This window comes from Methylophaga sp. UBA2513, from assembly GCF_002341285.1.
Classification (GTDB): Bacteria; Pseudomonadota; Gammaproteobacteria; order Nitrosococcales; family Methylophagaceae; genus Methylophaga; species Methylophaga marina.
In genome coordinates this window covers 1-57,671 of sequence record NZ_DDNT01000020.1, presented here as the reverse complement: position 1 = coordinate 57,671, position 57,671 = coordinate 1, and the positions used below count along the sequence as shown (strand labels likewise).

At 43.6% G+C, this 57,671-nt stretch carries 59 protein-coding genes (1 of these 59 running past the window's edge); 28 read left to right on the top strand and 31 right to left on the bottom strand.

Annotated elements, in window-relative coordinates; all coding sequences use genetic code 11:
• Together B3V56_RS12000 and B3V56_RS11995 are read left to right on the top strand one after the other, a co-directional pair.
• Positions 1–62 carry the end of a BolA family protein gene (locus B3V56_RS12000; RefSeq protein ID WP_289283754.1) on the top strand. The gene continues 205 nt to the left of window position 1, outside the view, so only the last 62 of its 267 coding nucleotides appear in the window; its start codon lies off the left edge, out of view; it ends in the stop codon at positions 60–62.
• Between the two features lie 11 nt (positions 63–73).
• A complete protein-coding gene (locus B3V56_RS11995; protein ID WP_289284331.1) occupies positions 74–2,281 on the top strand; it encodes a PilZ domain-containing protein in 2,208 nt (735 codons plus the stop codon).
• Positions 2,282–2,284: 3 nt separating this feature from the next.
• Here the strand turns inward: B3V56_RS11995 and pmbA are convergent, their stop codons facing one another.
• The 6 genes from pmbA to B3V56_RS11965 form a co-directional block, all read right to left on the bottom strand.
• On the bottom strand, positions 2,285–3,619 hold the full coding sequence (gene pmbA, locus B3V56_RS11990) for a metalloprotease PmbA (RefSeq protein WP_289283751.1): 1,335 nt from the start codon (positions 3,617–3,619) through the stop codon (positions 2,285–2,287).
• Between the two features lie 61 nt (positions 3,620–3,680).
• Entirely contained in the window at positions 3,681–4,439 is a 759-nt protein-coding gene (locus tag B3V56_RS11985) for a HesA/MoeB/ThiF family protein (protein ID WP_289283750.1), read from the bottom strand.
• Between the two features lie 30 nt (positions 4,440–4,469).
• The gene (prmC, locus tag B3V56_RS11980) at positions 4,470–5,306 is read right to left on the bottom strand and encodes a peptide chain release factor N(5)-glutamine methyltransferase (protein ID WP_289284330.1); all 837 of its coding nucleotides are present in this window, start codon (positions 5,304–5,306) and stop codon (positions 4,470–4,472) included.
• On the bottom strand, positions 5,306–6,316 hold the full coding sequence (locus B3V56_RS11975; RefSeq protein WP_289284329.1) for a response regulator: 1,011 nt from the start codon (positions 6,314–6,316) through the stop codon (positions 5,306–5,308). Before B3V56_RS11975 ends, prmC begins: the two co-directional genes overlap by 1 nt.
• 18 nt (positions 6,317–6,334) lie before the next feature.
• Entirely contained in the window at positions 6,335–6,646 is a 312-nt protein-coding gene (locus tag B3V56_RS11970) for a DUF3301 domain-containing protein (protein WP_289283726.1), read from the bottom strand.
• Positions 6,643–7,365 carry a 16S rRNA (uracil(1498)-N(3))-methyltransferase gene (locus B3V56_RS11965; protein ID WP_289283727.1) on the bottom strand — a complete coding sequence of 241 codons (723 nt, stop codon included), beginning with the start codon at positions 7,363–7,365 and terminating at the stop codon, positions 6,643–6,645. The genes B3V56_RS11970 and B3V56_RS11965 overlap by 4 nt, the downstream gene beginning before the upstream one ends.
• 103 nt (positions 7,366–7,468) lie before the next feature.
• On the opposite strand from B3V56_RS11965, the gene B3V56_RS11960 reads away from it, so the two are divergent.
• The 8 genes from B3V56_RS11960 to B3V56_RS11925 all read left to right on the top strand — a co-directional run bounded on the left by B3V56_RS11960 (position 7,469) and on the right by B3V56_RS11925 (position 16,094).
• Positions 7,469–8,266 (top strand): inositol monophosphatase family protein, encoded by a 798-nt coding sequence (locus tag B3V56_RS11960; RefSeq protein ID WP_289283728.1) that lies wholly within the window; start codon positions 7,469–7,471, stop codon positions 8,264–8,266.
• The gene (gene pgeF, locus B3V56_RS11955) at positions 8,259–9,008 is read left to right on the top strand and encodes a peptidoglycan editing factor PgeF (protein WP_289284328.1); all 750 of its coding nucleotides are present in this window, start codon (positions 8,259–8,261) and stop codon (positions 9,006–9,008) included. Before B3V56_RS11960 ends, pgeF begins: the two co-directional genes overlap by 8 nt.
• A 39-nt stretch (positions 9,009–9,047) precedes the next feature.
• Positions 9,048–9,860: a ZIP family metal transporter gene (locus B3V56_RS11950; RefSeq protein WP_289283730.1), complete on the top strand. Its 813-nt coding sequence runs from the start codon at positions 9,048–9,050 to the stop codon at positions 9,858–9,860.
• A 2-nt stretch (positions 9,861–9,862) separates the two neighbouring features.
• Positions 9,863–10,894: a lipopolysaccharide heptosyltransferase II gene (gene waaF, locus B3V56_RS11945; protein ID WP_289283731.1), complete on the top strand. Its 1,032-nt coding sequence runs from the start codon at positions 9,863–9,865 to the stop codon at positions 10,892–10,894.
• Positions 10,891–12,390 (top strand): hypothetical protein, encoded by a 1,500-nt coding sequence (locus B3V56_RS11940; protein ID WP_289283732.1) that lies wholly within the window; start codon positions 10,891–10,893, stop codon positions 12,388–12,390. The genes waaF and B3V56_RS11940 overlap by 4 nt, the downstream gene beginning before the upstream one ends.
• Positions 12,391–12,526: 136 nt before the next feature.
• Positions 12,527–13,498 (top strand): glycosyltransferase, encoded by a 972-nt coding sequence (locus B3V56_RS11935; RefSeq protein WP_289283733.1) that lies wholly within the window; start codon positions 12,527–12,529, stop codon positions 13,496–13,498.
• A gap of 87 nt (positions 13,499–13,585) precedes the next feature.
• On the top strand, positions 13,586–14,308 hold the full coding sequence (locus tag B3V56_RS11930) for a lipopolysaccharide kinase InaA family protein (protein WP_289283734.1): 723 nt from the start codon (positions 13,586–13,588) through the stop codon (positions 14,306–14,308).
• Positions 14,309–14,372: 64 nt separating this feature from the next.
• Positions 14,373–16,094 carry a carbamoyltransferase family protein gene (locus tag B3V56_RS11925; protein WP_289283735.1) on the top strand — a complete coding sequence of 574 codons (1,722 nt, stop codon included), beginning with the start codon at positions 14,373–14,375 and terminating at the stop codon, positions 16,092–16,094.
• 6 nt (positions 16,095–16,100) lie between these two features.
• Here the strand turns inward: B3V56_RS11925 and B3V56_RS11920 are convergent, their stop codons facing one another.
• The 6 genes from B3V56_RS11920 to rfaP are packed head-to-tail and all read right to left on the bottom strand — an operon-like array spanning position 16,101 to position 22,109.
• On the bottom strand, positions 16,101–17,129 hold the full coding sequence (locus tag B3V56_RS11920; protein WP_289244569.1) for a CgeB family protein: 1,029 nt from the start codon (positions 17,127–17,129) through the stop codon (positions 16,101–16,103).
• Between the two features lie 12 nt (positions 17,130–17,141).
• The gene (locus tag B3V56_RS11915) at positions 17,142–17,741 is read right to left on the bottom strand and encodes a YrbL family protein (protein WP_289283736.1); all 600 of its coding nucleotides are present in this window, start codon (positions 17,739–17,741) and stop codon (positions 17,142–17,144) included.
• Positions 17,734–18,768, bottom strand: a complete 1,035-nt coding sequence (galE, locus tag B3V56_RS11910) for a UDP-glucose 4-epimerase GalE (RefSeq protein WP_289283737.1) — start codon at positions 18,766–18,768, stop codon at positions 17,734–17,736. Before galE ends, B3V56_RS11915 begins: the two co-directional genes overlap by 8 nt.
• Positions 18,768–19,904 (bottom strand): glycosyltransferase family 4 protein, encoded by a 1,137-nt coding sequence (locus B3V56_RS11905; protein WP_289283738.1) that lies wholly within the window; start codon positions 19,902–19,904, stop codon positions 18,768–18,770. The genes galE and B3V56_RS11905 overlap by 1 nt, the downstream gene beginning before the upstream one ends.
• Positions 19,901–21,319 carry a lipopolysaccharide kinase InaA family protein gene (locus B3V56_RS11900; RefSeq protein ID WP_289284327.1) on the bottom strand — a complete coding sequence of 473 codons (1,419 nt, stop codon included), beginning with the start codon at positions 21,317–21,319 and terminating at the stop codon, positions 19,901–19,903. Before B3V56_RS11900 ends, B3V56_RS11905 begins: the two co-directional genes overlap by 4 nt.
• Positions 21,309–22,109, bottom strand: a complete 801-nt coding sequence (gene rfaP, locus B3V56_RS11895) for a lipopolysaccharide core heptose(I) kinase RfaP (RefSeq protein WP_286305675.1) — start codon at positions 22,107–22,109, stop codon at positions 21,309–21,311. Before rfaP ends, B3V56_RS11900 begins: the two co-directional genes overlap by 11 nt.
• Before the next feature lie 128 nt (positions 22,110–22,237).
• Between rfaP and B3V56_RS11890 the strand changes: the two genes are divergently transcribed.
• Genes B3V56_RS11890 through B3V56_RS11880 form a run of 3 tightly spaced genes read left to right on the top strand, consistent with a single transcriptional unit; the run spans position 22,238 to position 24,797 of the window.
• Positions 22,238–22,792 carry a D-sedoheptulose-7-phosphate isomerase gene (locus tag B3V56_RS11890; RefSeq protein WP_286305676.1) on the top strand — a complete coding sequence of 185 codons (555 nt, stop codon included), beginning with the start codon at positions 22,238–22,240 and terminating at the stop codon, positions 22,790–22,792.
• Positions 22,793–22,800: 8 nt separating this feature from the next.
• Entirely contained in the window at positions 22,801–23,991 is a 1,191-nt protein-coding gene (locus B3V56_RS11885; protein WP_289284326.1) for an FAD-dependent oxidoreductase, read from the top strand.
• Positions 23,991–24,797, top strand: a complete 807-nt coding sequence (locus tag B3V56_RS11880) for an aldo/keto reductase (RefSeq protein ID WP_289284325.1) — start codon at positions 23,991–23,993, stop codon at positions 24,795–24,797. Before B3V56_RS11885 ends, B3V56_RS11880 begins: the two co-directional genes overlap by 1 nt.
• 14 nt (positions 24,798–24,811) lie before the next feature.
• Here the strand turns inward: B3V56_RS11880 and hldE are convergent, their stop codons facing one another.
• From hldE to B3V56_RS11860, 4 genes are read right to left on the bottom strand one after another with little or no spacing between them, the layout of a single operon-like run.
• Positions 24,812–26,257 carry a bifunctional D-glycero-beta-D-manno-heptose-7-phosphate kinase/D-glycero-beta-D-manno-heptose 1-phosphate adenylyltransferase HldE gene (gene hldE, locus B3V56_RS11875; RefSeq protein ID WP_286305678.1) on the bottom strand — a complete coding sequence of 482 codons (1,446 nt, stop codon included), beginning with the start codon at positions 26,255–26,257 and terminating at the stop codon, positions 24,812–24,814.
• A gap of 38 nt (positions 26,258–26,295) precedes the next feature.
• The gene (gene waaC, locus B3V56_RS11870) at positions 26,296–27,333 is read right to left on the bottom strand and encodes a lipopolysaccharide heptosyltransferase I (RefSeq protein ID WP_286305679.1); all 1,038 of its coding nucleotides are present in this window, start codon (positions 27,331–27,333) and stop codon (positions 26,296–26,298) included.
• Between the two features lie 7 nt (positions 27,334–27,340).
• Positions 27,341–28,288 carry a homoserine kinase gene (locus B3V56_RS11865; protein WP_289282823.1) on the bottom strand — a complete coding sequence of 316 codons (948 nt, stop codon included), beginning with the start codon at positions 28,286–28,288 and terminating at the stop codon, positions 27,341–27,343.
• A 26-nt stretch (positions 28,289–28,314) separates the two neighbouring features.
• Positions 28,315–28,647, bottom strand: coding sequence for a DUF2782 domain-containing protein (locus B3V56_RS11860; RefSeq protein ID WP_007144524.1), 333 nt, complete (start codon positions 28,645–28,647; stop codon positions 28,315–28,317).
• 95 nt (positions 28,648–28,742) lie between these two features.
• Here B3V56_RS11860 and polA point away from each other — a divergent pair, with 95 nt between their 5' ends.
• Positions 28,743–31,493 (top strand): DNA polymerase I, encoded by a 2,751-nt coding sequence (polA, locus tag B3V56_RS11855; protein WP_289284324.1) that lies wholly within the window; start codon positions 28,743–28,745, stop codon positions 31,491–31,493.
• Positions 31,494–32,070: 577 nt separating this feature from the next.
• On the opposite strand, the gene xerC is transcribed toward polA, so the two are convergent.
• From xerC to lptM, 5 genes are read right to left on the bottom strand one after another with little or no spacing between them, the layout of a single operon-like run.
• Positions 32,071–32,982, bottom strand: a complete 912-nt coding sequence (gene xerC / locus B3V56_RS11850) for a tyrosine recombinase XerC (RefSeq protein WP_289281756.1) — start codon at positions 32,980–32,982, stop codon at positions 32,071–32,073.
• Positions 32,972–33,682 carry a DUF484 family protein gene (locus B3V56_RS11845; protein ID WP_289281743.1) on the bottom strand — a complete coding sequence of 237 codons (711 nt, stop codon included), beginning with the start codon at positions 33,680–33,682 and terminating at the stop codon, positions 32,972–32,974. Before B3V56_RS11845 ends, xerC begins: the two co-directional genes overlap by 11 nt.
• Positions 33,658–34,506 (bottom strand): diaminopimelate epimerase, encoded by an 849-nt coding sequence (gene dapF / locus B3V56_RS11840; protein ID WP_339608362.1) that lies wholly within the window; start codon positions 34,504–34,506, stop codon positions 33,658–33,660. Before dapF ends, B3V56_RS11845 begins: the two co-directional genes overlap by 25 nt.
• A 3-nt stretch (positions 34,507–34,509) precedes the next feature.
• Positions 34,510–35,760, bottom strand: a complete 1,251-nt coding sequence (gene lysA / locus B3V56_RS11835; RefSeq protein WP_289281744.1) for a diaminopimelate decarboxylase — start codon at positions 35,758–35,760, stop codon at positions 34,510–34,512.
• 7 nt (positions 35,761–35,767) lie between these two features.
• Positions 35,768–35,896, bottom strand: coding sequence for an LPS translocon maturation chaperone LptM (lptM, locus tag B3V56_RS11830; RefSeq protein WP_286305684.1), 129 nt, complete (start codon positions 35,894–35,896; stop codon positions 35,768–35,770).
• Positions 35,897–36,037: 141 nt separating this feature from the next.
• On the opposite strand from lptM, the gene pilB reads away from it, so the two are divergent.
• From pilB to yacG, 6 genes are all read left to right on the top strand, one after another.
• Entirely contained in the window at positions 36,038–37,756 is a 1,719-nt protein-coding gene (pilB, locus tag B3V56_RS11825) for a type IV-A pilus assembly ATPase PilB (protein ID WP_289281745.1), read from the top strand.
• Positions 37,757–37,759: 3 nt separating this feature from the next.
• The gene (locus B3V56_RS11820) at positions 37,760–39,001 is read left to right on the top strand and encodes a type II secretion system F family protein (protein ID WP_289281746.1); all 1,242 of its coding nucleotides are present in this window, start codon (positions 37,760–37,762) and stop codon (positions 38,999–39,001) included.
• A gap of 2 nt (positions 39,002–39,003) precedes the next feature.
• Positions 39,004–39,873, top strand: a complete 870-nt coding sequence (locus tag B3V56_RS11815) for a prepilin peptidase (RefSeq protein ID WP_289281747.1) — start codon at positions 39,004–39,006, stop codon at positions 39,871–39,873.
• On the top strand, positions 39,873–40,481 hold the full coding sequence (gene coaE, locus B3V56_RS11810) for a dephospho-CoA kinase (RefSeq protein WP_289281748.1): 609 nt from the start codon (positions 39,873–39,875) through the stop codon (positions 40,479–40,481). Before B3V56_RS11815 ends, coaE begins: the two co-directional genes overlap by 1 nt.
• Positions 40,482–40,545: 64 nt before the next feature.
• Positions 40,546–41,316, top strand: a complete 771-nt coding sequence (gene zapD / locus B3V56_RS11805) for a cell division protein ZapD (RefSeq protein WP_286305689.1) — start codon at positions 40,546–40,548, stop codon at positions 41,314–41,316.
• Between the two features lie 2 nt (positions 41,317–41,318).
• Positions 41,319–41,507: a DNA gyrase inhibitor YacG gene (gene yacG, locus B3V56_RS11800; protein WP_286305691.1), complete on the top strand. Its 189-nt coding sequence runs from the start codon at positions 41,319–41,321 to the stop codon at positions 41,505–41,507.
• 2 nt (positions 41,508–41,509) lie between these two features.
• Here yacG and nadA read toward each other — a convergent pair whose 3' ends face one another.
• From nadA to B3V56_RS11770, 6 genes are all read right to left on the bottom strand, one after another.
• Positions 41,510–42,586 (bottom strand): quinolinate synthase NadA, encoded by a 1,077-nt coding sequence (nadA, locus tag B3V56_RS11795; RefSeq protein WP_289281749.1) that lies wholly within the window; start codon positions 42,584–42,586, stop codon positions 41,510–41,512.
• Between the two features lie 4 nt (positions 42,587–42,590).
• Complete coding sequence (mutT, locus tag B3V56_RS11790; protein ID WP_286305693.1) at positions 42,591–42,998, bottom strand: 8-oxo-dGTP diphosphatase MutT; 408 nt, start codon at positions 42,996–42,998, stop codon at positions 42,591–42,593.
• The gene (locus B3V56_RS11785; RefSeq protein WP_286305694.1) at positions 42,995–43,195 is read right to left on the bottom strand and encodes a zinc-finger domain-containing protein; all 201 of its coding nucleotides are present in this window, start codon (positions 43,193–43,195) and stop codon (positions 42,995–42,997) included. The genes mutT and B3V56_RS11785 overlap by 4 nt, the downstream gene beginning before the upstream one ends.
• Positions 43,196–43,211: 16 nt before the next feature.
• Complete coding sequence (gene aspS / locus B3V56_RS11780) at positions 43,212–44,993, bottom strand: aspartate--tRNA ligase (RefSeq protein WP_289281750.1); 1,782 nt, start codon at positions 44,991–44,993, stop codon at positions 43,212–43,214.
• Between the two features lie 76 nt (positions 44,994–45,069).
• Positions 45,070–45,708, bottom strand: coding sequence for a DUF502 domain-containing protein (locus tag B3V56_RS11775; protein ID WP_286305696.1), 639 nt, complete (start codon positions 45,706–45,708; stop codon positions 45,070–45,072).
• Positions 45,709–45,733: 25 nt separating this feature from the next.
• Positions 45,734–46,006: an FmdB family zinc ribbon protein gene (locus B3V56_RS11770; protein ID WP_286305697.1), complete on the bottom strand. Its 273-nt coding sequence runs from the start codon at positions 46,004–46,006 to the stop codon at positions 45,734–45,736.
• Positions 46,007–46,164: 158 nt separating this feature from the next.
• On the opposite strand from B3V56_RS11770, the gene B3V56_RS11765 reads away from it, so the two are divergent.
• From B3V56_RS11765 to B3V56_RS11735, 7 genes are all read left to right on the top strand, one after another.
• Entirely contained in the window at positions 46,165–47,934 is a 1,770-nt protein-coding gene (locus B3V56_RS11765; RefSeq protein ID WP_289281751.1) for an ABCB family ABC transporter ATP-binding protein/permease, read from the top strand.
• Positions 47,935–48,135: 201 nt separating this feature from the next.
• Positions 48,136–48,579, top strand: a complete 444-nt coding sequence (locus B3V56_RS11760) for a plastocyanin/azurin family copper-binding protein (RefSeq protein ID WP_286305698.1) — start codon at positions 48,136–48,138, stop codon at positions 48,577–48,579.
• Between the two features lie 184 nt (positions 48,580–48,763).
• Positions 48,764–49,360, top strand: a complete 597-nt coding sequence (gene petA / locus B3V56_RS11755; RefSeq protein ID WP_286305699.1) for a ubiquinol-cytochrome c reductase iron-sulfur subunit — start codon at positions 48,764–48,766, stop codon at positions 49,358–49,360.
• Entirely contained in the window at positions 49,360–50,589 is a 1,230-nt protein-coding gene (locus tag B3V56_RS11750; protein WP_289284323.1) for a cytochrome b, read from the top strand. The genes petA and B3V56_RS11750 overlap by 1 nt, the downstream gene beginning before the upstream one ends.
• On the top strand, positions 50,586–51,287 hold the full coding sequence (locus B3V56_RS11745) for a cytochrome c1 (protein WP_289283268.1): 702 nt from the start codon (positions 50,586–50,588) through the stop codon (positions 51,285–51,287). Before B3V56_RS11750 ends, B3V56_RS11745 begins: the two co-directional genes overlap by 4 nt.
• 43 nt (positions 51,288–51,330) lie before the next feature.
• Positions 51,331–51,948: a glutathione S-transferase N-terminal domain-containing protein gene (locus B3V56_RS11740; RefSeq protein ID WP_289283267.1), complete on the top strand. Its 618-nt coding sequence runs from the start codon at positions 51,331–51,333 to the stop codon at positions 51,946–51,948.
• A 5-nt stretch (positions 51,949–51,953) separates the two neighbouring features.
• Positions 51,954–52,361, top strand: a complete 408-nt coding sequence (locus B3V56_RS11735) for a ClpXP protease specificity-enhancing factor (RefSeq protein WP_286305703.1) — start codon at positions 51,954–51,956, stop codon at positions 52,359–52,361.
• Between the two features lies 1 nt (position 52,362).
• Here B3V56_RS11735 and B3V56_RS11730 read toward each other — a convergent pair whose 3' ends face one another.
• From B3V56_RS11730 to B3V56_RS11720, 3 genes are read right to left on the bottom strand one after another with little or no spacing between them, the layout of a single operon-like run.
• Positions 52,363–53,736: a sigma-54-dependent transcriptional regulator gene (locus tag B3V56_RS11730; protein WP_289283266.1), complete on the bottom strand. Its 1,374-nt coding sequence runs from the start codon at positions 53,734–53,736 to the stop codon at positions 52,363–52,365.
• The gene (locus B3V56_RS11725) at positions 53,736–55,232 is read right to left on the bottom strand and encodes an ATP-binding protein (protein ID WP_289283265.1); all 1,497 of its coding nucleotides are present in this window, start codon (positions 55,230–55,232) and stop codon (positions 53,736–53,738) included. The genes B3V56_RS11730 and B3V56_RS11725 overlap by 1 nt, the downstream gene beginning before the upstream one ends.
• Before the next feature lie 27 nt (positions 55,233–55,259).
• Positions 55,260–55,940 (bottom strand): hypothetical protein, encoded by a 681-nt coding sequence (locus tag B3V56_RS11720; RefSeq protein ID WP_289283264.1) that lies wholly within the window; start codon positions 55,938–55,940, stop codon positions 55,260–55,262.
• A gap of 78 nt (positions 55,941–56,018) precedes the next feature.
• Here B3V56_RS11720 and B3V56_RS11715 point away from each other — a divergent pair, with 78 nt between their 5' ends.
• Positions 56,019–56,495 carry a DUF302 domain-containing protein gene (locus B3V56_RS11715; protein ID WP_289283263.1) on the top strand — a complete coding sequence of 159 codons (477 nt, stop codon included), beginning with the start codon at positions 56,019–56,021 and terminating at the stop codon, positions 56,493–56,495.
• Positions 56,496–56,521: 26 nt separating this feature from the next.
• On the opposite strand, the gene B3V56_RS11710 is transcribed toward B3V56_RS11715, so the two are convergent.
• Entirely contained in the window at positions 56,522–57,403 is an 882-nt protein-coding gene (locus B3V56_RS11710) for a quinoprotein dehydrogenase-associated putative ABC transporter substrate-binding protein (RefSeq protein WP_289283262.1), read from the bottom strand.
• Positions 57,404–57,671 lie beyond the last annotated feature (268 nt).

Below are 57,671 nucleotides of genomic sequence, written 5' to 3'. Positions count from 1 at the left end.
TGAAATCGAAAATTCACGCCTTGAGTATTCAGGCAAAAACGCCTGCCGAATATCACGTGTAGCTCATACCACCATGGCTGAAAATGCTGATCTTAAGCAAAAAAACCAAGACTTTTTGCAAGGATTAGAAAAACAACGTCTTAACAAAGATTGCCTGCGAATTATTGATTTACGAGGCAAGGTGAGCGGGGAATGTCAGGCCTATGAGTTTGGTGGCCGTCGACATTATTTGGATGATAGAGCTTATCTCCTAGTTAAACAACTCATGCAGCGTACTCAGGGCCGCTACACCGTGGCAGTCTACGAAGCCGTGCTGAAAACGATCAGACAACTAGAACAGGCCATTATCACGGAGGAGCCAGAGGAAGATGACCAAACAAAAATTCAACGACTGAAGCTGGATGAGAATTTTGCCCGAGCAGAGCAACGACTGAATTTTAGTACGCCCATCAAACTTCGGATTGCAGATGTGCTATACAGCGGCCATACCGTCAATATATCTTCAACGGCTATCCGGGTGACGATAAAGCGTAGTTATACACTGCACATTGGCGACTCTGTGACGGTTGAATTTAGCGAGCTTGCAGAAAAACACCGTCACACTTTTCTCTCGCTTCAGCGTTATCAGATATTAAAACTGGAACACGATGAAGCCTACTCCACCCTCATTCTTACCCAAGAAAACGCGGATATGGAATTTGTAGAGTGGATGTCTGGCTTTATTGAACATCTGGCTAAACAGCGTCATATTGATACCGAGTATGAGTTACTCAATTTACAAAAAACTTTTTATCGACGCCTGTGGGTTAACCATCTTGCTTCCCCGGTATTGTGGCAAGTGCAATATGCAGACTATCCGGATTATCAGGCTATTTTTTGTGCTGCTGAAGCACAGTGGCAGACGCAACATTGGCAAACTAATCTGAGTGCACTGATTGAGAGTCTGCCAGCGCCTGAACAGAAACAACAAGAGAAACGATTGATTTTGATCGGTGACAAACGCTTATGTTTTTCTTCATTAAAATCAGACAAGCAAGTCAGCGCATTACTTAGTCACGCTAATATGGAGCAACAGCATCTTTTTCTGATGCTGCAAAGCCCAATCGAAATTGATGATTCTGTGTCTGCATCATCTCTGAGCATGCTCAAGGAACATGCCCCAGCCTACGCAGAACAGCTAGCAAATAATCTGCACTATCCACAATATGCTATTCGTTTGATTGACTTACAAACCGCGCTATCAGACACCGAAATCAAATCTACACATACGCAAGAGAGTACGCCAGAATGTTATGACATCCCGATGTGGGAGTTAAATGATTTGCCTACGCCATATGCCTTGAGTCATGTTATTAAACGCCAGGTTCAGCGATATCATATCCGTACTCCGGTCACCTTACATTTCAATGAACAAGAGTGGAACAGCACCAGTGTGGATGTCTCAAGTCATGGTTTATCAGTGACGCTACCATTAAACGTTGAACTGACTCTGGATAAAGTCGTTTATGTTGATTTTCCTCGCTGGCAAAGTCAGACAAAAAAGGTCAGTCTGCAACGTATTCCCTATCAACTCAAAAATAAAAAACGCTGGGAGAACAAGTATCAACTGGGGTTTGAACGCATTCATGAGCATTGCTCCGCCAGCCAGAATCAGTTTTTTGACAACATCATTGCCAGCAACCATTCACAACTCAAACAAAATCATGATGACCTGATACAGCATCATGAAAGTCGTTTATTCCTACCCTGCTTACTTACTACCTCAGAATCGATTCCGCTATTTCTGGGCGTTGATGAATCAGGTCAGAGACACATCTCGGTCATTGGCTGCACGGAACGAAATGGTGCTGACCAGCATACGGATAATTTCTGGCGTTCTATCGAGATTCATCTAGCTGAACTGCATGAGCAAGTAAAAGGCTTGCAGGCTAAAGAAGGTGAATCACTGAACACCGCGTTATACGGATTTGAAACCCACCATGACCAATGGCAGTGGATGTTTGATCATCAGTTTATGACGCAAAGGGATAAGGATCGTTTTCTTCAGCGTGGGCTATCAGCCAAACAATTTCATGCATTTCAATGCTTTGTCAGCCCAATCAATGACAGAGAAGCTGATGAGCAGACTGATCTTATACCGCAGCTGAACCAACAGCGGAGTCAACAAGCTCATCGCATAAAAATAATGCGTCAACAGTTATCTCAATTATTTGCACTGCTAGAACTGACCGATATAACGCAGTTAATATCGCTGAAATACGCAACAACTAACCCAGCATAGGCCTTATGCAGCCGCTATCATCATTTTATCAATCAGCACTGAGCCACAACGCGTATTACCTCGAATATCCACGTCACTTCCCACATCCACAATTCCCATAAACATGTCTTGCAAGTTGCTGGCGATGGTAAATTCATCGACTGGGTATTGAATTTCCCCATTTTCCACCCAAAAGCCAGCGGCACCTTGTGAGTAGTCACCATTCACAATATTAACCCCCATGCCCATGGTTTCTGTGACGATAATGCCTTTATCCATTTTTTTGATCAGTGCAGCCAAATCAGCATCAGTACTGCTATCAATCGTTAAGTTGTGCACACCACCGGCATTACCTGTTGTTTGCAGACCCAAGCGTCGGGCGGCATAACTGTCGAGCACATAGCCTTGCAACACGCCACCTAAAATAATGTCACGATTTTGTGTGGCCACACCTTCACCATCAAAGCTGGCACTACCCAAGGCTTTGAGAATATGTGGTTGTTCATGCACATGAATAAACTCAGGGAAAATTTGCTCACCTTTTTTATCCAGCAAAAATGAGGCTTTGCGATACAGCGCACCGCCGCGGATAGCTGAAATTAATTGTCCGAACAGTGAAGGGGCCATCTGAGCAGTGAATATCACCGGGTAGCTACCTGTTTTTACTTCACCGGCACCTAATCTTGATAATGTCCGTTCTGCAGCTTTTAAACCGATGGACTCAGCACTCAGAAGATCATTAGCATCACGTTTGATGTCATACCAGTAGTCGCGCTGCATACCGCGTGCATCTTGAGCAATAAGCGTTGCAGACAAACTATGTCGACTGCTTTGAGTTGCTCCCATAAAGCCATGACTGTTGGCATAAACACGCTGACCTGTATGACTGGAAACGGTCGCTCCTTCAGAATTTGATATTCGTGGATCGTTATCGAGACCTGCCTGCTCACATAGCGTGGCAAGATCAATCGCCTTTTCAACATCGATCGACCATGGGTGATAGAGCGACAACTCTGGAAATACAGTGGCCATTAAATCAGCATCCGCCAGCCCGGCCGCTTCATCAGCCTGAGTATGTTTGGCAATATTACAGGCCGCCCCTACAGCTTCAGTGATGGCCGCTTCACTTAAATCAGAGGTACTTGACGATGCTTTGCTATGTCCAAAATAGACCGTTATGCCTAAGCCTGTGTCGTTGTTGTGTTCCAACGTTTCGACTTCACGTTGACGAACCGTGACCGATAATCCTTCACTGTGGCTAAGCCCAACCTCGGCAGCACTTGCACCGCGCTTCTTGGCTTCAGTCAGTGCCATTTCCGCAGCACGTTCCAATTCAACAGTATTTGTCATTCGACTCATAGTAGTGTTCAAATCCTCGACTTATTTGTCTTTTCTCAACAGCATGACATGCTTGTTCAGTTTATTCACGGTGATGACTGTCCGCACATACTGGACAGCTTGGATCAGGTTTCAGTTTTATCTCACGCCAACTCATGGAAAGCCCATCAAGCAGTAATAAACGCCCCGTTAATGGGGTGCCGATTCCAGCTAATAGTTTTAATGTCTCCGCAGCCTGAGTCCCGCCGATCATGGCCAGCATCGGGGCGAAGACACCACTCTCTGAACAGGTTTCCTGCAGTTCGCCTTTATCTTCATACAGACAACGATAACAAGGTGAGTCTGCTTGACGCGGATCATAAACAGTGACTTGCCCATCAAAGCGGATAGCGGCACCAGACACCAGTGGTATCTTATTTTCCCTGCTGATCTCATTTAAGAAAAAACGGGTTTCAAAATTGTCGGTGCAATCCACGATCACGTCCACGTGAAGCGATGCCGCCAACATAGCAGGCTTATCCAAGCGCTCATCAATCATGTCGATAGCGATATCAGGATTCAGAGCATGGAGCTGTTCATATGCGGAGTCGACTTTTTTTCGACCGATATTCTTATGTGTATGAACAATTTGCCGTTGTAAATTGGCTAATTCAACCACGTCATCATCGACCAGCGTTAAATGGCCTACTCCTGAGGCAGCAAGATACATCGAAACAGGCGCACCCAGCCCGCCCAACCCGATAATCATGACATGACTATCAAGCAGACGCTGTTGGCCCTCAATATCCATCTGGGATAGTAATATATGTCGACTGTAGCGGAGTAGCTGTTCGTCATTCATCGTCTGTTAACTCTACTGAATAGCCCGGCATTATAACGTGAGTTGTGCTATGACAACCCGATCGTTACCACCAAAGTCCTGGTGAGCCGAAATCTGTACAAACCCTGCCTCTGAGAATAATTGCTGCACTGCCCGGGATTGATCATGTCCATGCTCAATGAGTAACCAGCCACCAGGTTTCAGACAGATCGCAGCCTGCTTGATAATCTGGCGTATATCATCAAGCCCGTCTGGTCCTGATATCAACGCAGAAAGCGGTTCAAAACGAACATCACCCTGCTGTAAATGTGGGTCATCTGCTTCGATATAAGGCGGATTCGAAATCACCATATCAAACTGAGCTGGCTGACATGCACTCAACCAGGAAGCTTGAAAGAAATGAACGTGGTCAAGCCTATAGGATTGGGCATTTTGTTGCGCTAACTTGACCGCCTGTAGATGAAAGTCACTGGCAATGATAGTGACATCAGGCCGCTCATGTGCGATGGAGAGAGCGATGGCCCCCGTTCCTGTCCCTAAATCGATTATGCGCATACCCGGCTGCAGCTTTGGCAATGCCAGCGCGACCAGTAATTCGGTATCGGCTCGGGGAATAAGTGTCGAATTATTAACCGCCAGGTCGAGTGACCAAAACCCCCTGCTGCCCGTAATATGCGCTATTGGCTCACCGGTTTGGCGTCTCGTGATGAGGTGTTTGAAGTCTTGCCATTGCTGCTCTGTCAGATCTGTCTCGGCATCGAGTAACAGGCGTGTTGGCGAACACGTCAACACGTGACATAACAGATACTGCACATCGACATCGGGACTGTTTGAATGAGCTAGGCAAGTGCGACCATAGACCTGAGCTTCACGAATTGATGGCAACATTAAATCAGAACAAAGACTAAGGCGAGTAAGGCGATCACACCCACACCAATACTGATATTACGCTGCATCATCAGTTGCGCCTGAATTTGTGCCCATTGCTCCTGATGAGTAGTATCAAATTCATTTTTCATCGCAGTAACCTGGTTACGAATAAGTGGCAATATTTTTTCATTCACCAACCTTTCCAGGCTTTTGGCGACCAGCGGGTTTAGATCATGTTTTAACTGGCGAAGTACCGACTCACGCACCACATTTTGCTGTTTATCCAACCATTTGGCGGCATTTTGCTCCAAAGCGCGATCAATGTTTGAACTTAAGTCCATCTCTTTTAGCGTTTGCTCTAAAACCGGTTCTGCGGTTATCGACACCAATTCATTCAGCTGAATTGATAAGGATTGTTTTAAAGCGGAAAACTGTTGTTCAGTGAGCTCTCTTACCAGCTGCACAACCTCATCACGGCCAAACGGGTCTGAAGCTTCAGACTGAGTCGTTGAGCTTGATTGCAACCGTTGTTCAACATCTCGAAGTAACTCATCTTTAAATGAGGCCAGGATGACATTTATCTCTGGCTGCGCTGACTCAGAATCAGCATGAGCATGAGCATGAGCATGAGCAGCATCAGGCAGAGGGATAGCGCTGAACTCAATTTCATCTAATATACTTTCCAGCTTATCCGCTTCGGGCGGTTTGCTCAGAACAGCTGAGGCACCTGCCTCAAACGCTTTTTTCTGATCAGCTTCGGTTTCATTACCTGTACAAATGACAACCGGAATATGTCCCCATTGTGGGTGTTGTTTCAGCTGGGAGGTAGCTGTCAGGCCATCCATCGTCGCCATCATCACATCCATAAAGATGATATCCGGTAAGGTATCCGTGGTCTGTAACCATTGCATTGCTTCTTCAGCGCTACCCCATTCCACACTGCTGTAACTATGGTCACGTAGCAATTTGCTTAGGGTCATTCTGGCAACGCGAGAATCATCCACCACTAATGCCATCAATTTAGTCATGATTATCCTCTGTTGATGTTAACCGGCGCGAAAGGCATCCATTTTAATCGACTCGACTTTTTTACCCATCATGATGACCTCCCCCTGATAACGCTGCTGCATATCACTGGCGAATTCAAAAAAGTAATACCGCTGCAACTGTATACGACCTTGGCGATTACGTTTAAATCGTATCTTACGCCAGAACACCGTATCGTTTAAAAAAGCCACGCCGGTATTGGCGCAATACGATTTTGCGGCCAGCGTCGCGCGTTCAGCCACACCGCGACTGTCCCACCAAAACCAGGCTATAGCAGCTAGAATGATGACTATAATTTCGCTGTCATTCACCCTAGATCACCCCATAATGCTTGAGAGACAGCCAGAGCTGCCACTGCGGCTGTTTCCGTTCGTAAAATACGTGGTCCAAATTGTACAGCCTGATAACCGGTATCTTTTGCCATCGCCACTTCGCTATCCGCTAAACCACCCTCGGGACCAATCAACATGGTTAGCGATTGAGGTTTTGACAACTCAGTAAAGCGTGTTTCTGCTAGAGGATCCAGTACCAAGTTCAGCTGATCCTGATAATCAGATAATACATCGGCTAATGTTTGAACTGGGCTTAATTCAGGCAAAAAACTCCGACCTGATTGCTCACAGGCACTAATCATGACACCTCTCCAATGATGAAATCGTTTATCAGCGCGGTCACCATTTAGCTGTACATTGCAACGTTCGGTTATCACAGGCACAATTTTTTTGACGCCCAACTCCACCGCTTTTTGTATAGCAAAGTCCATTCTCTCACCACGTGAAACGCCTTGTAATAAGGTGATATCTAATGGTGATTCTTTCTGTGTTTCTATCGCATTGCCCAGGCGCACGCGTGAATGCCGCTTTTCAACTAGGGTCAACTCTGCTTCATACTCCATACCGCCACCATTGAACAAACGAATATTGGCCCCTGGTTTGAGCCGCAGCACTTGAATGGCATGACGGTGCACGTCATCCGGTAAGACAAATTCTGATTCAGAAGATGACAGTGTTTCAGTATAAAATCGAGGCATGCGCATGTTGTTGGTGTCAAAAAGCAAGTAAAGTGATAAGCAGTTTACAGATTGTCATCGATAGATTGAATCAAATTCCTTTTTTCACTGTTATACTCAAGTCATGAATATAGACCGGCAACAAATTCAACACATTGTCAGGGACGTGGCCTTCACGACCCTTCTTCCATTGACCAATAACGTTAGCCGGGATTACAAAAAAGATGGCAGCATCGTCACCTCAGCAGATGATGCAGTACAAAGCGCTCTAAGTAAAAGGCTCGCCGAACTGTATCCTGATATTGCGCTACTGGGTGAAGAAATGTCTGCCGAACAGCAACAGCAGCTTTTCGATTCTGGTAAGCCAATATGGTGTCTTGATCCGGTCGATGGCACCAGCAATTTTGCTTCTGGCTTGCCTCTTTACTCCATTTCATTGGCACTAATCGAGCAAGGTAAAGTGACTTTTGCCATGGTGCTTGATCCATCGAGAGATGAGAGTTTCACTGCTCTTCGTGGTCAGGGAGCCTGGTTAAATGATTTACCTCTGCGTTTAACCTCTCCTAATCTCAGTTTGGATAACACTATTGCCTTTGTCGATTTCAAACGGCTACCTCAAGATTTAGCGTTGAAACTTGTCAGAGATCGTCCTTTTGCTTCACAGCGGAATTTAGGTTCTATCGCGCTCGAGTTATGCTGGCTAGCAGCCGGACGGGGCCATATTTATCTTCATGGTAAACAACAAATCTGGGACTATGCAGCTGGTGACTTGATCTTGGAAGAAGCCGGTGGTTTTGCTTCGACACTGTATGGAAACCCTTCATTTCGTTACACATTAGAGCCACGCTCTTCCTGTGCTGCCATTGATGAGGCGTTATTTCAAGTTTGGCAAAATTATTTGCTGGATGCCGTGAATGGTTAGAAAATCACTGGAATTTGTCACGCCAGACTGGACAATGCCCGACCATATTCAGGCATACACAACCACCAGAAAGGGCGGTGTCAGCCCGCCCCCATACGACAGCCTTAATCTTGCCGAACACGTTAACGATACACATGAGAATGTAGAAAAAAATCGTCAACTACTTGCCTCAGCCTTGACGCTGCCGGCTTCCCCGCTTTGGTTACAACAGACGCATAGTACTAAGGTCATCAACAGTCAGGACTGGTATGAAGGCATCGAAGCAGATGCCATCTACTGTAATCAAAACGATCACGTCTGCGCCATCATGACAGCGGATTGTTTGCCTCTATTAATCAGTAATCAGACTGGTACTGAAATTGCCGCCATTCATGCTGGCTGGCGTGGTTTAGCGGATGGCATCATAGAAACGACTATAGAACGTTTTCAAGACTCAACAGATAAACTCCATGTTTGGCTGGCGCCCGCAATTGGTCCCGAAAAATTTGAAGTCGGTCAAGATGTGTTTGAGGCATTTATCAATCACTCAGATACCGCACAAGTCGCCTTTCAGCAAACGGATAATAGCCACTATTTGGCTGATATCTACCAACTTGCCCGTTTGAGATTAAGGCAGCTAGGCATCACACAAATGTCTGGAGGCGATGCCTGTACGGTGACCGAGACCTCACGCTTTTTTTCATACCGGCGCGATGGCGAGACCGGTCGCATCGTTTCGCTTATCTGGATCGGCAATAAATAAGGTATCATTACCGGCTTAATTCAGCCTTGTTGGATCATTATGGAATTACTCATCTGGATCATCGTTTTTAGTCTGGTAGGCGGACTTTTAAGCGTCGTTGTCGCTTCATCCTTTTTATTACTGCCCGAAAAACACCGTAGTTTGACGGTGCCACATTTGGTCAGCTTTGCGATTGGTGCCATGTTAGGCGCGTCATTTCTTGGCTTAATCCCTCACGCCATCGAACATGAATACGCCATTGATGCACATGCTATCGGCTTTACCTTACTGCTTGGTCTACTCAGTTTCTTCGCGCTGGAAAAAATGGTGTTATGGCGACATTGTCATAGCCATCATGGTCACGAACATATCCCTGAACTCGACAGACCCGATCACCACGGTGGTCACCATCACGATCACAAACATAAGTCTGCAGGCCCGCTAATTCTCATTGGCGATACAATTCATAACTTTGTCGACGGCATTTTAATTGCTGCCGCATTTTTAACAGACGTGCATTTGGGTATTGTGACGGCATTAGCTATTGCCGCCCATGAAATTCCACAAGAGTTAGGTGATTTTGTCATTTTGCTGCACAGCGGCTTTAGCCGCAAAAAAGCGCTTTATTACAATATTCTCTCGAGTTTAGGCACGTTGGCTGGTGCTTTACTGGGTTATTTTGCCCTTTCTGATATGCAACAAATTCTGCCTTATGTTCTGCTTGTTGCGGCATCCAGCTTTATTTACGTGGCTGTAGCAGATTTAATTCCTGGCTTACACGACAAGATCAAGCCATCAGAGTCTTTGCAACAAATCAGCTTGATCGCCTTGGGCGTTATCTTCATCTATATCGCGCACAGCACGCTTCATTAAATATGACGGGAAGGAACCCTGATAAAAAGATTTTGATAGTCGGTCCATCATGGGTTGGCGATATGGTGATGGCACAATCGCTATTTATAGCGTTGAAAAAGAACAATCCAGACGTCACCATCGATGTGCTCGCTATGGACTGGACTCGACCGCTGCTTCAACGTATGCCAGAGGTCAATGAGGCCATCAGTATGCCCATATCGCATGGTATTTTTGGCTGGAATATGCGTAAAAAACTCGGTCAGTCATTACGAGAGAAACGCTACGACCAAGCTATTGTGCTGCCTAATTCCTGGAAGTCAGCATTAATTCCTTGGTTTGCAAAAATACCGCTAAGAACGGGATGGCTTGGAGAATATCGTTACGGCTTACTAAATGATGCCCGAAAACTCGATAAGCAGGCTTTGCCGATGATGGTCGAGCGTTTTGTCGCTCTGGCGCATCCAGCGTCATTATCACGAACTCCGCCCGCTTATGAAGCACCATTGATGCTTGCCGAGCCAGCTAATGAAGCGATTAATCCCAAACGAAAGTCGGACGGTCAAAAAAGACTTATTCTCTGTCCGGGCGCAGAATTTGGCCCAGCCAAACAATGGCCAACCTCTCATTACGCCGCTTTAGCTGATTTTTTTCTTACATCCGGCTGGCAAGTGTTGATACTCGGTTCCAAAGCCGATGTCTGCACCGCTGAGGAAATCATCCATCTTTCCAGTCAGCAATCAAACAACCTTATCAGCCTGGCTGGTCAGACAAAGTTAGAAGAAGCCATCGACCTGTTAGGAACAGCTGATCAGGTAGTTTCTAATGATTCAGGGTTAATGCACATCGCCGCTGCCTTACAAGTGCCATTAGTGGTTGTATATGGTCCGACCTCTCCGGCATTCACTCCACCTTTGGCCAGCAACGCGCACATCACACAGATAGATATCGAATGTAGCCCATGCTTTAAGCGTACTTGCCCATTAGGCCACCATAACTGTATGAAACAACTGTCTGTTGACAGTGTAATTAAACTAATAAAACCAACATTATGAAACCGTTAAACTCGCTTTTTTCAGACTTATCCCTTCACAATATTCGTCTATTTACGGCCTTTTTTAGCCTGCTATTTTCCGTCTTGGCATTTTCCACCGACCAGCTCATTAATAGTGATGGTGTTTTATACCTGAACATGGCGAGAGCTTATATAGAAGGTGGGTTAGCTGCAACAGCATCCATGTACAATTGGCCATTTTTCTCCATCTTAATTGCCGTTATTCATCAATTTACAGGTCTCCAACTAGAATTGAGTGGGCAGATCATCAATAGCCTGCTTTTTGTGGTTTTTACTGATGCGCTAGTACTGATTGCTAATAAATTATTATCTAACCTAAGATACGTCTTTATTGCTTCCTTACTCATTCTCTGTTTTTCTACACTTAATGACTACCGTAGTTATATTATTAGAGATATTGGCTACTGGGCTTTTATCTCGATATCGATCTATCGAATCATTATTTTTTTAGAAAAACCGACTTGGCAAAATGGTATCTATTGGCAATTAAGCATTTTATTTGCGCTTTTATTCCGTATCGAAGCTGTTGCCATTATGATGGCAACGCCCTTTTTCATATTGTTCCAGTTCGGAATCAAAGAGGGCATCAAACCTGCTCTAAGACTTTGCTCATTGTTTCTTTTTGGTGGAGCAATGGCAGCCTCGATATTTACTCAGCAACAAGGCATGATAAACGCATTCGGTAAACTACTTAGCGTGACGCAATTTCTAGATTACTCACGTATTGCTGATGAATTTCATAGTAAAACGACCATTATCGGTAATGAACTATTAAATGAATATTCTGAGCGATACAGCGGAATGATTTTGGCTTCAGGCCTAGTTTATATGTTATTAACAAAAATCATTACTGGCTTATCGCCCCTTAATCTTATTTTATTTACATTTGCTAAATTCCAGCATAAGAAAGGATCATCTAACGATAATACTCGTCGTTTCCTGATTTTCTTCATTGGCATCAACCTCATTATTCTGCTTGCATTCCTATTTAAACATTACTTCATCAGCACTCGCTATGCTGTCATGTTAATTACGGCACTGATGATACTCATGTTACCCGCAATGTGTCGCTTGATAGATGATTACTGGCAAGCTAAAAATAAATCTGCCCTTATACTTATCCCCTTCTTACTTCTTGCGAGTCTCATTGATACCTTCACTACAAGTGTAACCAAAGGCTATATAAAAGAAACGGCGATCTGGGCGAGCCAAAATTTGCCGGAAAACAGCCGGGTTCTTACCAATGATATTTTTATTGATTTTTATTTCCATGAAAATGAGCCTAAGGCGCGGTTAAAACTCGATAGAACGCTTCAAACTAATAAGCAGTTTGATTATTTTATTGTCATCGAGAAGCGCTCTCATACAGAGACAAAGAAGCAATATGCAAACTGGGATTTGATACCAATTCATTACAGCGAGAACGCTCGAGGTGATAAGGCCGTCATCTATAAGGCGCTAAATATTGACAACTAGACCACGTCACGTTCTGCAGTTATGCCATAGCTACGATCCGCCTTTTGATGATTGCGCGCGACAATATGCATCATTATTTAAAGGCACTAATTTCCGTGTTACTACGGTCTTCCTAACGGGAGCCCCCAGAGCTGACTTGTTAGAAAATACACTGTCTGACGAGGTCATTTTTCTTGAAAGCCCAAAGCATAAACTCAAAGGACTTAAGTTATCACTACTGAAACGAGTGAAGAGAATATCTCAACAAAAACACTACGAACTTTGTATTGCACATAGGACAAAACCAACATATTTAGCCCTCATTGCCACACAACTTCCTGTAATGAGTATTCATCACGCTTTTGGTGACTTTGACCGTTTAGGAAGAAGGCTTTTTACAGAATTCTTCTCATCTCGCTTATTACTCATAGGGGTATCCAAGGCTGTATCAGCCGATATAAAACAGCACTTACCCCGTTTTCCCGTAGATGGGATCAAAACTTTATATAACAGAGTGGATATAGAACACTCAAAAAATGAGCTCTTGAGTAAAGCTAAAGCCAGAGAAATGCTAGATATTCCTGATGAATCTTATGTTATCGGTAATGTAGGCAGATTACATCCTGATAAAGACCAAGAGACACTGATTCGGGCATTTGCCAAAGCAAAGCATGCGCTCCCTGAGAATACTTTGTTAATTATTATTGGCAAGGGCAAACTTCAACAAAAACTTCATGATCTTGCTCAGTCACTGAATGTAGAAGACAACATCAAATTTATTGGCTACATCAAAGATGCGAAGCGTTACTTTACAGCCTTCGATATTTTTGTCTTGACCTCTGATAGTGAGCCTTTTGGTATGGTCGTATTGGAAGCTATGATTGCGAACCTGCCTATTATTTGTAGTGATTGTGGAGGAGCAAAGGAAATTGTAGAAAACACAGGGCTATTATTTCCTTTTGCATCTTCTGAAAAGTTAGCAGAGTTACTGGTTCACTCAGCCAACAACAGAGAGTCAGCATATAGTCATGATGCTTCGCTTATGAAACTACATACTTACTTTTCTGATGAAGCTGGGAGGAGAGCATTTTGGAAATTAGAGCAAATAAAGAAAATTCTCTCACCTTAACTGATCTGTTTTTGCCAATTAATCAGTATTTAAGAATAATGCATTACTTTACATAGCAAATATATTCAATAATCAGGTCGTATAAAAATGGCAGACATAAAACACAAAAACAAATATGACTTTGACACGATATGGCAACTGGATACAGATTGGTTCGAGCCCCCAAACCACAGACGCGGTGGCTGGAGTGGTGTGGTTAAATATGTACTTGAAACAACACATGGTGCTATTGATGTGTTTATCAAACGTCAGGAAAATCATCGCACAAAAACATGGTGTCATCCTTTAAAAGGCATTCATACCTTTCAAAAAGAATATAACAATATTCTTAAACTTACGGCTAAGCATATTCCTACACTTGAACCTGTCTATTTTTCATGTGACCAGTCAAGGGCGATACTGGTTACAAAAGAGCTTCGAGATTATCAATCACTCGAAAACATTTCTCCCTCAACCTTATCAAATGTGTCACGTAAACAATTACTGAAAGCTGTAGCTCATGTATTGGTGAATATGCACCAAGCACATTTTCAACATAATTCACTTTATCCCAAACACATTTTTGCTAAGCCAGTATCTAACGGCTGGAAGATAAAAATCATCGATCTGGAGAAAATGAAACGTACATTGTTGGTCAGACAATCGATGCTGAGAGATCTGGGCACACTAGACCGTCATGCTAATGAAGATTGGTCAATGAAAGACCGCGTTTTCTTTTTACAACAGTATTTCAATGAACAACCATTGTCTAAAAAGACTAAACAACTTTTACATAAAATTGCTAAGCCCAAAAAAGCAAAACGTCATTAGTCGTGTTGACCGACTGCATGCGATATACTTACGCACTGTTTAACTCAAAGACATATATCACATCATGATCGTTTTAGGTTTGTCTGGCGCGGTAAATCACGACGCCTCTGCTGCTTTATATATTGATGGAAAGCTTGTAGCTGCTGCTGAAGAGGAGCGTTTTCTGCGTGACAAGCACGCCAAAGGGAAAATGCCTTATGAGGCCACTAAATTCTGTTTAGAACAGGCTGGTATTCGTCCCGATCAGATTGATATTGTGGCTTTCCCTTACGCTGAGATTGGCCTGAAATCACCCGCACGCTGGCACTATGCAAAGCGCCATTGGTATGCCCCTGACCGCGCACTTACCGCTTTATTCAGCGGTAACCGTCGATATTGGCGGAATCACCGAAATGTAATGAAGTTATTAGATGATCTAGGTATCGGAGCGAAACGCGTTAAATTTGTCCCAGTTGAACATCATCTAGCGCATGCCAGTAGTGCCTTCCATTTGAGTGGTTTTAAAGAAAAAACAGCCATTATCGGTATTGATGGTAAAGGCGAATATGCCACTACTTTTTTTGGTTATGGCGAAAATGGCAAGATTCATAAGATCAAAGAATTCTATGATCCGGATTCACTTGGTGGTGTCTATGGTGCATTAACAGAATATCTTGGCTTTGAAATGCTGGATGGCGAATTCAAAGTAATGGGTATGGCCCCTTATGGTGATCCGAAGCGTTTCGACTTCTCACGTTTAATTGACTACAAAAACGGTGACTTCAAGGTCAATACCAAACTGGTCAATGTCGTAGGCACTCGCCGTTACAAGAAGAATGGCAAAGGCTACTTTTTCAGTCCTGAGTTAATCGAATGGCTCGGCCCTATGCGAGAAGGCGATGAAAAAGATGAGCCTTACATCGATTACGCCGCAAGCATCCAAGACCTGTTAGAGAAAACAGCTTTAAAACTGATTGATTTTTATCTGGGTGACATTATTAAAGACACTGGCAAAATCGCTTATGCTGGTGGTGTGGCTCTCAATGTGAAACTCAACCAGCGTATTATTGCCATGTCCGGTGTCAAAGAACTGTTTGTACAACCAGCGGCAAGCGATGCGGGTACTGCCATTGGTGCGGCCAGTTATGCTTCACAATTATCCGGTGTACCCGTAGAAAAAATGGAGCATGTCTACTTAGGCCCAGCCTATACCACTGAACAATGTATTGAGGCCTGTGAGCAATACGAACAGCCAGTTAAATGGGAGCGAATGAACAATGTCACCGCCGAAACAGCTAAAATTCTAGCTGATGGTAATCCAGTTTCCTGGTTCCAGGGGCATATGGAGTTTGGACCTCGCGCTTTAGGTAATCGAAGTATTCTGGGTTCACCGAGTCATTCAGGCGTAGCTGACAGAATTAATGCCCAGATTAAATATCGTGAACGTTGGCGCCCCTTCTGTCCTAGTATGCTGGATACAGTTGCACCAGAAATATTACAGACAGATCATCCTAGCCCGTATATGACATTTACATTTGATGTGGCTGAAAGTTGGAAGTCGCGTATTCCTGAAGTCGTGCATGAAGATGGTACGGCTCGGGCTCAAATTGTCACTCAAGCAACCAATCCTCGTTACTACTCACTGCTGCAGGAAATGGAGAAACTCACGGGCAATGGTGTGGTTTTAAATACCTCGCTGAATCGCCGCGGAGAGCCAATGGTATGTAGCCCAACTGATGCATTAAATATGTTTTTCGGTTCTGATCTACAGTATTTAGTGATGGAAGATATACTCATCACAAAGTAGATTGATTTAATCCATATAGCTCAGCATATACTCAACACGTTTTTTCCAGGTGTAGTGTTGGCTTATTTTCTGCTGTCCCCGTTTAGCTATAGCTAAACGGGCATCATCATTACTCAAATAATAAAGCACTTTTTCTACCAGCTCTTTTGAGCCCTTAAACGTCTCAATTTCCAAACCAATCTCGAATAAATCTGCCACTTCATCACAATAATCTGTTAAGACAAAACACCCTGCCGCCATTGCCTCAAAGATTCTTAAATTAACACCAGTTTCAGCTGCATAGAATGGCCCTCGAGTGATATTCAATACAATCTTAGAACTGACAAGATGCTGATAAAGTTCTTGTCCCCATAACGGTTTGTCATCAACTTTCTGTTGTAAAGCAGGTGACATTATTGATTGATTTCTTTTCCATCGATTTCCCTTGATAGAAACATAATCAGCAATATGTTCCAGCATAAAACAACGTCTCAGATCAGCGCTACCTACAAATAAAACGTCATGCTGATACTTAGCTGGCTCAGCTTCAACCAGATTAGCCCCAAAAGGTGAAAATATCGTATTAATATTTTTTCGATTGAAAAACTCTGTCACTACTTTTGAAAATGAAAATACGCGATCATAAACACGGACTTCATTCTCAATAAAATAGATAAACTCTCTACGCTTTGAATATAGATTGCAACTATCAGTATCGTATAAATAGAGTTTTATACCTTTAGTTTTAGCTAAATCTGCGAGGTGGTTGGGTTTAATAAAGCGATATAAAAAACCTATAACAAAAATACTGTCAGGTTTAATTTCCTCAATTAATGATAACAACGACTCAAAACGTTTCTTGGGTAAGTAATAAAAACTATTTTTCTCAGATAGTTTTCGTTGTACTTTTGTGAAAGCTGAGCGAGGCTTATATAAGCTGATATTCTCCAACTTAGCTAAATCATAATATTCTGAGTTGTCTATACAAGCATGAATATCTCGACCGAGAGTGGCACCACCAATTCCATCCAGAATTAAAATTTTCTTGTCCGTCACCAACCAATGTCCTTATATTGCTTTTATAATTTTCTGTATGCTGGGTTGGTTAATAAATTGCTTTGATAACAGGCGTTGAAACTTTTCCCATTTCCGTTCAATCTTTCTTTTGCCGAAAAACCGAACATAACTGCTAATCGGAATGATATCGGAGTTGCCGATATTATCGATAATCAAACATCTCATGCCATCATTTCGCTGCTGCAAAACCATATTCTTCGGTTTGAGTGTCATGGTAATAATGTTCTGTTCTAACAAATCCTGTTTCAATCTGCTCAGAGCCTGACTGATGGGTTCGACTAATGCAGAAGTCGATGCCAGATTATCCAGATAAAACTCTAATGTTTTTGAAACCTGACCATCCTCGTCACGAATCAAATCAAACACCGCACCAGATCCCATATTGGTGTCTTCATTACCATAGAACTTTGGCAAACTTAGCCAGTCGATATTTCGCTGTTGTAAAAATCGATAATAGGCCTGTTCACGACGTGTTTCTTTCTCACCACGTAAAACGACCACTTTGACGCATTTTGATGAATCATCAGGATGCACATGTACTTCTCTGTGCAAGCCTTTACCGACTAGAGTCGTGTTGGATAACTCAAGCATTACCATACCCGTTAGGATTTTGACTCTGCCAACGCCACGCATCGGTGACCATATCTTCAAGTGATTTCTCAGCAGTCCAGCCAAGTAATGATTTTGCTAACGCAGGATCAGCATAATTGATGGCCACATCACCCGCTCGGCGTTCAACAATTTGATATTTCACCTCTTTATTGGAGGCTTGCTCAAAAGCGGCGATGACTTCAAGTACGCTGTAACCTTGTCCTGTGCCAAGATTGACGGCTTTACAACATGGCGCGGTTGCTTCTGATTCCAGCCAGTTAAGTGCTTCAAGATGTCCTCTAGCTAAATCCATCACATGAATGTAATCACGCACCCCTGTACCATCTACTGTGTCATAGTCACCGCCAAACACAGACAGACACTCTCGTTTACCAATGGCTGTTTGCGTGACATAAGGCATCAAATTATTCGGTATAGCGCTAGGATCTTCACCAATAAGACCAGACTCGTGTGCACCAGCCGGATTAAAGTAACGTAATAACACCGCACTAAGTTGATCTGGCGTCGCCTTGACCATATCCGCCAGAATTTCTTCTATCATCAGCTTGGTTCGCCCATAAGGATTGGTCGCTGATGTTGGAAATGTTTCATTAACAGGCATGGAAGCCGGGTCACCATACACAGTAGCTGATGAGCTGAATACAAAATTTTTAACAGAAAACTGCTGCATTACTTCAAGCAAGACGAAGGTAGCATCAAGATTATTCTGGTAATACATCAAAGGAAATGCGCATGACTCACCCACCGCTTTCAGGCCAGCCAAATGAATAACAGCGTCAATAGGATGCGTATTAAAAATACCTTGCAATGCAGTTTTATCTCGACAATCAGCTTTATAAAAGGCCAGTTTTTTACCGGTAATCTGACTGACACGATCTAGGGCAATGGCTGAACTATTACTGAGGTTATCCACCACCACGACCTCAAAACCGGCTTCTAATAACACCACACAAATATGTGAACCAATATACCCCGCGCCACCAGTAACCAATACCGTTTTCGTCATTATGTTTCCCTTTTTTGTTTTGCCAGTGATTTAATCACTGTGGCAGCCTGCTGCGGCATACTATACAAATCTTCTGTTGCAGCATAATGAAGCGCTTGCTTCGACCAATACTGTAACTCGTCTTTATCCAACATTTCCGCTAGATCTAAAGCCGTTTTTTCTGCATTCTCGGCATCGCTAATAACCCGTCCCGCATCTGCCTTAGTCACATGTTTGGTGTAACCACAGACATCAGATACCAAGCTTGGTAACCCTGCCACCATAGCTTCTAGAATCACCGTACCTGTATTTTCTTTTCTTGCTGGGTGAATTAACAGATCGGCCGCCAGCAAAAACCGGGGAATATCGGAACGTCCCCCAAGAAATGTCACTTGCTGAGCAATAGAGGCTTGCTGTGCTTGGCGTTGTAGATAACGGTTATCACCGTCACCTATCACCATTAACTTCGTTTTATCTTTGAGCTGTTTGGGTAATCTGGCTAATGCAGCAATGGCGCGATCAACGCCTTTGGTTTTAAAGCCAGTCCCCACCATCAGTACTAACCATTCATCTTGGGCAATATTAAATTCAGCACGGACTTGCTGACGAATGTGTTCAGCATTGGCAGGACGCTGCCTGTCACGGTCAATACCTGGCGGTAAGCTGATTAAACGATTTTGAGGTGTCTGATAATGTTGTTCGAACAGGGCTTGCTGCACATCAGAAATCATCATCGACACAGTATTTGACTGCTTGCCAAAAACGGCTTCTTCACAAGCTTTATAAAATTTTACACGTCCGGAAAACTGTAAAAGCGCATACAGAGGATGTGACTGAATACGATCGATATAACAAGGGTCTGCCGCGTAATAAACATCCAGCCCCGGCATTTTATTAAAGCCAATGACCAGATCGTAATTCTGCTGATGTAATTGTGGCAAAAGCTGATCAATATAGGATTGTAACTTGGCGTGGTTGCTCCAGCCCTTGGTTTCAATAATGTGCACATTAAACTGCTCAGGGACGTCCCCTTGCCATTCCATCACATATACGTCGACCGTATCATCAGCTTGCAGGCAGCATTGCATGATATTCATAAAATCACGAGCAAGTCCGCCAAAAGGGAAAAACTTATATAAACAGACCGCGTATTTCATAAACGTGTATTTTGTCCCTGCAGCATGACTCTGAAAAAGGCCTCCAACTCAGGATTCTTCCAGTTTTTCAGAAAGCGTTTTTTATCTTGCAAGTGAGCCATGATCGCTTGTTTTTTATTGCCATATTCTCGCATAGCATCTAAATCAATAAGCCTGATTTTACCTTGCTTATCTAATAACAAGTTCTGCGCTTTCATATCACCATGGCCAACTTGCATTGTGTTCAGATCTGAAAAGATAGTTTGAATCTGACTCACTTCTGATTCCGTTGGCATGCGTTGCTGGTAAACATCTAACAACTCCTCGGCCTCATGGTATTCGCTAATAAAATAAGCTGTTTGTCTCAATGGACCCATGCGCTTTTCAATAAAGGCGAGAGGCTCGGTTGTCGGAATACCAGAAAAAACCAGTAAATTAGCATTGCACCATGATGCCGCGGCCCGGCTTGGTCGCCAGCAGCGGCTTATGGCATGACCCAGATTCTTAATATTATAACGTTTGATAACGACCTCACGGCCAGCCAGCTTTGTGCGTACAACTGTCGCCGTATTACCGGCTTTTAATACCTGAGCGCCAGCAAATAATGCCTCAATATCACGGACGGACTGAAGTTGACTCTGTTGCCAGAAATCTCGTTTTGCTGCGACCTGCCAATGAATATTCTTTTGATAATACGTCATCGTACATGGACGAAAACATTTCTTAAGAAATTGTGTTTTGCGTTGCTGCCATGCTTTGTCTAACAGCTGACTAAACTGTTGCTGCTCATCGGCCGAATAATGCCAACCACGTCCTTCATAATAAACTTTAAGCAAAGGCATCAAATGACTACGCTGTTGCAATGAAAACTGGGCAAATAGTCTGGCCAAGTTTGTCAGGCTAGTATCTTTATCAAGTGCTTTGCCGTCACCTGACTGTTTCACAGAGCCCAGATCGATAAGCACAATCTCATCACCGCTGAGTAATAAATTATCGAGATGGATATCATCTTGATAAATGCCGCCCAAGTGTAGAGTAAGCATTAACTCTGATAGCAATGCCAAGCGCTGAGGAACCGCCGATTCAAGATGGAACGACTGGCTGTTTTCAATAAAGTCATACACCAATGCTGAACCATGTGGCTCTGAGACCGAGAGCAATAATTTGGGTGTTTTTACTGTCACAGGCTTGACCGCATCAACACCTTTTAACTCACGCTCAAAGTCTTTTTGAGCTTTTCCCTGATTGGCAAATAATTTAATCACGACATTTTTGCCGTGGCCATCTATGGCTTTCATGGCCAAGCGGCGCTCTGGCAAGTCACGCAGAATTTGCACACACTGATAGCTGTTTTGTTCTAATTGCAGCTCAAACGGCAATTGCGGTCGGCTATCAGTGCTGATAATGGCATTAATATCTGACATATTATTCAGCATATAATTTATCTGCCCGTTGTTTAACCTGCTGCCACAGATCAGCATATTGGGACAGTGCCTGGCGCAAAGGTAGTTGGGTATAGGTCTTGATAAAGCGGAACAAATCTCGCTGGGTCAGCGGCACAGCATAGGCAGAAAAATATAAACTACCCAAGTCCTTTATTTGCCAGCGTAATGGCACTTTTTTCCGAATTTGAGCACGGTGAAGGTCAATTAAATATATCGGCATTGAGGGCTGATAAACATTGGTCTCAGCAAACGACTTATCCAGCAAAAAATGACAAAGATAAAAATCTCGATGATTCATACCATTTTTATGCATGGTCCCAGCGATATGGGCTAGTTTCTGGATTAAATCGTATTTGCTTTTGAATGACGGTGGTGTCTGTCGCCACTGCTGCCCCAGATATTCCAGACTCATGGTATCGGTCAAATCATCAGTAATCACAAAAGAATGGCGTTTGGCTGGATTCCATCCTTTTTCGCCATAGCCGGCTAAGGTCATGGTATCCAGATGATGAGACTGTAAAAACTGCACCGCCTGCCATTCATTTCTGGCACTGATAATCGGTAAGCGTAGAGACAACAGATTTTTGAAAATTTCTTCCCAACCTACACCTTGATGATATTTTAGAAAGTAGCTGTGTTGTTCGACCTCGAAACGTAATGTCCGCCGCCCTTCTTTGTCACGAAAGATTTCACCCGGCATGGTCTGCAACCAAGGAAAGATAGCTTTATTCCGCCAAGCCTGGGCTAAGTCTTCACGTAAATACAGTGTATGTGTTTTCATTCAGTTTTATGATGTGATTCAGTCAAACTCAGTCTTGCCTCAAAACCGCCAGTCAGTCTGAATTTTGTTAAACTGTCGATGTCGAAAAGTGAGATGTTATCATCACTACACCAGTTTAAGGGGAAGCCGTGTCATTTAAAGCCACTATCGTACGTCATCAGGCGATGATCGAAAGTCTGTTTGCACTTGAACCACAAGTCACAGCACTTGCTGCCCGAATTTCAGATTGTGTAAAACAAGGCAATAAAATTCTGTTCTTTGGCAACGGTGGCAGCGCCTCTGATGCGCAACATTTAGCAGCAGAATTTGTGGTGCGTTATCACAAAGACCGTCGACCCTATGGTGCCATCGCTTTAACTACAGACACCTCAATTCTGACGGCTCACAGCAATGATTATCAGTTTGATACGGTCTTTGATCGCCAGATTCTCGCTTTGGGACGCCCAGGCGATATCGCCATTGGATTATCCACATCAGGTAATAGTGGCAATGTTATTAACGGAATCAAGACGGCTAAGGAGATGGGTATCTGGACCTGCGCTTTCACCGGTGAAGGTGGTGGTCAGCTAGCTGACATTGCTGATGAGTGTGTGGCCGTTCCCGTCAAAGAAACCGCTCGGGTACAAGAAGGACATATTCTGATTGGTCACTGGTTGTGTGAAACCCTCGACGAGACAGACTAAATTTATTCATGACTCAAACTACTCTTCACACCGATATCGTCATTATCGGCGCAGGCATTGCTGGCTTATGGCTACATCATCGCCTTAACGATATGGGTATCCATGCTTTGCTCATAGAGAATGGGCAAATCGGCCAGGGACAAACGCTTAGCTCTCAAGGCATTATTCATGGTGGCAGTAAATATGCCCTGAACGGTGTGTTATCCAAAGCAGCGCAAGTCATCAGTACCATGCCTGCTCGCTGGAAAAACGCCCTAAATGGTGAAGGTGATATCGATCTTCGTGATGTCAAAAAATTGGCTGATCACCAACTACTCTGGTCTAAAGACAAACTGTCTTCAAAGATGGTGTCGTTTTTTGCCAGCAAAGCCTTAAGCAGCCGCATGCAGCGTGTTGATAAACGGGATGCGCCAGCATTATTTCAGGATGCAGGCTTTAAAGGCACACTCTATCAACTTGATGAGCCTGTATTAGATATTCCAAGCCTGCTGAAAAAAATCACGGCAAAATGGCGTTCGCGTATGTTATCAGTGCCTAGCAATAGCCAATACCAATGGCAACGTTCAGGACAACAGCTGGAGTCAGTTCAGGTTGGCGATATCACTATCCATGCCCAACAATTTGTGCTGACAGCAGGAGAAGGCAATGAAGTCTTATTGCAATCGCTGTCGATTAAACAACCCAGCATGCAGCGTAGACCGCTACAAATGGTCTTATGCAAGAGCCAAAACCCCAATCAACCTCTGCCGACCATCTATGCCCATAGCCTGGGTAGTGGTTCCAAACCTATTGCGACAATTTCCAGCCATAAAACACAGCAAGGTGACACGGTCTGGTATATCGGCGGCAATATCGCTGAAGAAGGCGTTGCTAAATCGCAAGAAAACTTGATCACCGAAGCCAAGCAATTGCTCAACAATATTTTGCCATGGTTTGAATTGCCAGCTCTTGATTGGGCCACGCATGCGGTGAACCGCGCAGAGCCCAAGCAATCCAATCTTACCCGACCTGATCATGCTTTTATTGATTCACAACAGAATCTTCATATTTGCTGGCCCACCAAATTAGCTCTGGCACCGGATTTAGCCGATCAGGTTCTGAAAGCCATTAATGTCGATGCTATAGAAAAACGCAGTTACGACAATCCTGATTTTCCTCACCCAGAGATCGCTAAACCGTTATGGGACAGAGTTTTTTGATGGCCTATTTAGAACAAAAAAATCCAATTGCGGAGACAGGTATACAAGTTTCACCACTCGGTCTTGGCACCGTAAAAATCGGTCGCGACAAAGCGGTGAAATACCCTGATGGCTTTCAAATTCCAGATGATGAACAAGTGATTGCCTTGCTTGAGCAAGCCTGGGAATCGGGTATTAATCTGATTGATACCGCACCAGCTTATGGTCGCAGTGAGCAACGCCTTGGAGAATTATTAAAAAAAGTCCGGCGCGAATGGATTATTGCCACCAAAGCGGGTGAGTATTTTGATGCCGTAAGCGGTGAATCACACTATGACTTTACACCTGAATCACTGATTAAAAGTATCGAAAACAGCTTAAAAACTTTACAACAAGATGCGTTAGATATTGTGTTGATTCACTCTGATGGAAATGATGAACATATCATCCGTCATCATGGTGCTCTGGAAGTCTTAGCTGACTTAAAACAGCGAGGTTGGATTCGTGCCAGTGGTATGTCCACCAAAACCGTTACAGGCGGGATGTTGACGTTGGAACAGTCTGATATCGCCATGGTGATGCATAATCTGCAATACGAGGAAGAACAGGCCGTCATTGAGCAGGCAGCCAAACTCAATAAAGGCATTTTCATTAAAAAAGCGCTTGGTAGTGGCCACCTGGCGAAACAAGCCGGTACAGACACGGTTCAGGACAATTTCGACTTTATCTTTAATGAACCAGCCGTAAGTAGTGTGATTATCGGCACGATTAACCCAGCTCACCTATATGACAATATCAGTAAGGCGGTTAAAGCTTTAGCTGAATAAATTCGTATTAAAAGCTAGTCGCGCTGATTAATTTTATTCACAATTGCTGTCGTAGAGCAGTTTTCCACCAGCCCCATCACTTTCACTTCACCGCCATAAGCTTCAACGATTTCCCAGCCGACCACGCCTTTTTTATCATAGTCACCGCCTTTGACCAGGATATCGGGCTGGATCAGTCGTAATAACTCCTCTGGCGTATCACCAGGGAAACAGGTCACCCAGTCCACATCAGCTAATCCAGCCAAAACAGTCAGACGTCTGTCTGCGGTATTAATTGGACGACCTTCACCTTTTAATTTGGTGACTGATTCATCAGTATTGATAGCAACAATCAGACGATCACCCAAGGCTCTGGCTTGTTGAAGGTAAGTCACATGCCCGGCATGCAAAATATCAAAACAGCCGTTGGTAAACACGACTTTCTCACCACGGTTTTTGGCTTGGTCTACCGCCATTTTTAACTGCTCAACGGTAACAGCACCGCCAATGCAATGATCGGTGTTGTTGATGCCCTGATGACGTTCATATTCCTGACGCAGTTCAGGTTCACTGACCGTTGAGGTGCCTAGTTTAGTCACCACAATACTGGCAGCTACATTGGCTAAAGTGACCGCTTGTTCCAGGCTGACGCCGGCAGCTAATGCTGTCGCTAATGTTGAAATAACGGTATCACCAGCGCCTGTCACATCAGCCACCTCTTTAGCGATAGCAGGCAAATGAAATTCAGGTTTATCCGCCTGCACTAGCGTCATACCATGTTCACTACGAGTAATAAGAATCGCTTTAATATTCAGAGATTTAATCAGCGTTTGCGCTTTGCTGATAAGATCCTGTTCTGATTCCACGGCGCCAACGACCGCCTCAAACTCACTCATATTCGGGGTAATCAGATCGGCACCACGATATTTAGTGAAATCGTCTCCTTTCGGATCCACCAAAATCAGGCTTTGTTTATCTCTGGCTTTTTCAATCCAATACTGCGGATGGGCTAAGGTACCCTTGTTATAGTCTGACAGCACAATCACTTTCGCATTATCGGTAACGTGCTCAGCTAAATGCTCCATATCCTGAGCCACTTGCTCTGTGAAACGCTGTTCAAAATCCAGACGGATTAACTGTTGATGACTGCTGATGACACGTGACTTGATAATGGTGCAGTTATGGGCGGCTTGATGAAATAAACAATTCACCCCCACCGCATGCAGTTTTTGTTTGAGGACATTGGCGGCTTCATCAGCCCCTGTGATGCCGGTGATATTACATTGTGCACCCAACGAAGCAATATTCATCGCCACGTTGGCAGCACCACCAGGTACATCTTCCAGGCGTTCCACATTCACCACTGGCACAGGGGCTTCAGGTGAAATTCGGCTGGCTTTGCCATAGTAAAAACGATCAAGCATCAAGTCACCAATAACAGCAATACGGGCTTGATGGAATTCAGGAAAATCAAATTTCATAATGCGGTTTTATCACGCCAGAAAAGAAGTCAGAGGCGTTATTGTGCTTGTAAAACGGCGGCGAGTCTATTCCAGACTTGGTCTGGCTGCATCTCAGCCATACATACGGGCATACCGGATTTTGCTTCTGGCAGAGGACAACGTCGTTTATAACAAGGTGAACACGACATTCCTGTAATCAAATGCTGCTGATTCTGGCCCGCTGTGCCAATCAGATGCGTATCCGTTGAGCCATATAGAGTAATGGCGGGTTTATCCATCATTGCGGCCATATGCGCAAGGCCCGTATCACTACACAAAGCGGCTTTGGCACCTTGCATAATGGCCACGACATTATCGAGTGGCAACCTCGGCAATGTATAGGCATGGTCGCTAACAGCGGCGATCTGCAAGGCTCGCTGATACTCTTCATCATTCCCTGAGGGGATTACCACAGAATATCCTGCTTCAATCGCTTTTAAGGTCAACGCTTGCCAATGTTGTACTGGCCATAATTTCGTTAGCCAACTTGCGTTGTGAACCAGCATTACATAATTTTTTGGTAGTTCAAATGCCAATTGTGGCAACTGACAGTGTGCCAAATCCACGCCATACTCTGCTTCGGAGTCAGGCAAAGGATAATCAAGCGCTTTTGCCATAATCTGACGCATACGCTCAACCGCATGCTGGTTTGGATTCACATTAAGTTTATGGCGATAAGCAAGATAAGCCGGCTTTTCACGACAACTGTATTTGTCCAGGCCGGAAACGGGTCCTTTTCTTAACAGACTGACCAGGGCACTTTTCAGATTATTTTGCATATCAATGACAACGTCATAGTCATCGAGATTTAAAGCTTTATAAAAATGACCTATCTCACCATTAAATAAATGACCAAACCAGTTCTGCCGCCAGCGTCGGTGTGATGTAGTAATCACACGCTTCACACGTGGATGCCATTGAGGTACCGCCGCAAAGGCACTATCCACCACCCAGTCAAATTCAATATCAGGAAAGACCTTAGCAGCATCAGTGAGCGCTGGCAGAGCATGCATCAGGTCGCCCATCGAAGTCAGTTTAATTATCAGAACGCGCATCAGCTGTTTAGTTAAAATCCAGCGTTAATGGATGCTCACGGTGATACTTGAGAATAGTTAAAAATGCATCCGGGTTTTTAATTTGAGTCAGCTCACCTTCACGCGGAAAGAGTTGATCCTGTAATCGAGACAGCCAGAAACGCAGTGCCGCCGCCCGACAAACCATGTTCCAATTGGCTTGCTCGGATTCTGTTAATGCTCTTTTTTGTAGATAGTGCGTCATAAGAGAATGGTAACGATCAGTTTCGGGTAAACCATCTTCTCCGACACACCAATCATTCACGGCGACAGCCAAGTCATAAAGTAAGTATTCATCACTCGCAAAGTAGAAGTCGATAATGCCGCTGAGTTTGTTACCTTCGAACAACGCATTATCACGGAATAAGTCTGAGTGAGTGACCCCTTCAGGTAATCCCAACGTCGCATAACCTTGCTGATAAGCAAGTTCATTTTTTAATATGCTCGCTCTGTCATCATCCAGCTTAGACAATAGTTGCTGTGCTGTTTGCTGGCGCCAGTCAGGACCACGCTCAGAAGGTCGTCTTGATTGAAATGACTGCCCCACAAGGTGCATCTCAGCCAGTACATCTCCAATTTGTGCGCATTGCTCAACTGTAGCAGTCGTATTGACGCCCCTGCCTGGTAATCGCACAACCAGCGCCGCAGGTTTGCCACAGAGCTTCTTTAGATATTGCCCCTGGCTATCCGCTTCAGGATGCGCAGATGGAATATCATTCATATAAAAAAACGTCATCACATCAAGAAAATAAGCTAACTCACCAAAAGTGTGCTGCTCAAATAAAGTGAGTACATACTCACCTTTGCTTGTAGTGACAAAATAATTGGTATTCTCGATGCCGTCACTGATGCCCTGATATGACACCAATTCCCCGACAGAATAATCATTCAAAAACGCGACTAAATCGTCGCGCTCGACTTCAGTATAAACTGACATTAAAAGAACTCAGATAGATAAAGGACTTACCACTCCAACAGAATCCAGTTTGGAACGGCACCAGAGTCCAGCTCAAAGCTTTTTGTCTCAAGTGAACCATCCCCATCAGAGTCCATCAAGTAATAAGGTTTGCCAATAGACGGCGTGACTTTAATCATATAAAGCTGACCATTCATTCGATACTCTTCAACAGTACGGTCATCTTCCTGGATAATATTGATATCGGGCTCCATGCTTTCACCGCTTTGTAATGGCTCAGGAATCACTGGTGGTTTTTCCATCACTGATTTTTCATCTGCCCAAACTTGGGTTGTCATTACCAGGGTAACTGCGCATACAATAGCGAATTTGTTAAACATGTGGATGCTCCGTGTTATTTGGCACTAAAGATAGCATTTCCGCTGCTTGGAGAAAAGCAGTCTGTTCCCTATTATCCAATTGGTCGTTATAACTTATGAGTCAATCTGCCCCTTTCGTTCTGGTCGACGGTTCTTCTTATCTCTATCGCGCATTTCATGCCATGTTCAAAGCGGATCTTCGTAACTCCGCTGGTGAGCCGACCGGCGCCGTCAGAGGGGTGACCGCGATGTTACGCCGCTTATTGGCTGATTACCCTAATAGTCCGATTGCTGTCATTTTTGATGCGAAAGGGAAAACCTTCCGTGATGAGTTATTCGCTGAATACAAAGCGCAGCGCCCCCCCATGCCGGATGACTTACGTTCACAAGTGCAGCCAGTGCATGACATTATTAAAGCCATGGGCCTGCCGCTACTGGTGATTGACGGCGTTGAAGCAGACGATGTGATAGGAACCTTTGCGCGTCAGGCGACAGAAAAAGGTCTGGATGTAGTCATCAGTACTGGCGATAAAGATATGGCCCAGCTGGTCAACCAGCATGTCACACTGGTCAACACGATGACGGAAACTGTGTTGGATATAGAGGGCGTAAAAGAAAAGTTTGGTCTGCCACCAGAACTGATTATCGACTTTCTGGCATTAATGGGCGATAAGGTGGACAACATTCCCGGCGTGCCCGGTGTGGGTGAAAAGACGGCTCTAAGCCTGCTACAAAATCTTGGCAGCCTGAAAGATATCTACGCCAACCTGGAAGCGGTGCGTGAGCTTGATTTTCGTGGTGCGAAAAAGATGCCGGAGAAACTGGCTGAAAACAAAGAAATGGCTGATCTGAGTTACCAGTTAGCGACCATCAAATGCGATGTTGAGCTGGATATACACCTTGAAGAGATTAAAAACCAACCGCAGGATACTGAAGCACTACTAGCGTTATTCAAACAAATGGAATTTCGTGGCTGGATAAGTGAGTTACAATCATCAGATAGCTCATCAACAACTGATAGTGGCTCAGCTACAGAGGCTGATAACACTACGACAGAACAAAATTACGACACAATCCTAGATCAACAACAATGGCAGGTCTGGTTAGAAAAACTCCAAAAAGCGGAGCTGTTTGCCTTTGATACCGAAACCACCAGCCTCGACTATCTTGAAGCCAGAATCGTCGGTGTTTCGTTTGCAGTAAAAGCAGGGGAAGCGGCTTACTTACCGCTCAAACATGACTATCCAGGTGCACCGGAGCAATTGGACTTTGATAGTGTTATGCAGGATCTCAAACCCTTACTTGAAAGTCCTAAACACCTCAAAGTCGGCCAAAACCTGAAATACGATCGCCATGTATTACTCAATCATGACATCAATCTGCAAGGGATAGCTCATGACACCATGCTCGAATCCTATGTGCTTGATAGCACGGCAACCCGGCATGATATGGACTCATTAGCTCAAAAATATCTGGGCCGAGATACGATTCATTTTGAAGATATTGCCGGAAAAGGTAAAAAACAACTGACATTCAATGAGATAGGTATAGAACAAGCCTCGCCTTATGCCGCAGAAGATGCTGATATCACTTTGCAACTACACCAGACTTTATGGCCTAAAATTGAAAACATTCCGTCTCTGGCCAAAGTGTATCGAGAATTGGAAATGCCGCTATTGCCGGTACTAAACACATTGGAACGTAATGGCGTCAATATCGATATCTGGATGCTGCAGCAGCAAAGCGACAATATGGCTAGACAAATTGCGGATCTCGAAGAGCAGGCTTATGCCGTTGCCGGTCAAAAATTCAACCTGGGTTCACCAAAACAATTGCAAGAAATTCTTTACGAGAAACAGCAATTACCGGTGAAAAAGAAAACGCCTAAAGGTCAGCCATCAACGGCAGAGGAGGTCTTACAAGAATTAGCGGACGAAGGGTATGAACTGCCACAAATCATTATGCAATATCGTGGACTGAGCAAACTGAAATCCACTTATACCGATAAGTTGCCTCTTCAGGTCAATAAAACCAGTGGGCGAGTACACACTTCGTATCATCAGGCCGTCACCGCTACTGGACGATTATCCTCCTCTGATCCTAATCTACAGAATATTCCTATCCGCAGTGAGAATGGTCGCCGCATTCGTGAAGCCTTTGTTGCATCGGATGGTTACGTCTTATTAGCAGCCGATTACTCACAAATCGAACTACGCATTATGGCGCATTTATCTGGTGATAAAAGCTTACTGAATGCCTTTGCTAATGGCGAAGATATTCACCGTCATACCGCCTCAGAGATCTTTGGTGTGGCATTAGAAGACGTCACCAGCGATCAACGCCGTAGCGCCAAAGCCATTAATTTTGGTCTGATTTATGGCATGTCTGCACATGGCTTGTCTCGACAACTCGGTATCGAACGCCATCAGGCTGCGGACTATATGAATGTCTATTTTGAACGTTACCCAGGCGTTCGTCAGTATATGGACAGCACTCGCCAGCAGGCCAAAGATCAGGGGTATGTTGAAACCATCTTTGGACGACGTCTGTACCTACCAGAAATTAATTCCAGTAATGGTATGCGCCGCCAATATGCCGAACGCACAGCGATTAATGCGCCTATGCAAGGCAGTGCCGCTGACATCATCAAACGCGCCATGATTGATATCCATAGCTGGTTAGCTGATGTTGATAATGGCATCAAAATGATCATGCAAGTACATGATGAACTGGTATTTGAAGTGCCGAAAGAACAGCTGGATATGGCAAGAAAAACCATTGAAGATTTTATGGTGAAAGCCGCTCAGTTAAATGTGCCGCTGGAAGTGGGTATTGGGGTTGGTGATAATTGGGAGCAAGCACACTAACTTTAGTTGCTCAAATATAGTCTCTTCTAATTTCGCCTTAATGGCGAGTCAGGGAAATGCTTGCCCATTTCCCTAACAACCCTAGGGCACCCCACCGTGCTGGCCTGCGGCTTCACTCGTCATAACATTGATTCAGGCAGTCGGCTAAAACTCGCTACGCTCAGACACTAGCCTCCCTCAGACCTGAATAAATGTTATTCCTCATCAGCACAAACGGGGAATATAAGCCTGTCTCACCTTCCCGTCTATTGCCGCCAAAAATTAGGATTGGTTGATGGATTAAGTGGTCGAGTGTTTGACCGAAGGGAGTTTTCGACCACGCCATCAAACAAGTTTAATTTTTGGATCAAAGGCAATATCGGGTGCCCTTTTGTTTGGTTCGTTTATTTTGGGCATGCACAAATTCGTCTGGAACGAATTTGGACGCCAGAGGCGCCCGTAGGGTGAGTGACATGGATGTCACGAATCAAATTAAATGAATGGACTGCAATTAACTCAAAATGATATTGCTAGTCAGCAACAGGCGCTAAGTTGGTTTTTTATAAAGTCAGACTGAAATGATAAATAATGATCGTGCTTATGAATCTGAGCGCTTTTTAGCTCGCGGATGCGCTGAATCATACACCTTAGCAAGATGCTGAAAATCCACATGAGTATAAATCTGAGTCGTACTAATATCGGCATGTCCCAACAGCTCCTGCACCGCACGTAAATCACCACTGGCTTCAAGCATATGCGATGCAAATGCATGCCTGAGTCGATGAGGATGAACACGATCAGAAATACCTTGTTTTTTACCCCAGTAACTCAGTCGTTTTTGGATAGAACGCACGCCTAAACGTCGTCCTTGTTGCGTGATAAAAACGGCTGGTTGATCAAAAAAGCCGAGTTGATCGCGTTTATCCAGCCAATCTTGTAATGCAGATAAAGCTTTGCCACCAAAAGGACAAACCCGGTCTTTATTTCCTTTACCAGTGACATGCACCAGATGATCACCAAAATCGATATCTCGTAACTCAAGAGCAGCCAGTTCAGCTAATCGCAGACCGGAGGAATAAAAGAGTTCCATCATGGCGCGGTCTCTTGCAGCCACAAAAGTATCAGGGCGTGTGTTATTTAGTAAGGCATTCATCTGATCCACATCCAGTGTAGATGGCAAGCGTTTTTCTGTTTTAGGTGCTTGCACTGCTTGTGCTGGATTGAAGTCAACCAGGCCTCGTTTAATCAGAAACTGATAAAAAGAACGCGTCGCTGATAACATGCGCTGAATGGTTTTGCCAGACAAGCCTTTACGATGCAAAAAAGCGATGAACTGTCTGAGCTGACTGGATTTAAGAACCGTCCAGTCTGAGATATTTTGTTGCTCGATATAGTCTGCAAGTTGCAGTAAATCGCGACGATAATTGTTAACCGTATGTTCTGACAAGCGCCGCTGTTGTGACAAATTGTCCAGAAAGTCATCAACGGGGTGAATTATCTCACTGCGCATGCTGTTGGTGAGTATATTGTCTGACAACACGCATAAATACTTCACCCAAGAAACGCAGATAGTCGGTAGCCATATCCGCATGGAAACGATTAGCATCGACACTACCAATAGCTAATAAACCAGCACAAGGTTGATGACCTAAAGGCAAACACGCAACAGAATTAATCTCTTCGGCCCGCTCATCAAACAGTAATCCTTTCTGTGCCTTGGTTAAGCGACCACACACGGGCTCTTGTTTGGTAAATAAATTGTCAAAAATACGTAGCTTTTTATCATCGGCATGAAGCTGTGACACATTGGCTTCAAGTTGAGGTAAATCAAGTTTACGCTGGCCCTGATAGAACAGTCTCAATGCCACTTCATCTGCAGCAAACTCATGCTTGAGTTCTGTCTGAATTAAGTTGATGAGATCAGCCAAATCCACAGCATCCATGATGCTTAAACAAAGATTGTGCACACGCTTTTCTAATGCTGCGTTACTGTGTGCATTATCAATCAGCGCATGAAGCTGTTCATTAAGCTGTTGGTTTTTTTCTTGTAAGCGATGGGTCTGTCTCTGGGCTAGAGAAATAGTCCCTTCCGGAGAGCTGTTCAGGTTTAGCAACTCCAGCAGATGAGGCTGCTCAAGAAACAGATCAGGATGTGCCTCTAAATACTGTTCAATCTGTTCCAGTGTTAAATCTGTTGTAGTGTCGACCACGCAATTTCTCCGTCAAATACATGCTCTGCAGGGCCGGTCATCCATACAGAGGCATTTTCATCTGGCCAGCTAATCTGCAACTGCCCTCCAGGTAAAGAGACAGTTACATCTCTGGCTAATAAACCTCGGCGAATACCTGTTACTACGGCGGCACAAGCCCCTGTGCCACAGGCTGTTGTTTCACCTGAACCGCGTTCAAAAACACGTAACCGAATCGTTTCTGAATTCACTAATTGCATAAAGCCGACATTAACACGTTCCGGAAAACGTTCATGAGACTCCATAACAGGACCTATTTTTTCTACGGCAGCAGTCTCGACATCATCGACCAGCATCACCGCATGTGGATTTCCCATCGAAACACTGGCAATTTCGACTTTATCATACCCCTGCACATCTATGAGGTAGGTCACTGCTTCAGATTCAGCCATAAAAGGCACTTTTTCTGGTGCAAAAGCCGGTTTTCCCATATCGACCCGAACGTTACCGTCAGCTTGTATTGTTGGGTAAATCACACCTGATGCCGTTTCCACAGCAATTGTTTCTTTAGTGGTCAACCCCTGATCATGAACATAGCGAGCAAAACAACGTGCGCCATTCCCGCATTGCGAGACTTCACCACCATCGGCATTAAAAATCCGGTAACGAAAATCCACATCGGCCGATGTGGATTTTTCAACCAGCAAAAGCTGATCACAACCAATACCAAAATGCCTATCCGCCATAAAGCGGATTTGCTCTGTGCTCAGTTGTACATTTTGCTGAATGGCATCAATCACAATGAAATCATTGCCCAAGCCATGCATTTTGCTGAATTTCAACATCATCTATGCCTGTATCGTGTGCTCGCCGGCGAATAAGTCATTGATAGTCTCACGCTCTCTGACGAGATGAATTTTATCATCTTCAACCATCACCTCCGCTGCTCTTGGGCGAGAGTTGTAATTCGAACTCATAGCAAAACCATACGCCCCTGCAGAGCGGATAGCTAACAAATCACCTTGCTCGAGAGCAAGTTCACGGTCTTTACCTAAAAAGTCGCCGGTTTCACAGATAGGGCCGACAATGTCATAGTTGAGCGCTTTCGTGCTCGGATGTTGCTTGACGGTTTGGATTTGTTGCCATGACTGGTAGAGTGCAGGGCGTAACAAATCATTCATTGCCGCATCCACAATCGCAAAGCATTTGGCTTCCGTTGGCTTAATGAACTCGACTTTTGTTAGTAAAATACCTGCATTACCAGCAATCGCACGTCCAGGCTCCAAGAGAATCTCCAGGTCACGGTCTTTTAATAACGGAGCCAGTGCCTGTGCGTATTCAGCTGGTGTAGGAGGCGTTTCATCACGGTAATGAATGCCTAAACCACCGCCGATATCGAGATGTTCAATGTGAATACCATCTTCAGCCAGCTCATCTATCAGCGTCAATACACGCTCCAAGGCATCCACAAAAGGAGCTACAGAGGTCAGCTGAGAACCGATATGACAATCCACCGCGACTACATCTAAATTTGGCATGTTTTGAGTAGAACGATACACCTCACGAGCATCCTCAATCGCGATACCAAATTTGTTCTCTTTCAGCCCTGTCGAAATATATGGATGAGTTTGCGCATCCACATCGGGATTGACGCGAATGGAAACAGGCGCTTTTTTTCCTAATCGACCTGCAACAGTATTAATACGATCTAATTCAGGGATCGACTCCACGTTAAAACAACGTATGCCGTGTTGCAGTGCATATTCGATTTCCTGCTCAGTTTTACCGACACCAGAAAAAACGGTTTTTGCCGGATCACCGCCAGCGGCCATCACTCTTGCCAACTCGCCCATTGAAACAATGTCAAACCCCGAACCGCGTTTAGCCAGCACGTTCAATACTGCCAGATTAGAGTTTGCTTTCACTGCGTAGCAGACAAGGTGTGGGTAAGCCGAAAAAGCATCATCAAACGCTTGCCAGTGATTCTCTAATGCGGACCGTGAGTAGATATAAACAGGTGTGCCATATTGTTCTGCAATTTTATCAACCGACACATTCTCTGCGTGCAATGTGCCCGCCTGATAATCAAAATAACTCATTTCTACCTTACCCTGCCGCAATTAAATTTGTCTGGCCTTCCGGCATGTAGAGATCCCCTTTTTGTCCACAGCCAGTCACGGCCATCAGCACGCAAACCAGCAATGCCAGTCTGGTCCAGCAAGAAATTGCTCGCATTTTATTTCCTCAAAAAATTTATTCGGCAGTATATAACGTTGCAGACTGATTCGTCTTAAATCTGAAAACTAGAATTTCTCGTTTAACTTACATACTATTAGTGTTCCTAGATTAGCTTATGTTAAGGAATCACAAATAGTCATGGCAAATATGGCAGCCCCCATGAGACTCAGTGGCCTCGCTCGACGCCTAGTTAACGAAGGTCTTTTAACTGAAGAGCAAGCACTGCATGCCCAGTCTGCAGCCAAAGAAGCCAAGCAGCCTTTCGTGACATATCTGGTTAATCACAAAATTCTGGCCAGTGCCGATATTGCGGCGATTGCCTCCCAGGAATTTGGTGTACCGCTTTTCGATATTGATGCGATGAATCTGGATCTGGCTGCGACGTCACTGATTCAGGAAAAGTTAATCCGTCAACATAACGCATTGCCTCTATTCCAACGTGGTAAACGTCTCTATGTTGCCGTGTCAGACCCGACAAACTTACAAGCACTAGATGAATTCCAGTTCAATACGGCCATGAACACGTTTCCGGTGTTGGTTGATGAACAAAAACTCTCCAACATTATCGAAAAAGCGCTGGATAAAACCAATGAAAAATTAGATAACTTCGATGATGAAGAACTGGATGATATAGATCTTGGTCCCGATGAAGATGCAGACAAAGCGGATCAACTCAACGATAAAAACATTGATGATACCCCTGTCGTTCGTTTTATAAACGGTATTCTCACCAATGCTATCAAGTCCGGCGCATCCGATATTCACTTTGAACCTTATGAACAAAAATACCGGGTCCGGGTGCGTATCGATGGCATGCTTCACGAAATGAAAACAGCACCTGTCGCTCTGGGTGGACGCATCGCAGCGCGCTTGAAAGTCTTATCACGCTTAAATATCGCAGAACGTCGCGTGCCACAGGATGGTCGGATGCGACTCAAAATGTCGAAAAATAAAGCTATCGATTTTCGTGTGAACACCTGCCCGACTTTGTTTGGTGAAAAAATCGTTTTGCGTATCTTGGATCCGACCAGTGCTCAATTAGGTATTGATGCTTTAGGTTACGAAGAAAATCAAAAGAAAACGTTTCTGGAAATCATGCATAAACCCTACGGCATGGTACTGGTTACAGGTCCGACCGGTAGTGGTAAAACCGTCTCGCTTTATACCGCATTAAATATCCTCAATACTGGTGATCGTAATATCTCGACCGCTGAAGATCCGGCTGAAATTAGTTTACCGGGTATTAATCAGGTTAATGTTCATCCAGCCATCGGCCTCACCTTTTCCGAAGCTTTACGTGCATTTTTACGTCAGGATCCTGATGTCATCATGGTCGGTGAGATCCGTGATCTGGAAACGGCAGAAATTGCCATCAAAGCCGCACAAACCGGACACATGGTGTTTTCTACTTTACATACTAATGACGCACCACAGTCATTAACACGCCTTATGAACATGGGTGTACCAGCCTTTAATATCGCTTCTGCCGTCTCTCTCATCATTGCGCAACGTCTGGCGAGAAGACTGTGCTCAAAATGTAAAGCCCCAGAAACACTTCCTGATGAAGCACTGTTAGCAGAAGGTTTCACACAAGCTCAAATTGATGCCGGTGTCACAGTTTATAAAGCGGTAGGGTGCGATAGTTGTACAGAAGGCTATAAAGGCCGTGTCGGTATTTATCAGGTCATGCCGGTATCCGAGGCGATGGGTCGCATCATTATGGAAGGTGGTAATGCAATCCAGTTAGCGGATCAGGCTGAAAAAGAAGGCATTGACGATCTTCGTAAGTCTGGACTCAAAAAAGTCGCAGCTGGCTTGACCAGTCTTGAAGAAGTCAATCGTGTAATCAAGGAGTAAGATGTGGCACAAGCACAAGCGGCTAAAGCAAAAAAAGTCAAAGTACCCGATATCTTTCTCTGGCAGGGAACCAATAAACAGGGCCGAAAAGTTAAAGGTCAGATCAACGCTGAAAATCTGAATCAGGCTAAAATGGATCTGCGTCGCCAAGGGATTACGCCGTTAAAAGTACGCAAAAAATCTAAAGACCTATTCGCGCCAAGAAAACCAAAAATCAAGCCGTCTGACATTGCTGTATTCAGCCGAATGCTAGCCACCATGATGTCTTCAGGTGTGCCACTAATGCAATCATTGCAAATTATCGGCGAAGGCCACGAAAACAGTAGTATGCAAGAAATGATTCTGGCCATTAAAGCTGATGTCGAGTCAGGCACGAGTCTGGCTGAATCCTTGTCCAAATATCCTCATCATTTTGATGATTTATATGTCAACCTCATTAATGCCGGTGAGCAATCTGGTGCATTGGAAACGTTGTTACATGAAATTGCAGCCTATCAGGAGAAAACGGAGGCCTTAAAAGCTAAAATTAAAAAAGCCCTTGTTTACCCTGCCTCAATTGTCGTCGTGGCCTTTATTGTGACGGCCATCCTGATGATTTTTGTTATTCCCCAATTCGAGTCACTTTTCAAAGGCTTTGGGGCTGATCTGCCTGGTCTAACAAAGTTAGTCATCCGAGTATCCGAAGTTTTCCAGGAAAAATGGTGGTTAATTTTTGGCATCATTATTGGTGCCATCTATGCCGCGATGGAATCTCGTAAGCGTTCACGCAAGGTTCAACATTTCCTCGACAGGATGTTACTTAAAATTCCTGTCGTGGGTGAGATCATGCGTAAAGCCGCTATCGCCCGCTTTGCCAGAACGTTTTCAACCATGTTCAAAGCCGGTGTGCCCATGGTAGAAGCGATGACCTCAGTTGCTGGCGCCACCGGTAATGTGGTTTTTGGTCAAGCAACACTGGTGATGCGTGATGATGTTGCTACCGGCACACAATTGAACAAAGCCATGATTGATGTCGAATTATTCCCTAATATGGTTGTACAAATGGTCGCTATCGGTGAAGAGTCCGGCTCATTGGATGCTATGTTGGCGAAAGTTGCCGAATTCTTTGAAAGTGAAGTGGATGATGCTGTCGATAATATGACGGCTCTGTTAGAGCCTCTCATCATGGTGTTTTTGGGTGGTATTGTCGGCACTCTGGTTATTGCGATGTATCTTCCTATATTTAAACTCGGTGCAGCTATTTAACCATGCCCATTATTGATTATCTGGCAGTATCGCCAGTCGCCTGGATAGTTGTAGCCAGTATACTTGGCCTACTGGTTGGTAGTTTTCTGAATGTCGTTATTTATCGTCTGCCTATTATTATGCAACGCGAATGGGCCGAGCAGTGTGCAGAAATAACTGGGGAAGTCAGTCAGCATGAACCCGCGTTCTCTCTTTCCAAACCACGCTCCGCTTGTCCTCATTGTGGTCATGCCATCTCTGCTTTAGAAAATATTCCCGTTATCAGCTACTTAGTATTAGGTGGTAAATGTAAAGCGTGTCGAACACCGATATCTATACGCTATCCCATTATCGAACTTATATCAGCATGCATGTCAGCCACCATAGCTTGGCAGTTTGGCTTTGACTGGAGTGCCATAGGCGGGCTTTTTCTTAGCTGGGCCCTGCTTGCTTTAACGTTTATTGATGTCGATCATCAGCTCTTACCTGACAAAATTACACTTCCACTCATCTGGTTAGGCTTAATTTTTAACTTAGGTACGGTTTACACTGATCTTAATAGTAGTGTTATTGGCGCTGTGGCAGGCTATCTATCACTTTGGAGTATCTATCACCTGTTTAGACTAGTCACAGGTAAAGAAGGTATGGGCTACGGTGATTTTAAGCTTCTTGCAGCTCTAGGTGCCTGGATGGGCTGGCAAGCGTTGCCGATGATTGTTTTATTATCATCCTTTGTTGGCGCGGTCATCGGTGTCACACTCATTCTACTAAAGCAGCATCAGCGTGATATTCCTATTCCATTTGGGCCTTATCTTGCCATTGCCGGCTGGATAGCTCTTGTGTGGGGAGATACGATTAACAGTACTTACCTTCATTGGTCAGGACTTGCTTAATGGTATTTAAGGTTGGCCTCACTGGTGGCGTTGCCAGTGGAAAATCGACCGTCACTAATCTCTTTCACGACCAATACCAGATTGATGTAATTGATGCAGATAAGATTGCACATAATCTTTTAGTAAAAAATTCAAGTTGTTATAACGAAGTCGTTGAGACTTTCGGCGAGTCCGTTTTATTGGATAATGGTGAAATTAATCGTCGTTATCTCCGCGAACGCATATTTCGTGAAGCTGCTGCTAAACAACAACTTGAAGCCATATTACATCCTGTCATTCGTCAGCAATTGTTCAGTGAGGCGGAGCATGCAACATCAGCTTATTGTATTTTATCTGTGCCGCTGTTAATCGAAGTAGGTCTGCATAGAGAAGTCGATCGAGTTTGCGTTATTGATGTCAGTGAAGATGTACAGTTAGAGCGCTTAATCAGCCGTGATAAGCTCTCTACTGAAACCGCTATAGCCATGATCAAAAGCCAATGTGACCGCGCAGTACGCTTGCAACATGCCGATGATATTATTAATAATAATGATTCAAAAGATTCATTGGCTCATCAAGTGGCTAAATTACATGAACTCTTCTTAAAGTTTGCTGACCAATCACATTAAGTTGCTTGCCAGCATAGAGTCATGGACAATAACCTCATTCACTTACCGTTATAAAAAAAGACCCGTGTCAGATTCGATAATTTTTGAACAACCACTCAATGAACGAATTCGGACCTTTCTGAGGTTAGAATTTCTATTTAAACGTGTTGATTCTGCATTAAAGGGCCAATCCGAAATGCATCATCGCGATGCATTGGATGGGATATTGAGCATGCTCAGTGTATTTGAGCGTAGCGATATGAAACAAGAATTAATGAAAGAGATCGAACGCTTGATTGCCAATCTTTCAGCGCTTGAGAATACGCCAGGAGTCGACCGACAGGCATTAGATGCGTTACTTTCGGATCTCGATCAAAGCCTGGATGCTTTGCATATCCAGAAATCAGGCTTAGGTCAGCAGCTAAGAGACAATGAGTTTTTATACAGTATTCGCCAGCGCTCCAGCATTCCCGGTGGTACCTGTGAATTTGATTTACCTTCTTACCACTTCTGGCTACAACATACTGTCGCTGAGACACGTTCAGAACAACTTCAGCTTTGGATGAATGAATTTATCTCGGTCAGAAATGCAGTGGAATTAAGCTTACGTCTTATCCGTGGCAGTGTTGGGTTTAGAGATGAAGTGGCAGAAGCAGGCTTCTATCAACGTAGTCTGGATTCAAATCAGCCTTACCAGCTTATTCGGGTTGAAATTCCACGTGATAAAGCCTATTTTCCTGAAGTCAGTGGTGGGAAACATCGATTCACTGTGCGCTTTATGCTGTTTGATATCCAACAGCGACCGCAACAATCATTCGAAAGCATCCCCTTTAAACTCAGCTGTTGTGCAATGTAATCATGGTAACGATTGTTAACTGCCCACAATGTGGTAAACAAGTTCCTTGGCAAGCAGATCAAATCTGGAAGCCCTTTTGTAGTGAACGCTGTAAGCTAATCGACCTCGGTGAATGGGCTTCTGAAGGACACAAAATTCCTGGTCCTCCGGTTAATACCCCTCTGGATGATGATGACTCAGACTATCACTAGCCTTAGGCATCACCTGCAGTCAAAATACCTTGTTCATAAGAAAAATTAAGCATTCGATTCAGTGGAATCAGTGCCTTTTGACGAACATCCTCATCGACTTCAATCGTATTATTCATCTCGACCAATGTCTTATGTAAGTTCACAAGCGTATTCATTGCCATCCACGGACAATGGGCACAGCTTTTACACGTAGCACTTTTACCACCTGTCGGCGCAGGTATTAAACGTTTACCTGGAACAGCCTGACTCATTTTATAAAACAAGCCGTAATCCGTAGCAATAATCAACGTATCCGCTTTTGAGGCTTTACCCGCGGCAATAATTTGTTTAGTTGACCCCACAAAGTTTGCCTTGGCAATCACCGCCTCAGGTGACTCAGGATGCACTAACACCTCTGCCTCAGGATATTTTTTCATAAGCTGTTCAAGTTCATACAGCTTAAACTCATCATGAACAACACAATGCCCTTGCCATAACAACATATCGGCACCGGTTTTATTCTTGATATATTGACCCAGATGGCGGTCAGGACCCCATATAATTTTTTTACCGTCGGCTTTCAAGGATTCAATAATCTGAATGGCGTTACTGGATGTCACAATCCAGTCAGCACGCGCTTTTACTTCAACACTGGTATTGGCATAAACCACCACAGTACGATCAGGGTGCTGGTCACAAAATTCACTAAAGGCGTCTATTGGACAGCCCAGATCAAGTGAACATTCTGCTTCCAGTGTCGGCATAATCACGGTCTTTTCCGGACTCAGTATTTTTGCCGTTTCCCCCATAAAGCGAACACCACAAACAACTAATGTATCAGCTGGATGCTTAGCACCAAAATTAGCCATATCCAGAGAGTCAGACACATAGCCGCCAGTCTGTTCAGCCAAAGCCTGCAGCTCATCGTCAACATAATAATGGGCAATCATCACGGCATTTTTTTCTTTTAGCAGGTGTTTGATTTTCTCAATATAATCCGCTTTTTCTTCTTCTGAAAGCCAGGGTGTTGGCGCCACATTGTCGATGATTGAGTCAATTTTTGACTGAAGAGATTGAGGAATGGCTTCTGCTAAACTCATAATTCTAAACTGCCTGTGTGGTATTCAATTGCTGTTGTATTGCTGTCACAATAATTTTATTGGCTGCTGGAAATTCGTAATAATCGAGGGCTGCAATATCAACCCATTTAATGGTTTGACCTTCATGCCCTGTTGGCGTTCCATCAAAAGCATCTATCCACCAGACGTCCAGTAATACTGACTTATCGCCATAATCATGACTGTGCTCTATAAGCGGTTCAGCACGGAGAATATCGATAGCTAATTCTTCTTTGATTTCTCGCGTCAGAGCCTGCTGGACCGTCTCGCCCGACTCGACTTTACCGCCGGGGAATTCCCATAAATTACCCTGATGCTGGTCAGGCTTACGCAGCGCAATAAGCACTTCTTTTTGCTGCACAATAACGGCGACAGCCACATGTATTTGACTCATTTATTCTGACCCGTGAGCGTGAATAACGCCCCACAGTAAGGGCAAGCGACTTCACCTTTCGTTTCTATATCGAGATATACCCGAGGGTGTGCATTCCACACCGGCATATCAGGCATGGGACAGCTCAAAGGGAGATCGTCAGGATGAACCCAATAATGTTTTTCAGCACACGATTTATCACTATTTTGTTCACCCATAAGATCTCCTAGATAACTATTCAGCCTGTGGATTTTTCCTCAATCTAATGTTCAGCTCTTTCAATAACGTATCATCAATAGGGCTAGGGGCATCAGTTAATAGACAACTGGCTGATTGTGTTTTTGGGAACGCCATGACATCACGAATAGATGCCGCTCCGGTCATCAGCATGACCAAGCGATCCAAACCAAATGCCAGCCCGCCATGCGGAGGACAGCCATATTTCAGTGCATTTAATAAGAAGCCAAATTTATCCTGTGCTTCTTCTTCATCAATACCCAGTAATTCAAATACTTTTTGCTGAACATCGGTCTTATGAATACGCATTGACCCACCGCCCAGCTCTGTACCATTCAAGACCATGTCATATGCACGTGACAGACATTTTTCTGGGTCAGAATCTAACAAGGCCAGATCCGATTCGCGTGGTGCTGTAAACGGATGATGTAGCGCATGCCAGCGTTCTGACTTTTCATCCCATTCAAACATAGGGAATGCGACGACCCATAAAGGTTTCCAGCCACGTTCAACCATACTAAGATCATGGCCCAGTTTGACACGCAATGCACCCAGAGACTCGTTAACGATGGTGGCTTTATCAGCGCCGAAGAAGACCAAATCGCCAGTTTCGGCAGAAACGCGCTGCATGATGGCAGAAACAACTTCATCAGGTAAAAACTTCAGAATCGGAGACTGCAAGCCTTCGCGTCCCGCCTCAGCATCATTTACCTTGATATAAGCCAGCCCTTTAGCACCATAAATGCTGACATATTTCGTGTAGTCATCAATTTCTTTACGACTCAGGTTATTACCACCTGGTACTTTCAAAGCTGCCACACGACCGCGTGGATCATTAGCGGGTGCAGAGAAGACTTTAAAATCGACTTCGCCCATTAAATCACTGACATCAACCAATTCCAGCGGAATGCGCAGATCAGGTTTATCACTACCAAAACGATCCATGGCTTCAGCATAGGTCATTCTTGGGAAAGGATTCGGTAAGGCTTCTTCCAGCACATTAGCAAAAAGACTGCGAATCATTTCTTCCATCATGTTCATGAAATCTTCTTCTTCAACAAAAGAAGTTTCAATATCAATCTGAGTGAATTCAGGTTGACGATCCGCACGTAAATCTTCATCACGGAAACAACGGACAACTTGGTAATAGCGGTCCATACCTGACATCATCAATAACTGCTTAAAAAGTTGGGGAGACTGCGGCAACGCGAAGAACTCACCCTGATGAGTACGGCTCGGCACGAGATAATCACGGGCCCCTTCTGGTGTAGCTTTTGTCAGTATGGGCGTTTCAATATCTAAAAAGCCGTTTGAGTCGAGATAGCTACGTAACTGACGGGTAATCTGTGAACGAAAACGTAAGCGTTGTTGCATTTCAGGACGTCGTAAATCGATATAACGGTAACGCAGACGAATATCTTCATTGACGTCCAGCAATTCATTCAACGGGAAAGGAGGTGTTTCTGATGCATTGAGAATTTCAAGTTTCTTAGCAATGATCTCAATCTTACCGCTACGCAAATCAGCATTATCACTACCGGCAGGTCTGAGCTGAACAATACCCTCAATTTTCAGAACATATTCACTTCTTACACGTTCAGCATGAGCAAAACATTCAGCATCTTCAGGATTACAAACAACCTGGACTAACCCTTCGCGGTCCCGTAAATCAATAAAAATGACACCACCGTGATCTCGTCTACGATGCATCCAGCCAACAATAGAAACTGACTGACCTTCGAGGGTTTCATTTACCTCGCCGCAATAATGGCTACGCATAATAACTTCCAATCTTTAAAATTTTTATAGTTTGCAATTGAGTTCTGAATAGTTGAATTCGAACCCATCAATTTATTTAACTTAGGCTTTTGTTGTCGGCCTGTTGTTTGTGCAATTGTTCTTTCTTCCAATCTGGAACAACAACCCCCATTGAGATAATCATTTTCAAGCCTTGTTCGACTGTCATATCCAACTCAATAACATCCTCTTTCGGCAGCATCAGCACAAATCCTGAGGTGGGATTCGGTGTCGTTGGTATAAACACACTCATCACTTCAGATTGTGTTTTTTCTTGTACTTCACCAAGCTGATCAGATGTCATAAAGGCTAGGCTCCAGACACCTTTCCTTGGATATTCCACTAGCAATACACGACGAAATGACTGACCATCGGTTGTTAATACTGCTTCTAATATCTGTTTAATGCCAGCATATAGTGTTCTGACTAAGGGAATCCTAGATAACAAAGATTCCCAAGCATTAACTAAACGTCTTCCTAATAAGTTGGCAACAATCATACCGGTTGCTAACACCAATACAACCGCTAACAAAACGCCTAATCCAGGGATGTGAAACCCTAATAAATTATCTGGCTGATACGCATGAGGTAATAGTAATAATGTTTGATCTAAAAACCCCACGATAGCGCGGATAACTAAAAAGGTGATACCCAAGGGCATCCATACAAGTAATCCGGCTATCAGGTATTTACGCATTTACTTTCTAAATAAAATGTATCAATCAATGGCAGCCACAGCCTGTTCCGCATGCAGCTGCACTAGTCTTTTTTGCGCTATCGCTTGCCCCACTCTCAGCTAAGTTACGTTTACTACCTGTTTTAAAGTCAGTCTCGTACCAGCCATCTCCTTTCAAGCGAAATCCTGAAGCTGATACCAGTTTACGCAGCTGCGCTTGTTCACATGCCGGGCAATGCACAAGGGGCTCATCACTAATTTTTTGCAGTGCTTCAAATTCATGTCCACAGGCATCACAGCGATATTCATAAAGTGGCATTATTCCTTCCTCATACTATAGAAAAATGTTGGAGACCACTTTTAATAGTGTCTCGAAAACCGCATTTCAAGAGTTAAACTCATTAATTATAACTAAAAAGTTCTCTTGCCGCCGTGCTCACTTTCAACATGGGTATTTTAATACGCTAAACTATATCGATGAGATCCCATAATGATTGGCAGGCCATACGCCGACTTCTTCCCTTTTTAAAGAAATTCAAAGGCCGTGTATTGTTCGCACTTGGCCTTCTGACGCTAGCAAAATTGGCTAACGTAACCGTCCCTATTACTCTGAAACATGCCATTGATGCTCTAGACCCTCAACATCAAGAGATTATTTACCTTCCCGTTTTTATGCTGGTTGCATATGGTCTTTTACGCTTTGCTAGCAGCGCTTTTAGTGAGCTGCGTGACGCCCTGTTTGCCAAAGTAATATTTCGCTCGGTTCGGCGAATAGCGACACAAATTCTCTCACACTTACACGATCTATCTTTGCAATTTCACTTACAGAGACAGACGGGGGGCATATCACGTGATATTGAGCGTGGTAGCCGAGGCATCAGTTTTCTGATGAACTTCATGATATTCAATATATTACCAACACTGGTAGAAATAGGCCTTGTTAGTGCCATCTTGCTTATCAACTATGACAGCATTTTTGCGATTATTACCACCAGCACCATTCTCATATATATCTTCTACACACTCATCATCACTGAATGGCGAATGCGTTATCGTCGAAGAATGAATGAGATGGACTCTCAAGCTAATAATCAGGCAATAGACAGCCTGATGAATTACGAAACGGTCAAATACTTCAACAATGAGACTCTCGAAGTGTCTCAATACGATGAAAAACTGGCTTCCTGGGAAAAGTCGGCCATACATAATCAGACATCGTTATCGGTATTAAATATCGGACAAGGCATTATCATTTCTGCTGGTCTGACCGCTCTCATGTTACTTGCCAGTCAAGGCGTCGTTAATGCTCAGTTATCACTTGGTGATTTGGTACTCATCAATGCTTACCTCCTCCAACTCTATATGCCGCTGGGCTTTCTTGGTTTTGTCTACAGAGAAATTCGTCACTCACTGGCAGATATGGAACGGATGTTTAATTTGCTCGATCAACAGCGTGAGGTACCAGACAGCAGGGATGCAGTTGAGATTGATGTGAATGCAGGAGAAATTAAATTTGTTAACGTAAGTTTTTCCTATCATGCCGATAGAATGATATTAAAAAATATCAATTTCACAGCTAAAGCAGGACAAAAACTCGCTATCGTCGGCCCCAGTGGTTCAGGAAAATCAACAATTATCCGGCTACTTTATCGCTTCTATGATCCACAAGTTGGTCATATTGAAATAGATAATCAAGACATAAAGACGGTTAGCCAAAACAGTTTACGAAAGCACATTGGTGTTGTTCCTCAAGACACCGTTTTATTCAACGATACGATTTATCACAACATTGCTTACGGCAAGCCCTCAGCCAGCAATGAACAAGTCATTATGGCTGCAAAACAAGCTAATTTAGATGACTTTATTAATAATCTACCAGACGGGTACGAAACCATTGTAGGTGAACGAGGATTAAAGCTATCAGGGGGGGAGAAACAGCGTATCGCCATCGCACGAACACTGCTAAAAGCGCCTGAAATCCTATGCTTTGATGAAGCCACTTCAGCGCTTGATAGTCATGCAGAGCAGCGTATTGGGCAAGAAATCATCAATATCAGTGCGAACAAAACCTCACTGGTTATTGCACATAGACTTTCCACTATTGTCGATGCGCATCAAATATTGGTGCTAGACAAAGGGCAGATTGTAGAACAAGGGACACACCAGCAACTCCTACATCAACATGGCGTTTATGCATCCATGTGGCGCCTCCAGCAAAACTACAGAGAAATACCTCATCGTGAGTAAACGGGTTATTTGACACATTTCCATGAGTTTTTTTGGACTTTCTGACAAAACTCAGGTTAGTATGTCGCGCGGTTCTGACCGACATAAATCAATACATACAACAAGATAACGATTTATACCCGTTCAGTTTCGGTTCAGTTTGGTTGTGCCAAACTTGCATCGCACTGGGTCAAATAACCCAATAAAACAAGAGGATTAAAAATGAAATATGGTAAATCACTTATTGCTGCGACTTTAACTGCGGCTACTTTAATGTCGACTTCTGTAATGGCTGAAAACCATACTGTGACAGCTCAAGTAACAGCTTTCAAACCAATGGTTATTAAAGTACAACCAGGTGATACTGTTTCTTTCGAAAACATGAACGGACATATCGCTAATACAAAATTCGTTCAAGCTGACGGTGAACATGAATATATTCCAGAAGGCGCCACTGGCTGGACTTCACAAATGGGTGAAAACTTCACCACACCAGAATTAACAAAAGAAGGTGTTTACTTATATAAATGTGACCCTCACTGGGGTGCAGGCATGGGTGGTGTCATCATTGTCGGCGAACCAACAAACTTAGAAGCTATCAAAGCAACTAAACCAAAAGGCGCTCTGAAACGTCTAGTGAAAAAAGCTGAAAAAGCTGTCAAATAAGATCGACTAAAATCGTTCTGAAATGAGAAGCCCGCCTAATTCTAGGCGGGCTTTTTTGATCATTTACTTCCAGTACTATGATAATATTTATGAGTTTTGTAGTTAACCGTGTCATCAAACAATAATAATTGGTGCGGTTAATAAAGAATTTAAAGATTTTCAGATAGCTGGGAGGACTCCGTCGATGAGTCACAATGTCGATACAGGCAAAAGGCGTTTTCTGACTGCAGCTGCCAGTGTTGTTGGTGGCGCTGGTGCAGTTGCCGTTGCCGTACCATTTGTTTCGTCCATGTTACCTAGTGCTAAGGCTCAGGCCGCCGGTGCACCCGTTGAAGTGGATATTAGTAAGTTAGAAAAAGGGCAGTTATTGACCGTTGAGTGGCAAGGAAAGCCTGTCTGGATTTTCAGACGTAGTGAAGAAACTATCCAAACGCTTGTTTCTCTGGATGAGAAACTCGTCGACCCTCATAGTGAAATGGCTAGTCAACAACCCTCTTATTGCCAAAACGAAGCACGCTCTATTCGAGATGAATTGATGGTGCTTGTTGGCATTTGTACACATTTAGGCTGCTCCCCGACATACCGACCAGAATTAGCACCAGAAGATCTTGGCAAAGATTGGAAAGGTGGTTTCTTCTGTCCATGTCATGGTTCAAAGTATGACCTCGCTGGTCGTGTTTTCCAGAATATGCCTGCTCCGAAAAATATGCTCGTGCCTCCTTATCATTTTGAAGGCGACAATGTAGTGATTGTAGGTGAAAGTTTAGAAGGAGCCGCGTAATGTTTTCCGGATTTATGAACTGGGTAGATGCCCGCTTCCCTGCATCAAAAATGTGGCGTGAGCATCTTTCTGAATATTATGCGCCAAAGAATTTTAATTTTTGGTACTTCTTTGGTTCATTAGCTTTACTGGTTTTAGTCATACAGATTGTCACCGGTATATTTCTAACCATGAATTACAAACCTGACGCAGCCTTAGCGTTTGCTTCTGTTGAATACATCATGCGCGATGTTCAATGGGGTTGGCTGATACGGTATATGCATTCCACTGGTGCTTCAGCATTTTTTGTTGTTGTTTATCTTCATATGTTTCGAGGCTTAATCTACGGTTCCTATAAGCAACCACGTGAACTCGTATGGTTATTCGGGATGTTGATATACCTTGTACTGATGGCGGAAGCATTCATGGGTTATCTGCTACCTTGGGGACAAATGTCTTATTGGGGTGCTCAAGTTATTATTTCGCTATTCGGCGCCATTCCTTTTATAGGTGAGCAACTGGCATTATGGATTCGAGGTGACTTTGTTGTTGCAGATGCCACGCTGAATCGTTTCTTTGCCTTCCATGTCATTGCTTTGCCTATTGTCTTGCTTGGGCTTGTTGTCGCACACATCATTGCTTTGCATGAAGTTGGCTCTAACAATCCTGATGGCGTTGAAATCAAGAAACTAAAAAACAAAGAAGGTAAGCCTTTAGACGGTATTCCTTTCCACCCCTACTACACGGTGAAAGATATCGTGGGTGTTATCGTCTTCCTCATCATATTCTCACTGGTATTGTTCTACATGCCAGAGATGGGTGGCTGGTTTCTGGAGCACGCTAACTTCATCCCTGCAGATCCATTAAAAACTCCAGAACATATTGCACCTGTTTGGTATTTCACTCCGTTTTATGCCATTTTGAGGGCTGTACCAAGTATCAATGCTTCTGCATTTCCTGGTGTGGTAGCAATGGGCTTATCTATCGTATTTTTATTCCTATTACCTTGGTTAGATAGAAGTCCAGTTAGATCCATTCGTTACCGTGGCCCTTACTTTAAGATCGCTCTTACCTTGTTTATTATCAGCTTCTTTGTTCTCGGCTTTTTAGGCACACAACCTGCCACAGAGCTGTACACATTGATAGCTCAAATTTCGTCAGTCGTCTATTTTGCCTTCTTCATCTTTATGCCGTTTTATACGAAATTTGACAAAGATAAACCTGTGCCAGAAAGGGTGACATTCAAATGAAATCATTAATACTGACATTATTAATTTCGCTCGCCTCATTTCAGGTGCTAGCAGCAGAAGCCACTCACGTTGATAAAGTTGAAGTTGATATTACTGATCAAGCTTCTCTTCAACGGGGGGCAAAAACCTTCGTTAACTATTGTTTGAGTTGTCATCAGGCTGCCTATATGCGGTATAACCGTATGGCAAAAGATTTGGGGTTAACTGATGATCAGGTCAAAGATAATCTGATGTTCGCATCTGATAAGGTGGGTGACACCATGACGGTTGCTATGCGCCCAGAAGATGCAAAAAAATGGTTTGGTGTAACACCACCAGATTTATCTGTGATCGCGCGTTCCAGAGGAACAGACTGGTTATATACTTATCTGAGAACATTTTATCTTGATTCTTCTCGTCCCGTTGGTACGAATAACCTGGCATTTAAAGATGTTGGTATGCCGCATGTTCTATGGGAACAACAGGGTTATCAGACCAAAGACGAGAAAACAGGCGAATTAATCTCACCTGAAAATGCACCACTTTCTACACATGAATATAATCAGTTAGTTTATGATTTAGTTAACTTTCTTGAATATATTGGTGAGCCATCAAAACTTCAGAGAATGGCACTTGCCAAATGGGTTCTGCTGTATCTGGTATTATTTTTACTGATTGCATATCCATTGAAAAAAGCTTTCTGGAAAGATGTTCACTAAGTCACCATTGATGAAAATAACAGATGATAGGATCAGATAAAAAATGAATAGTACTCGCCGTTCTAAGATGACGGTTTTCTCTGATCCTATCTGTCCTTTTAGTCATCAGATCCGTATCATTCTTCATGAAAAAGAGATTGATGCCAATATTGAGTCTTTAACCGAAGGTAATTGGCCCGAAGAGGTTGCCATTGCTAATCCTTATGGTATTGGTCCAACATTATTTGATCGTGACTTAGTGCTATTCAATGCCAGTGTCATTGCTGAATATTTAGACGAACGCTTTCCTCATCCACCATTGATGCCTGTTGACCCAGTCGCCAGGGCAAAGACACGTCTAATGCTCTATAGAGTTGATAGAGATTGGTACTCACACTGGAATGTCATCTCAGGACGTGAAAAAGGGAATGTCAGCAAAGCCCGTAAAACGATTCAAGAAGACTTGACGGTACTTGCGCCCTTATTTGAAGACTCAGCATTTTTTATGGGTGATGAATTTTCTATATTGGATTGCACGCTTGCGCCATTGTTATGGCGACTTCCAGCTTTAAAAATAAAGCTGCCTGCCAGCGCCGCTGCAGTAGAAAAATATGCACAGAAAATTTTCCGTAGAGAGAGTTTTCAACTGAGTTTAACGCCAGCAGAAAAGGCCATGCGATAAATCTTATGACTTCACAAAAGCCATATCTTATTCGAGCTATACATGAGTGGTTACTCGATAATGCCAGCACACCATATGTATTGGTCAATACAGAGTATGATGGTGTTCAAGTACCCACTGATTTTGTACGTGATGGACGTATCGTGCTCAATATTGCACCTGATGCGGTTAGAGATCTTCATATCAACAATGACTGGCTCAGCTTTTCAGCAAGATTTGCAGGAAAGCCGATGGATATTTTTATCCCCGTGATTGCTGTTCAGGCAATTTATAGCAAAGAAAATAATGAAGGTATGTTTTTTCCAGAAGAGGATAATCCGCCTCCACCACCACATTCACCTGAGCCAGATGAAACAGTGGAAAAAACAGCTAAAAAACCAGCAAGCCGTCCAAGCCTGAAAGTCGTCAAATAGTTTATAGCTGATATTTTTCCATACGATAACGCATCGCCATTCTGGTTAAGCCAAGCTCACGAGCAGCACGTGAAACGTTTCCAGCAGTGCGTTCCAGCGCTTTTTCTAATAAATATTTTTCTACTTGTTCCAAGGTCATATGTCCAAGTACTTCAACAGGATCTTGTTGAAGTGATTTCGTGACGGTTGTCTGCATTATTAACTGGGGTATATCTATTAAACCATCTGTAGACATCATGACGGCACGTTCAACCACGTGCTGTAACTCGCGAATATTGCCAGGCCAGTGGTAATCTTCCAATGCATTTACCGCGGTCTCAGTAAAAACGGGTAAATCAAGTCCATATCGTCTTGCCACTATGGCGACAAAATGCGCCGCGAGTGGTGCAATATCCATTTTTCTCTCTCTGAGTGGAGGCATCTGTAACTGTATGACGTTTAGACGAAAGTACAGATCTGAGCGAAACTCACCATCAGCTACCATTTGAGGAAGATCACGGTTTGTGGCTGCAATAAAATGTGCAGAGACGGGTCTTTCCTGTGTAGCACCAATACGTCTCACCTGACGCCGCTCTAAGACATTCAGTAATTTCGATTGCAATTCAATTGGCAGTTCGCCTATCTCATCCAAGAAAACAGTGCCAGCTTCAGCAACTTCAATGAGTCCTGCTTTAGCTTGGTGTGCATTTGTAAATGCCCCTCGCTCATAGCCAAAAAGCTCAGCTTCTATTAATTCTTTTGGTAATGCAGCACAATCAACGTGCACAAAAGGCTTGTCACGCCATTTACCCGATTGATGGTAGTAGCGCGCGAGCACATCTTTACCTGTACCTGTCTCACCATTGATCAAAATAATGGGAAACTCAGTTTCTGCACGATCAACTAACTGGATTATGCGTTCCATTTGCTGCTTAATTGAATGCATGGCACTACTGTGACCGATCATCACCACAGGCTCGCTACCATGTGCCTCTCGCACATGGGAATAGTCAAGTTGCTGGCTCAGCTTTTGTGTTTGCATCACCTTATTTAAGGTCAGTACGAGCTCATCTAAGTCGACTGGCTTTTTCAGATAGTCTGTTGCCCCCAGTTTCATGGCTTGAACGGCATCTTCTAACTCACCGTAGGCTGTCATCATAATGACAGGAATGGCATGCCATGATTGATGTGCTCTCAGACTTTGTAAAAAATCGAGTCCACTAGCATCCGGTAAACGAACATCGAGCAAGATGACATCCGGTAATGATTTTTCTAAATACACATTGGCATCAGTGATCGTTTCCATCACTGTTGCGGTATGACCTTCTCTTTGAAGCCGCTTCAAAACAGATTTTGCAAACAATGTTTCATCTTCGACTAGTAAAACATTCAACATCAAGTAACCTTAATTAATTTGGGGAGTTTAATTGTGACCGAAGTGCCTTTTTCCTCGTTAGCGTTATAAATTAGCTCTCCTTGGTGCTGCTTTATGACTTTTAAAGTAAAAGGGATGCCTAAACCAAAACTGAGTCGCTTGGTTTCATCTCTACCAATCACATTCTCTTCTATTGGATCAAAGTTAATTCCTTTCCCTTTGTCACGAATGCTGAGTTCAATGTGATCAATGTCTTCTTTGTATACCAGTACTATTTCTGATGAAACAGCTGATGCTTCAATCCCATTCTGTAGGAGGTTAAATATAGCTTGCTCCATCAAATTAATGTCAATCATCAGTTCAGTAGAGCCAGTATCCCAGCCTTCACGTCTGATTTGTATATCTTTGTCTTTAAGCTGCAAATCCATCATTAGGAGTGCATTATCTGCGGCAGCCGTCAATGAATGGTAAATAAAATGGGCTTTGATAGGATGCAAATAGGTTAATAAGGAGGTCACCCAACGTTCAAGACGGTCAACAGCGATAATGATATCTTTTAGTGCTTCCTGAATTTCTGGTTCCGTATTCTCATCAAGCGTAACTTGTGATGCAGCGCGTATTCCTGCTAATGGGTTCCTGATATTGTGGGCAACAATAGGAACCAGCTCACCCAAAGCAGCTTGTTTTTTTGCATCAATGAGCCGATCACGATTGATGGCCAAATCATTCGCCATAGAATTTATCGCATCAGAGAGACGAACTAATTCCTCCACGCCACCACGCATTATTTCATGCTTGAGATCACCTTTACTAAAACGCCGCGCGCCATGCATAACTCTGGCGAGAGGTTTAAGTACATTATTATTAACAAACTGTCGTGACAGTAACAATAAAGTGAATGCCAGTAAGACAGGGATAGGAACCAATAACATTAACTGTGACATCCATTTCTGCCGATCATCAGCCAATGCGTACTGCTTACTATTAAGTAAGCTTTCAAACTGGCCAAAAGCATCCTCAAGCTCTTTAAAGGTGTATTTTTCCAATTGTAGGTTAAGTAACTCTTTTTGCTGCTCAGAAGGATTATCTGCCGTTAGTAATAGAGATGTCTCACCGTGAAATCGCTGATAAGCAACCTCAATATCGATAACTGCGTGTAATTCTCTCCCTTCAATTGCTTCCTGTTTGAGTTCCTGAATGAATCCATTGATTCTGTTGGTATAGTCTTCATATTCCTCAGGAGCAGACTCATCATCTAAAAAGTTTGCATCAAAGACTTCTTTTAATTGTCGATATAACTCACCCCGGATATTTTGCATATGATTATTCATCGAGGTTAGCCGTAAAGATTCCTCCGAACTTTGCTGCCATGCAAACGCCCAGACAATACCAACACAGGCAGTCACCAGAATAATAATGAAGAAGCTAAGCTCATGTAATAATAATGAGCCTTGAATACTCCGAAAACGAGATAGTAGTTTCATATAAAAAAAACGGGCTGTTGTTAGCCCGTTCAATCATGTTCCTGTCAGATAAATAATAACTTAGGCTGGCTCATAACTTTCAAAAGTAATACTTTCATCAACCAAAGCCGCTTCACCTTCATGCCAAGTGTCGCCATCGGGCACAATGGTCCTAACCTGATAAATTTCACCAGGAATTTCTTCTGATAGAGTAAATATATAATATTTGCTCGCATATAGCTTATAACGTGCATTTTTAGGATCGTTGATATACGGTTGAATGATATACTGCGTGCCCTTCACTTTTTTACCGTTGTAATCAATATCAACCTGTTTTTTTTCTGCGCCTGCCGCCATTGCCCAGCGAATTTTACGCTGAAAATAGCGCCATTCACCGCCTGTCAGGCGCTTCATATCGTGTACATCAAACTCTAAGAATAAGACAAACACACCATTGCCACGCTGATTTTCCATAGGTTCGTATGGACGTTTAAATTTGCCGGTAAAAAAATCAAACGCGAGATCACGACGACCAGTATTACGAATATTAGACACCTGCATTTTTATAGTGTCTTGTCGTGAGTCTTCAACAAAACTCTCTTTTTTATATTGGTATGTTAATTCACCTGGCTGAGTAATATTTTTCAAGTGTGCTTTATCAAACAACTCATTATTGACTTCAGAAAACCCCGGCTCAGCATATGCAGAACTGAATAGAACAAGAAGCCAGCCTGTCACACATAGCATTAGTATTTTTTTCACTTCGAACCTCTCTCTTTTTTACTTCAATTTTATAGTGTTATTCTTTATGGCTATTCATTATAAATTAGCGATAACCTTATGAAACATGATCGTTTAATTACGCGCTCCATGAAAGCAATATTGTTAGTTTTGACACTATATTTCCTTATTTCGTGCAGTCAATTTCAGCCTGCGGCTCAGATATATGAACGCACTAGCCCTTATTCATTTGAAGACACCCTGTTAAATCTTGATATTGCTATTTCTGAGCAAAACTATCGCATTATCCATCGTAGTCATATTGGACAAGCCGTCCGGGATCGGGGAGATGATGATTTTCCTCTAGCGACTATCACCAACTTTTGTAACATCACCTATGCCAAAGAAATGATGCAAATTAATCCACAGCTCATCAACGAGATGCCCTGTTTTATTAGTGTACGTCAGTCTGGTTCAGATGGCGTGGTGGTTAGCACAAAATTAATGGATGAAGATATCGCCGATACAAAGCAAAGCGAATTTGCAAAAAAAATTAATCTCAATCTGAAAACAATTATCGGGGCAACTATTGAATAGTCACCCCGATACCGGTTTACTTCATCCTAATCGTCATCATCTTTGCGAACACGTTTTTTAGGATATGGATTCACATTTTCCAGTGAAGGCAAATGATATTGAGCCATTATTGCATCAATCTCATCTTTATTTTTTGCTAGAAACTCGTTCAGAAGTGCATTCCATTTTTTATCCTGATAGCGTGTTCCCATACTAAAACTAAAAATAAAGGCCTCACCTAATTCATTCAAAGGCTGTACTGTCATCGGAACATCTGATTCGTTAGCGTAATAACCTGCAATCGGGCCCCATAGTAATGCCACATCAATTGTATCTTTTGCCAGTTCTTCATTAATGATCCGACCTGCATTAACACGGGCATCGCCTGGCATCATTTGGAAATATTGAATTTGGTCAGTCAAACCAAGATCCAACAGCGCTTTTGTTGCTACGCCACGATCAAAAATACCAATGCGCAGTGGTTTACCATCTTTTTTGGCTGTAGCAATATCTTTTAATTGATTCAGTTCATACCCTTCGCCTTTACGATAAACCATCGCTTCAATTGAGCTCCAATATGGTTTAGTTGGTTTTAGAAAGTCAGTATGCTCTGGAATACTCATCGCTAAATCACACAAAAACAATCCTGTCTCTGGATCAACTTTTTTAATTGTATTTCGTGAAAAGCCAATTCGTTGCGGGAAAAAGTAATACTCAACAGGTAATCCTAATTCTTTACCTAGTAGCTCAGCAATCTTATTGTCAAAACCTTCCCCTTCTCTATTTGAGTAAGGTAGGTTATAGCCATCGGCACAGACGCGAACGGCTTTTTGTCCAGGTAGGGGCTTCAAGTCACCTGCTGCATATGAGGATGTTGAACCCAGTAGGACTCCCATAATAACTAGTGCCCAATACTTTATTTTGGTCATTCTCTCTTCCTTTTTTTGATTATGAAAAACTTTCGACCATAAAGCTAACATATTTGTTTCAAAAAAAAGACCCGACATCAAAAGATGCCGGGCCTTCTATTCAGATTAAGATTACAGCGTAATCTATATCATCTGGGTCTTACAGGCTGAATACACTCAGAACACCACCCAGGTTAGTCCAGCTAGACAGTGATTTGTATGCACCGACTGCGCCAAGACCATCTGTGTCGTTTTCTAAGCTTGGAATCGCCATACCGATACCAGCCCA

Coding starts and splice junctions, on each gene's coding strand:
- xerC (WP_289281756.1), bottom strand. CDS start 32,982: ATGCGCAGTGAGATAATTCACCCCGTTGATGACTTTCTGGACAATTTG.
- lysA (WP_289281744.1), bottom strand. CDS start 35,760: ATGAGTTATTTTGATTATCAGGCGGGCACATTGCACGCAGAGAATGTG.
- aspS (WP_289281750.1), bottom strand. CDS start 44,993: ATGCGTAGCCATTATTGCGGCGAGGTAAATGAAACCCTCGAAGGTCAG.
- B3V56_RS11730 (WP_289283266.1), bottom strand. CDS start 53,736: ATGTTGAATGTTTTACTAGTCGAAGATGAAACATTGTTTGCAAAATCT.
- pilB (WP_289281745.1), top strand. CDS start 36,038: ATGGCAAATATGGCAGCCCCCATGAGACTCAGTGGCCTCGCTCGACGC.
- B3V56_RS11900 (WP_289284327.1), bottom strand. CDS start 21,319: ATGCTGAATAATATGTCAGATATTAATGCCATTATCAGCACTGATAGC.
- B3V56_RS11905 (WP_289283738.1), bottom strand. CDS start 19,904: ATGAAATACGCGGTCTGTTTATATAAGTTTTTCCCTTTTGGCGGACTT.
- yacG (WP_286305691.1), top strand. CDS start 41,319: ATGGTAACGATTGTTAACTGCCCACAATGTGGTAAACAAGTTCCTTGG.
- B3V56_RS11965 (WP_289283727.1), bottom strand. CDS start 7,365: ATGCCTCGATTTTATACTGAAACACTGTCATCTTCTGAATCAGAATTT.
- B3V56_RS11865 (WP_289282823.1), bottom strand. CDS start 28,288: ATGTCAGTTTATACTGAAGTCGAGCGCGACGATTTAGTCGCGTTTTTG.
- hldE (WP_286305678.1), bottom strand. CDS start 26,257: ATGAAATTTGATTTTCCTGAATTCCATCAAGCCCGTATTGCTGTTATT.
- B3V56_RS11785 (WP_286305694.1), bottom strand. CDS start 43,195: ATGGGTGAACAAAATAGTGATAAATCGTGTGCTGAAAAACATTATTGG.
- coaE (WP_289281748.1), top strand. CDS start 39,873: ATGGTATTTAAGGTTGGCCTCACTGGTGGCGTTGCCAGTGGAAAATCG.
- waaF (WP_289283731.1), top strand. CDS start 9,863: ATGACGGGAAGGAACCCTGATAAAAAGATTTTGATAGTCGGTCCATCA.
- B3V56_RS11710 (WP_289283262.1), bottom strand. CDS start 57,403: ATGACCAAAATAAAGTATTGGGCACTAGTTATTATGGGAGTCCTACTG.
- B3V56_RS11995 (WP_289284331.1), top strand. CDS start 74: ATGGCTGAAAATGCTGATCTTAAGCAAAAAAACCAAGACTTTTTGCAA.
- B3V56_RS11880 (WP_289284325.1), top strand. CDS start 23,991: ATGGCCTATTTAGAACAAAAAAATCCAATTGCGGAGACAGGTATACAA.
- petA (WP_286305699.1), top strand. CDS start 48,764: ATGAGTCACAATGTCGATACAGGCAAAAGGCGTTTTCTGACTGCAGCT.
- B3V56_RS11885 (WP_289284326.1), top strand. CDS start 22,801: ATGACTCAAACTACTCTTCACACCGATATCGTCATTATCGGCGCAGGC.
- B3V56_RS11930 (WP_289283734.1), top strand. CDS start 13,586: ATGGCAGACATAAAACACAAAAACAAATATGACTTTGACACGATATGG.
- B3V56_RS11960 (WP_289283728.1), top strand. CDS start 7,469: ATGAATATAGACCGGCAACAAATTCAACACATTGTCAGGGACGTGGCC.
- B3V56_RS11925 (WP_289283735.1), top strand. CDS start 14,373: ATGATCGTTTTAGGTTTGTCTGGCGCGGTAAATCACGACGCCTCTGCT.
- lptM (WP_286305684.1), bottom strand. CDS start 35,896: ATGCGAGCAATTTCTTGCTGGACCAGACTGGCATTGCTGGTTTGCGTG.
- rfaP (WP_286305675.1), bottom strand. CDS start 22,109: ATGAAAACACATACACTGTATTTACGTGAAGACTTAGCCCAGGCTTGG.
- B3V56_RS11775 (WP_286305696.1), bottom strand. CDS start 45,708: ATGCGTAAATACCTGATAGCCGGATTACTTGTATGGATGCCCTTGGGT.
- pmbA (WP_289283751.1), bottom strand. CDS start 3,619: ATGAGTCGAATGACAAATACTGTTGAATTGGAACGTGCTGCGGAAATG.
- B3V56_RS11765 (WP_289281751.1), top strand. CDS start 46,165: ATGAGATCCCATAATGATTGGCAGGCCATACGCCGACTTCTTCCCTTT.
- B3V56_RS11745 (WP_289283268.1), top strand. CDS start 50,586: ATGAAATCATTAATACTGACATTATTAATTTCGCTCGCCTCATTTCAG.
- galE (WP_289283737.1), bottom strand. CDS start 18,768: ATGACGAAAACGGTATTGGTTACTGGTGGCGCGGGGTATATTGGTTCA.
- B3V56_RS11740 (WP_289283267.1), top strand. CDS start 51,331: ATGAATAGTACTCGCCGTTCTAAGATGACGGTTTTCTCTGATCCTATC.
- B3V56_RS11715 (WP_289283263.1), top strand. CDS start 56,019: ATGAAACATGATCGTTTAATTACGCGCTCCATGAAAGCAATATTGTTA.
- B3V56_RS11735 (WP_286305703.1), top strand. CDS start 51,954: ATGACTTCACAAAAGCCATATCTTATTCGAGCTATACATGAGTGGTTA.
- prmC (WP_289284330.1), bottom strand. CDS start 5,306: ATGTTGCCATCAATTCGTGAAGCTCAGGTCTATGGTCGCACTTGCCTA.
- pgeF (WP_289284328.1), top strand. CDS start 8,259: ATGGTTAGAAAATCACTGGAATTTGTCACGCCAGACTGGACAATGCCC.
- B3V56_RS11940 (WP_289283732.1), top strand. CDS start 10,891: ATGAAACCGTTAAACTCGCTTTTTTCAGACTTATCCCTTCACAATATT.
- B3V56_RS11815 (WP_289281747.1), top strand. CDS start 39,004: ATGCCCATTATTGATTATCTGGCAGTATCGCCAGTCGCCTGGATAGTT.
- B3V56_RS11915 (WP_289283736.1), bottom strand. CDS start 17,741: ATGCTTGAGTTATCCAACACGACTCTAGTCGGTAAAGGCTTGCACAGA.
- B3V56_RS11750 (WP_289284323.1), top strand. CDS start 49,360: ATGTTTTCCGGATTTATGAACTGGGTAGATGCCCGCTTCCCTGCATCA.
- B3V56_RS11985 (WP_289283750.1), bottom strand. CDS start 4,439: ATGAATGACGAACAGCTACTCCGCTACAGTCGACATATATTACTATCC.
- polA (WP_289284324.1), top strand. CDS start 28,743: ATGAGTCAATCTGCCCCTTTCGTTCTGGTCGACGGTTCTTCTTATCTC.
- B3V56_RS11860 (WP_007144524.1), bottom strand. CDS start 28,647: ATGTTTAACAAATTCGCTATTGTATGCGCAGTTACCCTGGTAATGACA.
- B3V56_RS11770 (WP_286305697.1), bottom strand. CDS start 46,006: ATGCCACTTTATGAATATCGCTGTGATGCCTGTGGACATGAATTTGAA.
- mutT (WP_286305693.1), bottom strand. CDS start 42,998: ATGAGTCAAATACATGTGGCTGTCGCCGTTATTGTGCAGCAAAAAGAA.
- nadA (WP_289281749.1), bottom strand. CDS start 42,586: ATGAGTTTAGCAGAAGCCATTCCTCAATCTCTTCAGTCAAAAATTGAC.
- dapF (WP_339608362.1), bottom strand. CDS start 34,506: ATGTTGAAATTCAGCAAAATGCATGGCTTGGGCAATGATTTCATTGTG.
- waaC (WP_286305679.1), bottom strand. CDS start 27,333: ATGCGCGTTCTGATAATTAAACTGACTTCGATGGGCGACCTGATGCAT.
- B3V56_RS11760 (WP_286305698.1), top strand. CDS start 48,136: ATGAAATATGGTAAATCACTTATTGCTGCGACTTTAACTGCGGCTACT.
- B3V56_RS11950 (WP_289283730.1), top strand. CDS start 9,048: ATGGAATTACTCATCTGGATCATCGTTTTTAGTCTGGTAGGCGGACTT.
- B3V56_RS11975 (WP_289284329.1), bottom strand. CDS start 6,316: ATGACTAAATTGATGGCATTAGTGGTGGATGATTCTCGCGTTGCCAGA.